The organism is Gemmatimonadales bacterium (genome assembly GCA_035502185.1).
Classification (GTDB): Bacteria; Gemmatimonadota; Gemmatimonadetes; order Gemmatimonadales; family JACORV01; genus Fen-1245.
Genome location: DATJUT010000020.1, coordinates 1 through 57,671, shown reverse-complemented (window position 1 = coordinate 57,671; position 57,671 = coordinate 1). Strand labels below are relative to the sequence as shown.

General features: G+C 72.0%; 46 protein-coding genes (1 of these 46 running past the window's edge). 33 read left to right on the top strand and 13 right to left on the bottom strand.

The window, feature by feature from the left end; genetic code table 11:
* The 3 genes in view from VMF70_02870 to VMF70_02860 are tightly spaced (each overlapping or abutting the next) and all read right to left on the bottom strand, a layout consistent with a single transcriptional unit that may run on beyond the window.
* On the bottom strand, positions 1 to 1,075 hold the 5' portion of the coding sequence (locus VMF70_02870) for a BamA/TamA family outer membrane protein (GenBank protein ID HTT66950.1). It extends 110 nt beyond the left edge of the window; the window shows 1,075 of its 1,185 coding nt (coding positions 1–1,075); its start codon is at positions 1,073 to 1,075; the stop codon falls past the left edge of the window.
* The gene (locus tag VMF70_02865; GenBank protein ID HTT66949.1) at positions 1,072 to 2,133 is read right to left on the bottom strand and encodes a N(4)-(beta-N-acetylglucosaminyl)-L-asparaginase; all 1,062 of its coding nucleotides are present in this window, start codon (positions 2,131 to 2,133) and stop codon (positions 1,072 to 1,074) included. The genes VMF70_02870 and VMF70_02865 overlap by 4 nt, the downstream gene beginning before the upstream one ends.
* Entirely contained in the window at positions 2,130 to 3,140 is a 1,011-nt protein-coding gene (locus tag VMF70_02860) for a metal-dependent hydrolase (GenBank protein HTT66948.1), read from the bottom strand. Before VMF70_02860 ends, VMF70_02865 begins: the two co-directional genes overlap by 4 nt.
* 96 nt (positions 3,141 to 3,236) lie before the next feature.
* On the opposite strand from VMF70_02860, the gene VMF70_02855 reads away from it, so the two are divergent.
* The 4 genes from VMF70_02855 to VMF70_02840 all read left to right on the top strand — a co-directional run bounded on the left by VMF70_02855 (position 3,237) and on the right by VMF70_02840 (position 8,052).
* Positions 3,237 to 4,769: a hypothetical protein gene (locus tag VMF70_02855; GenBank protein HTT66947.1), complete on the top strand. Its 1,533-nt coding sequence runs from the start codon at positions 3,237 to 3,239 to the stop codon at positions 4,767 to 4,769.
* Between the two features lie 121 nt (positions 4,770 to 4,890).
* Positions 4,891 to 5,526 (top strand): hypothetical protein, encoded by a 636-nt coding sequence (locus VMF70_02850; protein HTT66946.1) that lies wholly within the window; start codon positions 4,891 to 4,893, stop codon positions 5,524 to 5,526.
* Entirely contained in the window at positions 5,523 to 6,581 is a 1,059-nt protein-coding gene (locus VMF70_02845; GenBank protein ID HTT66945.1) for a nicotinate phosphoribosyltransferase, read from the top strand. The genes VMF70_02850 and VMF70_02845 overlap by 4 nt, the downstream gene beginning before the upstream one ends.
* 256 nt (positions 6,582 to 6,837) lie before the next feature.
* Positions 6,838 to 8,052, top strand: coding sequence for an MFS transporter (locus VMF70_02840; protein ID HTT66944.1), 1,215 nt, complete (start codon positions 6,838 to 6,840; stop codon positions 8,050 to 8,052).
* A 32-nt stretch (positions 8,053 to 8,084) separates the two neighbouring features.
* On the opposite strand, the gene VMF70_02835 is transcribed toward VMF70_02840, so the two are convergent.
* Together VMF70_02835 and VMF70_02830 are read right to left on the bottom strand one after the other, a co-directional pair.
* A complete protein-coding gene (locus VMF70_02835; protein HTT66943.1) occupies positions 8,085 to 8,708 on the bottom strand; it encodes a hypothetical protein in 624 nt (207 codons plus the stop codon).
* Between the two features lie 8 nt (positions 8,709 to 8,716).
* Positions 8,717 to 9,403, bottom strand: coding sequence for an energy transducer TonB (locus VMF70_02830; GenBank protein HTT66942.1), 687 nt, complete (start codon positions 9,401 to 9,403; stop codon positions 8,717 to 8,719).
* Between the two features lie 213 nt (positions 9,404 to 9,616).
* Between VMF70_02830 and VMF70_02825 the strand changes: the two genes are divergently transcribed.
* From VMF70_02825 to VMF70_02815, 3 genes are read left to right on the top strand one after another with little or no spacing between them, the layout of a single operon-like run.
* Positions 9,617 to 10,276 (top strand): isochorismatase family protein, encoded by a 660-nt coding sequence (locus tag VMF70_02825; GenBank protein ID HTT66941.1) that lies wholly within the window; start codon positions 9,617 to 9,619, stop codon positions 10,274 to 10,276.
* Positions 10,273 to 11,379, top strand: a complete 1,107-nt coding sequence (locus tag VMF70_02820) for an alanine--glyoxylate aminotransferase family protein (GenBank protein ID HTT66940.1) — start codon at positions 10,273 to 10,275, stop codon at positions 11,377 to 11,379. Before VMF70_02825 ends, VMF70_02820 begins: the two co-directional genes overlap by 4 nt.
* Positions 11,372 to 12,337, top strand: coding sequence for a hydroxyacid dehydrogenase (locus VMF70_02815; protein HTT66939.1), 966 nt, complete (start codon positions 11,372 to 11,374; stop codon positions 12,335 to 12,337). Before VMF70_02820 ends, VMF70_02815 begins: the two co-directional genes overlap by 8 nt.
* Before the next feature lie 56 nt (positions 12,338 to 12,393).
* Here VMF70_02815 and VMF70_02810 read toward each other — a convergent pair whose 3' ends face one another.
* On the bottom strand, positions 12,394 to 14,490 hold the full coding sequence (locus tag VMF70_02810) for a methyl-accepting chemotaxis protein (GenBank protein HTT66938.1): 2,097 nt from the start codon (positions 14,488 to 14,490) through the stop codon (positions 12,394 to 12,396).
* Between the two features lie 61 nt (positions 14,491 to 14,551).
* Here VMF70_02810 and leuS point away from each other — a divergent pair, with 61 nt between their 5' ends.
* From leuS to VMF70_02720, 18 genes are all read left to right on the top strand, one after another.
* Positions 14,552 to 16,990: a leucine--tRNA ligase gene (gene leuS, locus VMF70_02805; protein HTT66937.1), complete on the top strand. Its 2,439-nt coding sequence runs from the start codon at positions 14,552 to 14,554 to the stop codon at positions 16,988 to 16,990.
* Positions 16,991 to 17,142: 152 nt separating this feature from the next.
* Positions 17,143 to 17,679, top strand: coding sequence for a sigma-70 family RNA polymerase sigma factor (locus VMF70_02800; GenBank protein HTT66936.1), 537 nt, complete (start codon positions 17,143 to 17,145; stop codon positions 17,677 to 17,679).
* Complete coding sequence (locus tag VMF70_02795; GenBank protein ID HTT66935.1) at positions 17,676 to 18,266, top strand: hypothetical protein; 591 nt, start codon at positions 17,676 to 17,678, stop codon at positions 18,264 to 18,266. The genes VMF70_02800 and VMF70_02795 overlap by 4 nt, the downstream gene beginning before the upstream one ends.
* Positions 18,267 to 18,285: 19 nt before the next feature.
* Positions 18,286 to 19,296 (top strand): hypothetical protein, encoded by a 1,011-nt coding sequence (locus VMF70_02790; protein HTT66934.1) that lies wholly within the window; start codon positions 18,286 to 18,288, stop codon positions 19,294 to 19,296.
* Positions 19,297 to 19,458: 162 nt separating this feature from the next.
* The gene (locus VMF70_02785; protein HTT66933.1) at positions 19,459 to 19,857 is read left to right on the top strand and encodes a DoxX family protein; all 399 of its coding nucleotides are present in this window, start codon (positions 19,459 to 19,461) and stop codon (positions 19,855 to 19,857) included.
* Between the two features lie 142 nt (positions 19,858 to 19,999).
* Positions 20,000 to 20,587, top strand: a complete 588-nt coding sequence (locus VMF70_02780; protein HTT66932.1) for a PadR family transcriptional regulator — start codon at positions 20,000 to 20,002, stop codon at positions 20,585 to 20,587.
* Positions 20,588 to 20,767: 180 nt separating this feature from the next.
* Positions 20,768 to 21,322, top strand: a complete 555-nt coding sequence (locus VMF70_02775) for a TetR/AcrR family transcriptional regulator (protein ID HTT66931.1) — start codon at positions 20,768 to 20,770, stop codon at positions 21,320 to 21,322.
* Positions 21,319 to 21,861: a (2Fe-2S)-binding protein gene (locus VMF70_02770; protein ID HTT66930.1), complete on the top strand. Its 543-nt coding sequence runs from the start codon at positions 21,319 to 21,321 to the stop codon at positions 21,859 to 21,861. The genes VMF70_02775 and VMF70_02770 overlap by 4 nt, the downstream gene beginning before the upstream one ends.
* The gene (locus VMF70_02765; protein HTT66929.1) at positions 21,858 to 24,320 is read left to right on the top strand and encodes a molybdopterin cofactor-binding domain-containing protein; all 2,463 of its coding nucleotides are present in this window, start codon (positions 21,858 to 21,860) and stop codon (positions 24,318 to 24,320) included. Before VMF70_02770 ends, VMF70_02765 begins: the two co-directional genes overlap by 4 nt.
* Positions 24,317 to 25,342 carry an FAD binding domain-containing protein gene (locus VMF70_02760; protein HTT66928.1) on the top strand — a complete coding sequence of 342 codons (1,026 nt, stop codon included), beginning with the start codon at positions 24,317 to 24,319 and terminating at the stop codon, positions 25,340 to 25,342. Before VMF70_02765 ends, VMF70_02760 begins: the two co-directional genes overlap by 4 nt.
* A 141-nt stretch (positions 25,343 to 25,483) precedes the next feature.
* On the top strand, positions 25,484 to 27,643 hold the full coding sequence (gene glgP / locus VMF70_02755; GenBank protein HTT66927.1) for an alpha-glucan family phosphorylase: 2,160 nt from the start codon (positions 25,484 to 25,486) through the stop codon (positions 27,641 to 27,643).
* Entirely contained in the window at positions 27,621 to 29,189 is a 1,569-nt protein-coding gene (locus tag VMF70_02750; GenBank protein ID HTT66926.1) for a glycogen/starch synthase, read from the top strand. Before glgP ends, VMF70_02750 begins: the two co-directional genes overlap by 23 nt.
* Positions 29,190 to 30,899: a 1,4-alpha-glucan branching protein domain-containing protein gene (locus tag VMF70_02745; GenBank protein HTT66925.1), complete on the top strand. Its 1,710-nt coding sequence runs from the start codon at positions 29,190 to 29,192 to the stop codon at positions 30,897 to 30,899.
* Positions 30,899 to 32,947, top strand: a complete 2,049-nt coding sequence (locus tag VMF70_02740) for a DUF3536 domain-containing protein (GenBank protein HTT66924.1) — start codon at positions 30,899 to 30,901, stop codon at positions 32,945 to 32,947. The genes VMF70_02745 and VMF70_02740 overlap by 1 nt, the downstream gene beginning before the upstream one ends.
* Positions 32,944 to 34,884, top strand: coding sequence for an alpha-amylase/4-alpha-glucanotransferase domain-containing protein (locus tag VMF70_02735; GenBank protein HTT66923.1), 1,941 nt, complete (start codon positions 32,944 to 32,946; stop codon positions 34,882 to 34,884). The genes VMF70_02740 and VMF70_02735 overlap by 4 nt, the downstream gene beginning before the upstream one ends.
* 178 nt (positions 34,885 to 35,062) lie before the next feature.
* On the top strand, positions 35,063 to 36,121 hold the full coding sequence (locus tag VMF70_02730) for a hypothetical protein (protein HTT66922.1): 1,059 nt from the start codon (positions 35,063 to 35,065) through the stop codon (positions 36,119 to 36,121).
* A gap of 83 nt (positions 36,122 to 36,204) precedes the next feature.
* A complete protein-coding gene (locus VMF70_02725) occupies positions 36,205 to 37,503 on the top strand; it encodes a dipeptidase (GenBank protein HTT66921.1) in 1,299 nt (432 codons plus the stop codon).
* Positions 37,504 to 37,595: 92 nt separating this feature from the next.
* The gene (locus VMF70_02720) at positions 37,596 to 38,075 is read left to right on the top strand and encodes a hypothetical protein (protein HTT66920.1); all 480 of its coding nucleotides are present in this window, start codon (positions 37,596 to 37,598) and stop codon (positions 38,073 to 38,075) included.
* Positions 38,076 to 38,167: 92 nt separating this feature from the next.
* Here the strand turns inward: VMF70_02720 and VMF70_02715 are convergent, their stop codons facing one another.
* Positions 38,168 to 39,445, bottom strand: coding sequence for a hypothetical protein (locus tag VMF70_02715; GenBank protein HTT66919.1), 1,278 nt, complete (start codon positions 39,443 to 39,445; stop codon positions 38,168 to 38,170).
* 77 nt (positions 39,446 to 39,522) lie between these two features.
* On the opposite strand from VMF70_02715, the gene VMF70_02710 reads away from it, so the two are divergent.
* Genes VMF70_02710 through VMF70_02695 form a run of 4 tightly spaced genes read left to right on the top strand, consistent with a single transcriptional unit; the run spans position 39,523 to position 43,922 of the window.
* Positions 39,523 to 40,203 carry a carboxypeptidase regulatory-like domain-containing protein gene (locus tag VMF70_02710; GenBank protein HTT66918.1) on the top strand — a complete coding sequence of 227 codons (681 nt, stop codon included), beginning with the start codon at positions 39,523 to 39,525 and terminating at the stop codon, positions 40,201 to 40,203.
* Positions 40,190 to 42,223: a protein kinase gene (locus tag VMF70_02705; GenBank protein HTT66917.1), complete on the top strand. Its 2,034-nt coding sequence runs from the start codon at positions 40,190 to 40,192 to the stop codon at positions 42,221 to 42,223. Before VMF70_02710 ends, VMF70_02705 begins: the two co-directional genes overlap by 14 nt.
* 11 nt (positions 42,224 to 42,234) lie before the next feature.
* Positions 42,235 to 43,122: an ABC transporter ATP-binding protein gene (locus VMF70_02700; GenBank protein ID HTT66916.1), complete on the top strand. Its 888-nt coding sequence runs from the start codon at positions 42,235 to 42,237 to the stop codon at positions 43,120 to 43,122.
* Complete coding sequence (locus VMF70_02695; GenBank protein ID HTT66915.1) at positions 43,119 to 43,922, top strand: ABC transporter permease subunit; 804 nt, start codon at positions 43,119 to 43,121, stop codon at positions 43,920 to 43,922. The genes VMF70_02700 and VMF70_02695 overlap by 4 nt, the downstream gene beginning before the upstream one ends.
* Here VMF70_02695 and VMF70_02690 read toward each other — a convergent pair.
* Positions 43,919 to 44,233, bottom strand: coding sequence for a hypothetical protein (locus VMF70_02690; GenBank protein HTT66914.1), 315 nt, complete (start codon positions 44,231 to 44,233; stop codon positions 43,919 to 43,921). The genes VMF70_02695 and VMF70_02690 overlap by 4 nt on opposite strands.
* A gap of 72 nt (positions 44,234 to 44,305) precedes the next feature.
* On the opposite strand from VMF70_02690, the gene VMF70_02685 reads away from it, so the two are divergent.
* From VMF70_02685 to VMF70_02675, 3 genes are all read left to right on the top strand, one after another.
* On the top strand, positions 44,306 to 45,145 hold the full coding sequence (locus VMF70_02685; protein HTT66913.1) for a dienelactone hydrolase family protein: 840 nt from the start codon (positions 44,306 to 44,308) through the stop codon (positions 45,143 to 45,145).
* A gap of 158 nt (positions 45,146 to 45,303) precedes the next feature.
* Entirely contained in the window at positions 45,304 to 45,570 is a 267-nt protein-coding gene (locus VMF70_02680; protein ID HTT66912.1) for a hypothetical protein, read from the top strand.
* Positions 45,571 to 45,619: 49 nt separating this feature from the next.
* Positions 45,620 to 46,192, top strand: a complete 573-nt coding sequence (locus VMF70_02675; protein HTT66911.1) for a LysE family transporter — start codon at positions 45,620 to 45,622, stop codon at positions 46,190 to 46,192.
* A gap of 30 nt (positions 46,193 to 46,222) precedes the next feature.
* Here the strand turns inward: VMF70_02675 and VMF70_02670 are convergent, their stop codons facing one another.
* From VMF70_02670 to VMF70_02660, 3 genes are all read right to left on the bottom strand, one after another.
* On the bottom strand, positions 46,223 to 46,498 hold the full coding sequence (locus VMF70_02670; protein HTT66910.1) for a hypothetical protein: 276 nt from the start codon (positions 46,496 to 46,498) through the stop codon (positions 46,223 to 46,225).
* 75 nt (positions 46,499 to 46,573) lie between these two features.
* Positions 46,574 to 47,302 (bottom strand): hypothetical protein, encoded by a 729-nt coding sequence (locus VMF70_02665; GenBank protein HTT66909.1) that lies wholly within the window; start codon positions 47,300 to 47,302, stop codon positions 46,574 to 46,576.
* The gene (locus VMF70_02660) at positions 47,299 to 54,144 is read right to left on the bottom strand and encodes an Ig-like domain-containing protein (protein ID HTT66908.1); all 6,846 of its coding nucleotides are present in this window, start codon (positions 54,142 to 54,144) and stop codon (positions 47,299 to 47,301) included. Before VMF70_02660 ends, VMF70_02665 begins: the two co-directional genes overlap by 4 nt.
* 244 nt (positions 54,145 to 54,388) lie before the next feature.
* Here VMF70_02660 and VMF70_02655 point away from each other — a divergent pair, with 244 nt between their 5' ends.
* Positions 54,389 to 55,006 carry an MOSC domain-containing protein gene (locus VMF70_02655; protein ID HTT66907.1) on the top strand — a complete coding sequence of 206 codons (618 nt, stop codon included), beginning with the start codon at positions 54,389 to 54,391 and terminating at the stop codon, positions 55,004 to 55,006.
* Between the two features lie 75 nt (positions 55,007 to 55,081).
* On the opposite strand, the gene VMF70_02650 is transcribed toward VMF70_02655, so the two are convergent.
* Both VMF70_02650 and VMF70_02645 read right to left on the bottom strand, forming a co-directional pair.
* The gene (locus VMF70_02650; protein ID HTT66906.1) at positions 55,082 to 56,476 is read right to left on the bottom strand and encodes a CUAEP/CCAEP-tail radical SAM protein; all 1,395 of its coding nucleotides are present in this window, start codon (positions 56,474 to 56,476) and stop codon (positions 55,082 to 55,084) included.
* 28 nt (positions 56,477 to 56,504) lie between these two features.
* Positions 56,505 to 57,671 (bottom strand): hypothetical protein (locus VMF70_02645; GenBank protein ID HTT66905.1); only part of this gene is annotated, 1,167 nt, incomplete at its 5' end.

Here is a 57,671-nt window from a genome sequence, read left to right as displayed (position 1 = left end):
CGTAGCCGGTGTGCAGGCCGGACCACCGGAAGCGCTCGGTCTGGTCCCAGACGCGTCCGGCGTCGGCGTGGGTCACGAGCCACAGCCGGATCGGGCTCAGGCCGAGCGCCGCGTCCCAGTACTTGTATCGCAGATCCACGCTCGCGAGCGCGGCGTTCGGACCGAGCCAGCGACCCTGGATGTTCTGGCGCAGCGTGGTCGTCCCGCCGAAGCCGTCCTCGGGGAGCCAGCTGGTCAGCCGCTCGTAGGCGACGTAGAACGGGAGGGCGCCCCGCGCCAGCTGCAGCGACTGCCTGAAGGCAACCACGGTCTCGGTGTCGAGGCGCACGAACTCGCTCGCGCCGATCGCCCAGCGGCTGTAGTCGAAGTCGCCGGCGCCCTTGAGGGCCCGGGCGCCGACGACTTCGACGAACAGGCCGCGGGAGGGGGATGCCTCCTCGTCGCGGGTGTCGAGCAGCAGGCCGCCACGGACCTCGACGTTGGTGGCGCCGCCGGTGTCCGACGCGGCACCGCTCGCCAGGTCGGCGGCCAGGGCCGTCGGCGCGCCGCTCAGGGGCTCTGCGCGATAGCGGCGATACTGGGCGCCGAGCAACAGGCGCAGCGGTCCGGCCACGCGGCGCTGGACGCTCGCCAGCGCGGTGGTGCGCGTGAGGGAGTAGCGGTAGTAGTGGCTGTCGCCGCCGTTCGCGCTCTGGAGCGAATCGTCGATGCGGCTGTCGTTCCCGAGGCCGAAGTAGGGTGCCCGCCGGAAGCGCTCGTAGCCGCCGATCAGGAGAAACCGCCAGCCGGGCACGCGCCCCATGTTGTTGTAGACGAGGGAGAGCGTCTGGGTGCCGCTGGTGGAGATGCTCGCGACCGGGCTGATCGCGGCGCCGCTGGGGATCGGCCCGGGGGGTGCCGACTTCCACCAGCCTCCGACGAGCGTGGCCCCCAGGCCCTCGAGCGACGAGTAGGTCGGGACCGGGAACAGGACGAAGGACCAGGGCTCGTCCGGCACCTGGGCGCGGGCCGCGAACGGCGCCGCCACCATCAGGGCGGCGACGGCCGCCGCGGCCGTCGCCCTCGCCGGATTCACCGTCCGGCGGGCCTCTCGTAGAGATGGGCGCAATCGACCAGCCGCGCCTCGCGGCCGTCGTGCACGGCGAACTGGGAGCCGGGATAGAAGCCGGCGGCACCGAACTCGCCGCGTTTGTTCACGGCGTAGTAGTTCAGGCCGTAGGTCGGACGGCCCGCGGCGTCGAGCAGCCGCGGCTCGCTCATGGCGGCCGCGCGCCGCAGGGTCTCGAGGCACGCGTCGGTGGGCGAGAGCCCGCGGCGCATGCCCTCCACCGTGGTGAATCCGCCGCACACCATGATGTTGCACTCGCCGAGGCCGGTGGAGCCGGCGGCCCCTACGTCGTTGTCGACGTACAGCCCGGCGCCCACGATCGGCGAGTCGCCGACCCGGCCGGGGACCTTCCAGGCGAGCCCGCTGGTGGTCGTCACGCCCGAGATGTCGCCGTTGGCGTTGATCGCGCTGCAGTTGATGGTCCCGTGCGGCGGGTTGGGGAACAGCTCGCCCTCCGGCACGTCGCGATAGTTGTCGTCCGGGCTCAGGTTGGCGCGCCAGCGGAGCCACGCCTCGCGCGACTTGTCCGTGAGCAGGTCCTCGATCCGGAAGCCGAACTGCACCGCGAAGTCCTGCGCGCCCTTGCCCACCAGGAGGACGTGGTTGGTGTACTTGAGCACGCACCGCGCCACTTCGCTCGGCGTCTTGATCCCTTCGAGCGCGCCGACGCCGCCGGCGCGCCTGGTGGGGCCGTGCATGCACGCGGCGTCGAGCTGCACCACGCCCTCCGCGTTGGGCAGCCCGCCGTAGCCCACCGCCATGTCGTCGGGGTCCAGCTCCTCGATCTTGACGGCCTCGATGACCGCGTCGAGCGTGTCGGCGCCGTGGCTGGCGATGAGGTCCATCGCCCGCGCGACGCCGCGGATCCCGTTGGCGGATGCGACGACGCACGGCCGGGCGGGCGGCCGGCGGATCACCGCGGGCGCGGCGGTACGGCCGGTCCCCGCGCGCACCGTGGAGCGCACCAGCGGCACGACGGCGGCGGAGCGGAGGACGAAGTCGCGGCGGGAGAGCGAGTCGGTCACGGGGACTCCTGGGGCGGGTGGGGCGGGGTCGGCGGAGAAGATAGCCCGCGCGGGACGCGGATGGCCACCGCGCCGAACCGCGCGCGGCCCGAGAGCGTGTAGCGTGCGTCGGCGAGCAGGACCTCGTAGCCCCCGCCCGAGCGCAGCACCTCGTACACCGGGAAGCGGGCCCAGCCGAGGAAGATGCGGCCGGTGTCGGTCGCGGCGGCGGCGGCGCGCACGGCCGGCGCGTCCAGTCCGGCGTAGCGCGCGATCCGTGGGCCCTCGCGCCGGTAGTGCGGCCGGTGGAGCCAATCGAACGAGCCCAGCTCGTAGACGCTGTCGCGCTGTATCACCACGTCGCGGCGGAACGGGTCGAGCGGGCGCGGCGAGACCATCAGCCGGCCGGGGGGCGGGCCGTCCTCGGCGAGCGCAGCGCTCCGCACCAGGCCGCGGGCGGCCAGGTTCGAGGCGGCCATCGCCACGACGTAGGCGGTCCCGGCCGCCAGCGCCCAACGCGCGGGCCACTCCGGGCGCGGGCGGCCGCGGCGTCGCAGCTCGCGCGCCACCAGCCAGCCGAGCCCGAGGGTGAGCCACATCCAGGGGTCCACGATGAACAGGGTGTCGCCGTGGAACCAGTGGCCGCTGAACGGCATCAGCAGCCTCACGCCGTAGGTGTTGCACAGGTCGAGCAGCGGGTGGGTGAGCACGGCGAGCAGCGACAGCCACAGCAGCGCGCCCGGCACCGCCGGCGGCCGCTCCGGATGGCGCCGGCGGCGCACCCAGCGGTCCCACGCGAGCAGCAGCCCGGTGAGGACGAACGGCCACACGGCCATGGCCAGGACGCCGTGCGTCCAGCCGCGCCGGAACCCGAGCGCCTCGACCGGCCGGTTCATCCAGTAGAGGATGCCGTCCACGTCGGGGATGTTCGCGCCCACGAGCAGCGCGGCGGTCGCGAGCGGCGAGCGCTTGCGCAGGCCGGCTTCCGCGAGGGCGGCGCCGACGAGGGTGTGGCAGAGATTGTCCATGCGCGTTTCCGCTTGACGGCGCCGGGGCGCCGTGCCATGTAGTGGGAGCCCGCCGCTGGCAAGGGTTTACCTGCTCCGCACCCCGAGGTGCCGGCCATGCTCGAGACGCTGGATCTCGACAAGAAAATCGACAAGGCTGCCTACGACAAGTCGTTCCCGGTATTGCGCGACAAGCTCCGGGACCTCCAGCGGCGCTGCTTCGACGCCAAGATCCCGGTCGCCGTCGTCTTCGAGGGGTGGGATGCCTCCGGCAAGGGGGAGAGCATCGCCAAGCTGGTCGAGCGGCTCGACCCGCGGGGCGTCAAGGTGCACCCGATCTCGGCGCCGCTGGATGACGAGCGGCTGCGCCCGTTCCTGTGGCGCTTCTGGACCCGGATCCCCGCGCGCGGCGAGGTGGCGGTATTCGACCGGTCGTGGTACGGGCGCGTGCTGGTGGAGCGCGTGGAGAAGCTCATCAAGCCCGAGCAGTGGCGCAGCGCCTACAACGAGATCGCCCAGTTCGAGCGGATGCTGACCGACGACGGGATGGTGATCGTCAAGTTCTGGCTGCACATCAGCGAGAAGGAGCAGAAGCGGCGGTTCAAGGAGATCGAGAAGAGCAAGTACGACTCGTGGCGCGTCACCAAGGAGGACTGGGAGCACCACAAGCAGTACGACGAGTACGCCGAGGCGGCGGAGGAGGCCTTCGAGCGGACCAACACCGCCTACGCGCCGTGGACGATCGTCGAGGCCACCGACAAGCGTTACCGGCTGATCAAGATCTTCAAGACCCTCGCCGACGCGATGCAGACGGCCGTGAACGCCAAGGCACAGCAGCCGGCGGCCGTCAAGCGGACGGCGCGGGCCAGCGTCTCGGTGCAGGCCCTGAAGGAGATGGAGACCGTCCTCGACAAGGTGGACCTGACCCGGGCGCTGAAGCGCAAGGAGTACGAGGAGCAGCTCAAGGAGTACCAGGTCCGCCTGCGCCAGCTGGAGTTCCGGTGCTTCGAGGAGCGGCGGCCGGTGAGCATCGGCTACGAGGGGTGGGACGCGGCGGGGAAGGGCGGCAACATCCGGCGGGTGACCGAGGCGCTCGATCCGCGCGGCTACTCCGTGATTCCCATCGCGGCGCCCAAGGGCGACGACGCGACCCACCATTACCTGTGGCGATTCTGGCGCCAGCTCCCCAAGGCGGGCCACCTGGCGATCTTCGACCGCACCTGGTACGGGCGGGTGCTGGTGGAGCGGGTCGAGGGATTCTGCTCGGAGGCGGAGTGGCGGCGCGCCTACCAGGAGATCAACGAGTTCGAGCTCTCGCTCACCAACGCCGGGATGATCGTGGTGAAGTTCTGGCTGCAGATCTCGAAGGAAGAGCAGCTGCGCCGGTTCAAGGAGCGGGAGAAGATCGCGTACAAGCAGTACAAGATCACCGAGGAGGACTGGCGCAACCGGGGGAAGTGGGACGCCTACCGGCAGGCGGTGGTCGACATGCTCCAGAACACCAGCACGTCCTACGCGCCGTGGACGATCGTCGAGGCGAACGACAAGCTGTGGGCCAGGATCCGCACCCTCCGCACCATCGTGGAAGCGATCGACGACGGGCTGGGCGGCAAGAAGGGCGGCAAGAAGAGAAGGAACAGGGGCGACTAGGCGCCCGAGCGCCGCGGCCGGCAGATCGCGCGTGCCGGCGGGCTGCGGGCGCCACCCGTGCCCGCTCTTGCCGGCACGGCGGGCGCCCGCTTTGTTACACCCTCCCGCAGCCGGGTTCCGGATGCTCGGATTGGAACACCTGTCGGCGACCACCGCCAAGGGACGGTTCGTCTTCCTCGCCATGGTCATGGCTGGGGCGACGGTCGTCACGCTGCTGTGGGCGGTCCTGTTCCTGAGCTGGGCGCCGTTGCTGGCCGCGTTCCTGGGGTGGGGGTTCGTGCTCCTGTACGGGGTGTTGGACGGCGCCTTCCTCCACCACGGCGCGAGCGCGATCGGCGCCCTCACGGTGCCCAGCGGGTCCGCGACGCCGTCGGTGAACCAGCACTCGAACATCGAGGCCCTGGTCGCCCGCGGGCGGCTCGCCGAGGCGGCGCAAGCCTACCGGGCGGCCATCGCCGCCGATCCGCACGACCTGGTGGCGTGCGAGCGACTGGGCCAGCTCGCGCTGCGGGAGCTGCGGGACCCGGAGCTGGCGCTGTTCGCGGCGCGGGAGGGCGAGCGGCGCGCGCCCGAGGCCCGCCGGCAGGCCGGCTTCGCGCTGCTCGCGGCGAACATCTACCGCGACGACCTCAAGGACTACGGGAAGGCGATGGTGGAGCTGCGGCGGATTCTCGCCCGCTATCCCGACGTTCCCAACGCCGCCCGCCTCCGCACGGAGATCGAGGAGCTGAAGGCGATGCACTTCGAGGCGTCATGACCCGGCGTCCGCGGCTGGACCCGGCGATCTTCCACCTGCCCGTCGAGAAGATGCGCGCGGGCTACTACTCCGATAAGTACTTCGTCCGCACCCGCGAGATCCTGCTGGCCAACGGCTACCGGCCGCGGGTCACGATGCAGGTGTTCGGCAAGGTGCCGGCCTACCTCGGCGGGATCGACGAGGCCATCGCCATTCTCCGGCAGTGCGCCGTCGAGTGGGAGGACCTCGACGTCCGCGCCCTCTACGACGGCGACGAGATCCAGCCGTGGGAGACGGTGCTGCTCATCGAGGGACCGTACGACGCGTTCGCCCACCTCGAGACGCTCTACCTCGGCGTGCTGGCGCGCCGGACCAAGGTGGGCACGAACACCCGGCGGGTGGTGGACGCGGCGCGGCCGAAGGAAGTGATGTTCTTCCCGGCCCGGCACGATCACTGGCTGGTCCAGACCGGTGACGGTTACGCGGCCCACATCGCCGGCGCCATCGGCGTGTCGACCGACGCCCAGGCCTCGTGGTGGGGCAGCGAAGGCGTGGGCACGGTGCCGCACGCACTGATCGCCGCGTACGGCGGCGACACCGTGGTCGCCACCCGGAAGTTCGCGGAGCACATCCCCGAGTCGGTGCGGGTCATCACCTTGGTGGACTTCGAGAACGACTGCGTCGGCACCAGCCTGGCGTGCGCCCGGGCCCTCGGCGAGCGGCTGTACGGCGTGCGCCTCGACACCTCGGAGACGATGGTGGACAAGTCCCTCGTCCCCGAGATGGGGCACTTCAAGCCCACCGGCGTGAACCCCCAGCTGGTCTGGAACGTCCGGCGCGCGCTCGACCGCGAGGGATTCCAGCGCGTCCGGATCGTCGTGTCGGGCGGCTTCACAGTGGAGAAGATCCGGCAGTTCGAGGAGCTCGGCGTGCCGGCGGACGCCTACGGCGTGGGCTCCTCGCTGTACCAGGGCCGGTTCGACTTCACCGCGGACGTGGTGAAGGTGGACGGCAAGCCGTGCGCCAAGGTGGGGCGCGAGTTCCGGCCGAACCCGCGACTGGAGCGGGTCGGGTAGCCGGGGCGTCCGGGGGCGCGCCCCGGGGGAGGGGGCGGGACTTGCGGGGGAACGGGCGGGTGCATATTAATACACCCCAGTGCATACCTATTCACTGCCCTTCACCCTGGAGCGCGCGATGAGCCGTGACAAGAAGAAGCCGGTGCCGAAGACCCAGCCTCCCGAGGCGTTCGGCATCTAGCGGCCATCCGGCAGCCAGCGACGGGGCCCGCTCGACTCGAGCGGGCCCCGTGCGTTTGGGGTATGTTGGCAGCCCATGGCCTCCGCCGTTCCCGCCGCCGCGGCGCGCGACGACCATCGCGCGGCCGTCCTGGCCGGCTTCCTGGGCTGGACGCTCGACGCGTTCGACTTCTTCCTGGTCGTGATGACGCTGACGGCCATCGCGCGGGAGTTCCACCGCACCGACGCCGAGGTCGCGTTTTCCATCACGATCACGCTGGCGTTCCGGCCGGTGGGCGCGTTCGTCTTCGGCCTGCTGGCCGATCGCTACGGGCGGCGCCTGCCGCTGATGGCCGACCTGGTGTTCTACTCGGTGGTGGAGGTGCTGTCGGGACTGGCGCCGACGTTCACCTCGTTCCTGGTGCTGCGGGCGTTGTTCGGCATCGGGATGGGGGGCGAATGGGGGGTCGGCGCCTCGCTGGTGATGGAGAAGGTGCCCACGCGGCTGCGCGGGATCTTCTCGGGGCTGCTGCAGCAGGGCTACGCGGTCGGGTATCTGCTGGCGGCGGTGTGCTTCTTCTTCGTGTTCCCGCGCTGGGGTTGGCGCCCGCTGTTCTTCATCGGCGGACTGCCGGCCGTGCTGGCGCTGTTCGTCCGCTACCGGGTGAAGGAGTCCGAGGTGTGGCGCCGTTCGCGCGAGGAGAGCTGGCGCGGGCTCGGGCGCGCGATCGCGCGCCACTGGCGGCTGTTCCTCTACCTGGTCGCGCTGATGGCGATGATGAACTTCGTGTCGCACGGCACGCAGGACCTGTACCCCACCTTCCTCCAGCGCGACTGGGGCTTCACCCCCGCCCGGCGTGCGGCGCTCACCGCCCTCTCGATGGTCGGCGCGCTCGCGGGCGGCGTGCTCGCGGGTTTCGTCTCCGACCGGCTCGGGCGCCGGCGCTCGATCGCGCTGTCGCTCGGCGGGGCCCTGGCGGTGATTCCGCTGTGGGCGTTCGCGCCCTCGATCGCGCTGCTGGTGGCGGGCGCGTTCCTGATGCAGTTCTTCGTGCAGGGAGCGTGGGGCGTCATCCCCGCGCACATCACCGAGCTCGCGCCCGACGCGGCGCGCGGCTTCCTGCCGGGCTTCGCCTACCAGTGCGGCGTGCTCATCGCCGGCACCAGCGCGACGCTGGAGGCGCTCGCCGCCCGGCACACCGGCTACGCCGCGGCCATGGCCGTGACCGGCGCGATCGTCTTCTCGGTGTGCGCGCTGGTGGCGCTGCTGGGTCCGGAGCGGCGCGGCATCGAGTATGGAACGAGTCGCTAGCGCGTCGTCGAGGTGGTGACGGCAGGCACGCGTCAGCGCGGCCGCGCCACCGGCTCGATGGACGTGATCGGATGCACCTCCCACGCCGTCGCCCGCCAGTTGCGGGGCCGGCCCGGCGCCGTGTTCTCGGACGCGTTGGCATGCTCGGCGTCGAACATCAGCCAGCCGGTCACCCGTACCCACCTCCCCAGGTACTGCAGGCGCAGCGCCCGGGTGGACCAGTCCGCGCCGCGCGCCGCCATGATCGCCCGCCTCCGCGGCGTCACTTCGACGATCACGCGGCGGGCGCCCCCGGCGTCCATCGGGTCCAGCACGAGCTCGATGTGGGTGTCCCGGTCGGGCAGGTCCCGGGCGCGGCAGTTGACGGTCTCGATGCCGCCCGGCTTCACGTCGTGGACGTAGCCGACCACGACGGCCCCGCGGCGCTCGTCCCACCGCCCGCGGTCGTCGCCGGGACTCACCAGCGCCGCCAGGGTGGCCCCGGTGTCGATGTCCGCGGCGGCCGGCGCCGTGTACCGGTTCTTGAGCCGGTTCAGGGCCTGGACGCCCGGCTCGACGGCGTCGCCCGCCAGGCCGCAGCCGTGGTAGAGCTCCTGCGCTTGGGAGCGACAGGATCCGGCCAGCACCAGGGCGGTCAGCAGCGGCAGGGATCGCATCGGGCGAGTCACATCCTAGCGTCGCCTCCCTCCAGCCGGAAGACGACGGCGACCCGGACGCGTACCCGGACGGGGCGCCCGCTCGCGCGGCCCGGCCGGTAGACGGACCCCGCCACCACCGCCCGTGCGGGGGCTTCGAACAGTTGGTTGGTCGCCTCGAGCACGGCCAGCGAGCCGGGCTCGGCGCGACCCGTCGTGTCGATCACGGCCTCCACGACCGCGCGGCCGCCGATGCCGGCCTGCCGGAGGACGTCGGGGAACCGCGCGGGAGGGTGGCTGACCAGCACCGGCGGCTCCTCGACCCAGCGATCGGCGTAGATGGCCCCGGGGGCGCCGGTCTCCACCGGCGCCGGCGCCACCGCGGCCGGGCCCACCGGCTCGAGACCGAAGCGCGATGGATCGAACGGCGTGGTCGGGGGCGGTGGAATGACCGTCGGGACGGTCGCGGGCACGGCGAAGGGCTGGGGCGCCGGCGGAGTCACCAACGGGCCCAGGCCAGCCGGAGGCGGCGCCGGCGCGCGGGTCGGCGGAACGAGCCACAGCAACGGCACGCTGGGGTGCGGATTCGCCGGCGCCGCACGCGTCTGAATGGTGGCGATCACGGCTCCCGAGATGAGGGCGGCGTGCACGAGCACCGACGCGGCGGCGCCGCCGCGACCTTCGCGGCGGGGCAGCTCCATGAGGAACGCGACCACGGCTCCTCCTTGTTGGTCCTCGGGGAAACGCTAGCCGCCCGCCATGAACGCCCGATGTGGGCCAGATTACCGGTTGCTGTCGGGTGGCTTACGAGTCGCCTGCGAGCCGCCGGCGGGTCGCGGCCACGGCGCGGCCGGCGCGCCGTGCGGCGGCGCGTGATTGACCGCGCCCGAGCGGGCGGTGAGCTTTAGGCCGGCCGGAGGGGAGGTGCCGTGGCGAACGTGATCTTCTGGGACGTGGACACCCAGTACGACTTCATGCACGCCGATGGGAAGCTGTACGTGCCCGACTCCGAATCGATCATCCCCAATCTCAAGCGCCTCACCGACTACGCCCACGCCAAGGGCATCCGGATCATCGCGAGCGCCGACGATCACGTGCCGGGCCACCGCGAGCTGTCGCACGCCCCGGACTTCAAGGAGACGTTCCCCGAGCACTGCATGCGCGACACCAAGGGACAGGCGAAGATCCCGGAGACCCGCCTTCGGGAGCCCCTGGTGATCGAGCCCGGCCGCGAGGACCCGGTTGCCCTCGCCGATCGCGTACGCGCCCACCCCGGTGACGTGCTCTTTCACAAGCACTGGTTCGATGTCTTCACCAACGAAAACATCGAAACGGTGTTCGGCATTCTGGCACCGCAGGCCGTCGTTCTGTACGGGGTCGCCCAGGACGTGTGCAACCGGTACGCGATCGAAGGTTTACTGAAGCGCTACTCGCAATTGCGGCTGTTCGCGGTCAGCGACGCCATGAAGCCCATCGATCGAGAAATGGCACAACGTTTGCTCGATGCTTGGGCTCAACAGGGGGTACACATCGTGAAGACGAGAGAGATCGTGGAGGGCGGGCTGGTGGACAGCCTGCTGGCCGCATGACCGCCCCGTTCGGGAAGTTCTTCCTGCCGGGACCGACCGAAGTCCTGCCGGAGGTGGCGCAGGCCCAGACGCTGCCGATGATCGGGCACCGGGGCGCCAAGACGGAGGCCCTGCTCGAGCGGCTCGACGCGCCGCTGCGGGCCGCGTTCCGGACGGTGAACCCGGTCTACATCGCGGCGACCTCCGCCACGGGCCTGATGGAGGCGGCGATCCGCAACGGCGTGCGTCGCAAGGTGCTGTGTCTGGTGAACGGGTCGTTCTCCGAGCGCTTCGCCAAGATCGCGGCCGCCTGCGGCAAGGAAGTCGTGAAGGTCGAGGTGCCGCTCGGCCAGGCGTTCGAAGCGGAGCAGGTGAAGAAGCTGCTCGAGGGCTCCGGCGCGGACGCCGTGACCGCCGCGCACTCCGAGACCTCGACCGGGGTGCTGAATCCGATCGGCGAGATCGCGCAGGTGGTGCTCGCCAATGCCGACGTGTTCTTCCTGGTGGACGCGGTCACCTCGCTCGCCGGCTCGCCGGTCGAGACCGACGCCTGGGGTCTCGACTTCGTGCTCACCGGCTCGCAGAAGGCGCTCGCCCTCCCGCCCGGCCTCGCGCTCGGCGTCGCCTCGCCGCGGATGCTGGAGCGGGCGAAGACGCTGCCGGACCGCGGCATCTATCTCGACCTCCTGGCCTACGACGGCGCGATCCGGAAGAAGCAGACGCCGTACACGCCGGCGCTGTCGCTCATGTACGCGCTGGAGGCGCAGCTCAAGCGCATCGCGGCCGAGGGCGGCATCGAGAAGCGCTGGGCCCGGCACAACGCGATGCGCGAGCGGGTGGAGAAGTGGGTCGCCAAGGAAGCCGGCGCCAAGCTGGGCCTGACGTACCTGCCGAAGGAGGGCCGGCGATCCTGGACCGTGTCCTGCCTCAAGCTCCCGGAGGGGGGCAAGGCCCTGGGCGGCGCGGTCGCCAAGGCGATGGACGCGAAGTTCGGCTACACGATCGGGGCCGGATACGGCAACCTCAAGGACGGCACGATTCGCATCGGCCACATGGGTGATCACACCGTCGCCGAGGTGGAGAAGCTCCTCGGCGCCCTGGAGGAGGTGTTGAAGAGTGCCTGACCGCATCGTTGTGGCGGATCGCCTCGGCAAGGCCGGGCTCGACATGCTGCGGGCGATGGAGGGCTGCGAGGTGGTGGAGACCGCCGGGAAGGCGCCGGAGGTGCTCGAGAAGGCCCTCGGTGAAGCGGTGGCGCTGGTGGTGCGCAGCGAGACCAAGGTGACGGCGGCGATGATCGCCAAGGCGCCCAAGCTCAAGGTCATCGCCCGCGCCGGCATGGGCACGGACACCATCGACGTGGACGAGGCGTCGCGGCGGAAGATCCCGGTCCTGACCGCGCCCGGCGCCAACTCGAACAGCGTCGCGGAGTACACCTTCGCGCTGATGCTGGCGCTCGCCCGCAAGGTGGCGCCGGCCGCGGCTTCGCTGGCGGCGGGCAAGTGGGACCGCAAGTCGTTCGAGGGCTCGGAGCTGCGCGGCAAGACGCTGGGCCTCCTGGGACTGGGGCGGATCGGCAGCCGCGTCGCGTCCATCGCCAGGGGATTCGGGATGACGGCGGTGGGCTACGATCCGGGGATCACGGCCGAGCAGGCGGAGCTGCTGGGACTGGACCTGATCCCGCTCGACGTCCTGATCCAGCGCGCGGACGTGTTGAGCCTGCACGTCAAGCTCAACGCGAGCACCCGGCACATGCTGGACGACCGCCGGCTCAGCCTGGTGAAGAAGGGGGTCCTGATCATCAACACGGCGCGTGGCGCCTTGATCGACGACGCGGCCCTGGTGAAGGCCCTGCAGGACGGCCGGGTGGGTGGGGCCGCGCTGGACGTCTACGACCCGGAGCCGCTGCCGGCCGACTCGGTGCTGCGCGCGGCCCCCAACGTGCTGCTGACCCCACACCTCGCGGCCTCCACGGCGGAGGCGCAGGCGCGCGTGGCCACCGAGATCGCGTCGGCGCTGGGAGACGCACTGCTGCGAAGCGATTTCAGTGCCGCGGTGAACCTGGCGGCGTTCCCGAAGTAGGGCGGGCGGGTCGGGGCTGGGAGCGGGGGCGGCGACGGCCGCCCCCGCGGGTTTTTTCAGACCAGGCGGAACGTCTGCACCGCGGAGGTCAGCTTGTCCGCGGCGGTGGCGAGCGCCTGCGCCGAGGCCGCGATCTCCTCCGTGGCGGCGCTCTGCTCCTGGGACGAGGCGGCGATCTGCTCCGCCGAGGCCGCGAAGCTGTCGGTGCTGCGGGCGAGCTCCTCGAGCCGGCGCGCGATCTCGGTCACGAGGGTCTCGGACTCGGCGGCGGCGGCGCTGATGTCCTGGGTGAACCGGTCGGACTCGTGGGCCGAATCGGCGACGCTCTTCAGGCCCTCGCTGACGGTGCGCGCGGCGCCGCGCGCGGCCGTGCTGGCCGCTCCGACGCGGGTCATGGTCTCGTGGGTGGCCCCGACGCGCCTGAGCACGTCTTTCACGGTGCCCTCGGTGGTCACCGCCGCCTGTGCCACCTGGATGGACAGCTTGCGGACCTCGGCGGCCACCACCCCGAAGCCGCGGCCCTGCTCGCCGGCCCGCGCCGCTTCGATGGCGGCGTTGAGGGCCAGCATGTTGGTCTGGGTCGCGATGGCCTTGGTCTGGGAGACGAAGCGCCCGATCTGCGCCGAGGCGTCCGCGAGGGCCGCCGCCTCCGCGACCCCCTGCTCCACCTCCGTGGCCAGCGACGCCAGGGTCGCGGTGGTGTCGTCCAGCCGCTGCTGGTGCTCCTCCGCCAGGGCCTGCAGGGCGCGGTTGCGCTCCGCCGCGTCGCGCGCGCCGGCAGCGAGGCGGCCGGCGATCGCCCGGATCCTGGTGGCGTCGCCCGCGGTGGCCTTCACGATGGCCGCCTGATCCTGGGCGCGCTGCGACAGGTCGTGGGTCGTACCCGCCATCTCCGCGCCGCTGGCCGACATCTGCTGGGTGGAGGCGCTGATCTGCGCCGCCATCGCCGCCGCCTCGTCGGCCGCGGCGCGGATGGCCCCCACCAGGCGGCGCAGCGACTCGAGCATCGTCGCGAGCGCGGTGCCGAGGTGCAGCACCTCGCTGGTGCCGACGGACACGTCCATCTCGCGCGACAGATCGCCCTCGGCGACCGCGGTCGCCGCCGCCGCCATCCGCTCGACCGGCACGGTGACGCGCCGGTTGAGCCAGGTCCCGCCCGACGCCAGCGCCGCCACGCCGACGACCAGCAGCAGCAGCGCCGCGACCAGCAGCAGCCGGCCGAGCTCGTCCACCGACCGGTACGCCACGGACACCGGCTGCCGGACCACGACCCACCACTCCACGGGCCAGGCCCGGGCGGTGGCGACGCGCTCGCTCTCGCGGTCGGGGACTTGGAGCGTGGCGTACTCCACCGTGTCCGACAGCCGCAAGGCGTCGATCTCGGGCAGCAGGCGGAGCAGCTCGGAGGAGTCGCGGCCGATCACGAGCCGGCCGGCGCGGTCGACCACCTGGACCTGGGCATTGAGCCGCGCGTCGGACGACGCGACCAGGCGCGCGAGCGTGCTCAGCCCGAATGCCGCGCCGAGCACGCCGACGCGCCGTGCGCCCTGGGGCGGAACGGCGGTGGCCATCCGGAGCGTCACGGCGCGCGCCCGCTCGTCGAGGGCCGGGACGCCCTGGTACGAGCCGGCGCGGAAGGCCCGCTGCCACCAATCCTGGGTCGCGTTGCCGAACCGTGGCTGGGGCCGGGACGCTGCGACGACGAAGCCGTGCGACTCGGTCAGCAGCAGGTCGGCGAAGTCGGAGCGGACCTCCAGCGAGCGCAGGTAGGCCGCCACGACGGGACTGGCGCCCAGTGAGCGGGTCGCCGCGAAGGCGCGCTCGACCTCCTCCGGCCGGCGGCCCGCGAGCCCGCGCTGGGCGGCTTCGGCGTCGGCGGCCTGCGCCGCCGCGACGATCGCCGGACTGCCCGCGACGAGGTCGAGCTCGGCGCGGCGCTCGCGCAGGTACAGGCCCACCAGCGCGGCCGCCCGTTGCGCGATGTCGGACAGACGCACGTCGGCGTCGCGCGCGAGGTAGCTCCGCGCGGCGCGCCACGCCAGCAGCGAGACGACCGTCAGGACGACGATCGCCGTGAGGACGCCCGCCGAGACGATGGTGCGTTGGAGGCTGCGCGCGCGGAGGCGCGGGGCTGGAGTCGGGCTCTCGGACATGAAGGCCGGCGCTAAGGTAGGGATGGCTCGGGACGGCCGCAAGCCACTATCTTTCAACGCTATGCCGAATTCCGACCCGACCGCATACGATCCGCAGAGCGTCGAACGGAAATGGCAGCGGCGGTGGGAGGAGGGTGGCACCAACCACGCCGACCTCGCCGGCGCCGCACGGCCGTACTTCAACCTGATGATGTTCCCCTACCCCTCGGCCGAGGGGCTACACGTCGGGAACGTCTTCGCGTTCGTCGGCGCCGACATCCACGGCCGCTACCGGCGGCTCGCGGGCAGCGACGTCTTCGAGCCGCTGGGCTTCGACGCCTTCGGGATCCACTCCGAGAACTTCGCGCTCAAGGTCGGCAGCCATCCGGCGGAGCTGATTCCCCGCAACATCGAGCGGTTCCGCGCCCAGCTGAAGCGGATCGGCCTGATGGCGGACTGGCGCTACGAGGTGCAGACCACCGATCCCCGGTACTACCGGTGGACGCAGTGGATCTTCCTGCAGCTCTACCGCGCCGGCCTGGCCGTCAAGCGGCGCGCCGCCGTGAACTGGTGCCCGGCCTGCAAGACCGTCTTGGCCAACGAGCAGGTGATCGGCGGCTTCTGCGAGCGCCATCCGGACGTCCGGGTCGAGCAGCGGATGCTGGACCAGTGGTTCTTCACCATCAGCCGCTACGCCCAGCGGCTGCTCGAGCACCTCGAGACGGCCGACTGGTCGCATTCGACCCGCACCATCCAGGCGAACTGGATCGGGCGCTCCGATGGCGCGGAGCTGGTCTTCGAGACGCCGGCCGGCCGGCGCATCACAGTGTTCACGACCCGGCCGGACACCCTTTTCGGGGCGACCTACCTGGTTCTCGCGCCGGAGCACCCGATGGTCGCCGACCTGACCACCGCGGAGCAGCGCAGCGACGTGCAGGCCTACCGGCGCAAGGTCGCGGCGATGGACCTGGTCTCGCGGAAGGTGGGCGACAAGGCCAAGACCGGCGTGTTCACCGGTTCCTATGCGCGCAACCCGGCGACCGGCACGGCCGTGCCCGTGTGGATCGCGGACTACGTCCTGATGGAGTACGGGACGGGCGCGATCATGGCGGTGCCGGGCCACGACGAGCGCGATTTCGAGTTCGCGGCCGCGATGCGGCTGCCGTGCGTGCGCGTGGTGGCGGGAACGGGGCAGGACGCCTCGACGCCCCTCGCCGCCGCCGAGCCCGACGTTCCCGATGGCCGCCTGGTCAACAGCCCGGGCTTCGACGGGATGCCGTGGCGCGAGGCCGGACGCGCCATCGCGGCGATGCTGGAGTCCAAGGGCCTCGGGAAGCCGGTCGTGAACTACCGGCTCCACGACTGGTGCATCTCCCGGCAACGCTACTGGGGCCCGCCGATTCCGATCATCTACTGCGACGCCTGCGGCACCGTCCCGGTGCCCGAGCAGGACCTGCCCGTCGTGCTCCCGGCGCTGGAGGATTTCCGCCCGGACGACTCGGGCGTTTCGCCGCTGGCGCGGCTGGAATCGTGGTACCGCGTGCCCTGCCCCAAGTGCGGGGGGATGGCGCGGCGCGAGACCGACGTGTCCGACACGTTTCTCGACTCCGCCTGGTACTTCCTGCGCTATCCCTCCGCGGACCGCGAGGACGTGGCGTTCGACGCCGGGCTGACGCGCAAGTGGCTGCCCGTCGCCTCCTACATCGGCGGCAACGAGCACGCGGTGCTGCACCTGATGTACGCGCGCTTCATCACGATGGCGCTGCACGACCTCGGGCTCGTGCCGTTCGACGAGCCGTTCCGCCGCTTCCGGGCGCACGGCACGATCATCAAGGACGGCGCGAAGATGTCCAAGTCGCGCGGCAACGTGGTGAATCCGGACGCGTACGTCGACCGGTGGGGCGCCGACACCTTCCGCATGTACCTCATGTTCCTCGGCCCGTACCAGGAGGGCGGCGACTTCCGCGACGCCGGGATCAACGGCATCCGCCGCTTCCTGGACAAGGTGTGGGCACTGACGGATGGAGTTGCGCAGACGGCGAAGGCGGAAGCGGAGGCTTCGCCGGAGGTGGTCCGCATGATGCATCGGACCATCCAGCGCGTCACCGAGGACACCGAGTCGCTTTCCTACAACACCGCCATCGCGGCGATGATGGAGTACGTCAACGCGCTGCGGGACGGCCGCGCCACCCGGGCCCTGATGGCCCCGCTCGCGATCCTGCTCGCTCCCTACGCCCCGCATTTCGCCGAGGAGTGCTGGGAGCGGCTCGGCGGCACGACCTCCGTCATGGAGGCCCGGTGGCCGAGCTTCGACGCGGCGCTCGCCGTGGCGGAACAGGTCGAGCTCGTCGTGCAGGTCAACGGCAAGGTGCGAAGCCGCCTGCGGCTGCCGCGGGGCGCGGGCGAGGAGGCGGTCGTCAAGACGGCGCTGGCCGACCCGGCGGTGCTGAAATTCACCTCCGGGACCCAGCCCAAGAAGGTGGTCTTCGTCCCGGACCGTCTCGTCAACCTGGTGGTGTGACACGACTTGCGTGAGGGCGAGTTGAGCGCCTGCTCTCCTCTCACGCTAGCGGCTTCTCACGTCTCAGGTGAACGTCTCACGTCTCACCCCTCACGTCTCTCAGCCGTCTGCGACCTTCCGTCGCTCTCACACATCCCCCCACTGTGGCCGTGATGGCGGACACGCTCCCGCTCGCCGAGGCCAAGAGCCTCGTGGCACGGGCCCGGGCCGGCGACTTCGCGGCCCTGGAGCAGTTGTGCCGCGCCTACGAGCGGCCGGTGTACACGCTCGCGCGGCGGCTCACGCGCGGCGCCGACGACGCCGAGGACGTGCTGCAGGAGACCTTCCTCGAGGTCTGCCGGTCGCTGAAGCAGTGGCGGGGTGAGGGCAGCCTGTGGGGCTGGATCCGCACCATCGCGGCGAGCAAAGCGCTGATGCGGTACCGGCGCGAGAAGCTGCGGGCGTGGGAGCCACTGGACGACGACGTCGCGCGCCAGGCCGAGGACGTGCCGCTGCAGATGGATCTGGAAGCGGCGCTGGCGCGGCTCCCGGAGCGGTCGCGGGCGGTGGTGTGGCTGCACGACGTCGAGGGGTACACGCACGAGGAGATTGCCGAGCTGATGGGGATGACGACGAGCTTTTCGAAGTCCCAGCTGGCCCGCGCGCACGAGCGGCTGCGTCGGTGGCTCGGCGCAGGAGCGGAGCAATGAGCGAAACGCGGCACGCGACGGTCGAAGAGCTGCTCGCGGTGCGGGACGGAGAGGGCAGCGGCTGGGCGCGGGAGCACGCCGCGTCGTGTCCGGGCTGCGCAGCGGAGCTGCAGCGGCTCGAGCAGGTGCGCGCGGGGCTCCGGGCGCTCCCGTCGTTCGCGCCGCCGCGCGACGTATGGCCGGTGGTGCGGGAGGCGGCCCTGAGGGAGCGCCGGCGGCGGCGGTTCTCGGCGTGGTCGGGCGTGGCGGCGGCGGCCGCGGTCGTGGTGATCGGGTTCGCCGTCCTGCATCGCACGGCCAGCCCCGCGCCGGAGGACGTCGCGCTGCAGCAGGCGATGGCCGAGTCGGCGGCGATGGAGCAGATGTTCGAGTCGCTGCATCCGGACCGGCGGGCGTTGAGCGGGCAGGCCGCGAGCGTGGTGGCTGATCTGGAGGACCAGCTGGCGCAGGTGGACGCCGCGTTGAACGACACGTCGACCTGGCGCGGCAGTCCGGAGCGCGTGGCGGGACTGTGGAAGCAGCGGGCGGGGCTTCTCTCGGCGCTGGTGGACGTGCACGAGACCCGCGCCAGCGTGGCAGGACTCTAAATCGAAGGGAGCGGAAGGTATGCGGCGGTTTCTCTCACTCGTGCTCCTGGCGGCCGTGGCCGTCCCTGCGGCGGCGCAGGACGTGCCCTCTGAGCGCGACACGGCCCGGGTCCGCGAGCACGGCTTCTCGTACTTCTACGGTCCGCGGGGCGCGGGCGTGGAGTCGTTCCAGCGGGGCCGCCTCGGGATCCTGGTGGATCTCACGGCCGACCCGGCGCGCGATTCCATCGGTGCGCGAGTGGCAGGCCTGACGACGGGCAGCGCGGCGGGCAAGGCCGGCGTCCAGGTCGGCGACCTGGTGGTGCGCTTCAACGGCACCGCACTGGTGCGCCGCGCCACGGGCGGGGATGGCGACGAGGAGGAGAACCAGTCCCGGCCCGGGATGCGGCTCATCGAGATGGCCTCGCGTCTCGATCCGGGTGACTCGGTCCGGCTCGAGCTGCGACGTGGCCGCCAGACGGTGAACGTCACGGTCGTGGCGGGCGAGTCCGGCATGGACGAGGCGATGCGGTCGTTCCGGGTCGAGCCTCGCGTCGGGATCATGAGGGATCGCGTTCCCACTGGCCCGATGACGACCTTCATGTTCAGCGGCGGCCCGTTCGCCGACATGGAGCTGGTGAAGGTCAACCCCGGTCTCGGGGAGTACTTCGGCACCTCCGAGGGGTTGCTGGTGACCAACGTCGGTGACGACTCCACCCTCGGCCTGAGGAGTGGCGACGTGATCCTGGCCATCGGCGGCCGGAAGCCACTCAATCCCGCGCACGCGCTGCGAATCCTCGGCACGTACGAGCCGAACGAGACCGTGACGTTCGACGTGATGCGGATGAAGCGGCACGTCACGGTGAACGGGAAGATGCCCGAGCGGCGGAAGCGGGCGTGGACGGTCACCCCGGACGCGTTCGACTTCGACTTCCCGATGCTGCCGGCGATGCCCGGATTCGACGGGCAGCAGAGCTTCCCGGACATCAGGTTCAAGCTCCCGTTCCCCGCGGCCGCGCCGGGGGCGGGCACTCACAAGGTCGAGACCTGACCTGACACTCGCGCAGGCCAGCGGCGTTTCGTGCCACGGCGCTCGCGGCGATGCGGGCGCCGTGTTTTGTTCCTGGAGGGAAGCGGGGCCGCCCGGACGGCCCCGGGGTACCAGGTCGGGAGGAATCCGGCACCAGGAGGCACGGACCCCAGGGAGGTCGCCATGACGTATGCGGATGGCCTGCAGCTGGCCGCGCGCGTTCTGCTCAGCTGGATGTTCCTGCAGTCGGCCTACGCGCACTTCACCCAGGTGAAGGCGATGGGCGCGTATGCGAAAGGCGCCGGCGTGCCCCTGCCGGAAGCGGCCGTCGTGGGCACGGGCTTCATGCTGCTCGGCGGGGGGCTCAGCCTGCTGCTGGGGTTCCATCCCCGCATCGGCGCCGCCTTGCTGTTCGTGTTCCTCGTCGTCGTGGCGTTCTGGATGCACGGCTTCTGGCGCGAGACCGATCCGATGCAGCGCGGCTCCCAGCGGGCCCAGTTCTGGAAGAACATCACCCTGGCGGGCGCGATGCTCTACATCATCGCGAACACGGGCTGGCCGTGGCCGTGGGCCATCGGCTGACGCCGGGTCGCTGAGCTCGCCGGTACCGGGCCGCCGCAGCTTGGGCGGCCCGGTTGCCGTGCGGCAGGCGGGTGGACTTGACATATCGTGCGCTATGACGTACGATATAGCGTACGATGTATCTAATGCTATGGAGGCGAAGATGAGCAGGGACAACGAAGACTGGCCGTTCGGGAGGTTCTTCGCGGGTGGCTTCGGACCGCGGTTCTGGGCGTTCTGCGGGCCCGAGGGCATGCGGGGGCCGCGGCGCCGGATGCGGCAGCAGGTGTTCGAGTCGGGTGAGGTCAAGTACGTGATCCTGCGGCTCCTCAAGGAGAAGCCGCGGCACGGCTACGAGGTCATCAAGGCGCTCGAGGAGAAGATGGGCGGCTGGTACTCGCCGTCGGCGGGTACGATCTATCCGACGCTCCAGCTGCTCGAGGACCAGGGGTACGTGCGCGCCGTGGAGACGGAGGGGAAGAAGGTCTATCACATCACGCCCGAGGGCGAGGCGTTCCTCGAGGAGCACAAGGACGTGCTGGACGACATTCTCGGCCGGGTGCGGGACGCGGTGCGCGGGTTCGCCGGCGGATCGATGGGGGAGCTGAGCGAGGTGTTCGCCCGGCTGGCGAGGCTGGCGTACGGAGAGGCGTGGCACGCCGGCCCCGGCGATCCCAAGGTGCAGAAGATCCTGGACGCGCTGAAGAAGGCGGTGGCCGAGATCGAGGCGCTGAAGGCGACGGCGGCGTAGGTCGTCCCTTCCCGTGGCAGACGGCCCGGCCCCCCGGCCGGGCCGTCTTGCGCATCCGGGGTTGACGCCGCGGTCGAGCCGGACCATCGTTGAACGATGGTTCGAAAGTCAAACAGGCGTTCGAGCCCTGCCGGGCGGGCGGGAGCGCCGCTCGACCGCCGCGGGCGGCGTGCCCTGGTGATGCGCCAGACCATCCTGCGGGCGGCCGCGCGGGTGTTCCGGCGGCGCGGCTTCGCCGATACCGGGATGCGCGAGATCGCCGCCGCCGCGGACCTCTCGCCGGGCAACCTGTACTACTACTTCAAGAGCAAGCACGAGCTGCTGTACTTCTGCCAGGACCACTCGCTCGACCGGATGCTGGCGACCTGCCGCGCGGTCCGGGCGGGCAGGCTGAGCCCGGCAGAGCGGCTGGCGGCCGTGGTGCGCGCCCAGGTGGCGTGCATGCTGGACGAGCTGGACGGGGCGGCGGCGCATACCGAGGTGGAGGCGCTGCCGACCCGTCTCCGGGCCCGGATCGTGGCGAAGCGCGACCGCTACGAGGGCGCGGTGCGGCGGATCGTGGCGAACGGGGTGCGCTCGCGCGCGTTCGTGCCGTGCGACCCGACGCTGGTGACGCGCGCCCTGCTGGGCGCGGTGAACTGGACGGCGCGGTGGTACCGGCCGGAGGGCGACCAGCCGCCGGCCGCGGTGGCCGACGCGTTCGCCGCCTACCTGGTGCGAGGACTGCGCTCGTGAGCCCACGCGAAGACTCCCGGCGCTCGCGGATCGCGCTCACCGTCAACGGCGAGGAGCGCGACGTCATGTTCGACGGCTACAAGACGCTGCTCGAGGTGCTGCGCGAGGATCTCGCCCTGACCGGCACCAAGCACGGGTGCGAGCTGGGGGAGTGCGGCGCCTGCGCCGTCCTGGTGGACGGGCAGCCGGTCCTCTCGTGCCTGCTGCTGGCGGTCGAGTGCGAGGGCGTCGCCGTCACCACGGTCGAGGGACTGGCCCGCGGGCCGGAGCTGTCGGCGCTGCAGGCGGCGTTCGCGGACGAGGGGGCGGCCCAGTGCGGCTATTGCACGCCGGGCATCCTGGTCACCGCCCAGGCGCTGCTCGAGCGGAATCCGCATCCGACCCGCGCCGAGATCGCGGACGCGTTGTCCGGCAACCTGTGCCGCTGCACCGGCTACCTCCAGATCTTCGAGGCGGTCGAGGCGGCCGCGGCCGCCCAGGGCACACCCGAGGGCCGCCGCCCGCCGCGGCAGCAGGCGGACACGGAGGCGGCGCCATGAAGGTCGTGGGCCGGGCCCGCCGCCGCGTCGACGCCCGCGCCAAGGTCACGGGCCAGACGCGCTTCGCGGACGACGTCGCGCTGCCGCGCATGCTCTACGGCAAGCTGCTCCGCTCGCCACATCCGCACGCGCTCGTCCGGGCCATCGACGCGTCGGCCGCGCGGGCGGCGCCCGGAGTGCACCTGGTGCTCACGGGCGCGGACTTCCCCGTCCCCTACGGCATCATGCCGGTGAGCCAGGACGAGTACGCCCTGTGCCGGGACAAGGTGCGCTACGTCGGCGATCCGGTTGCGGCCGTCGTCGCCCGGAGCGAGCGGTCCGCCGCGGACGCGCTCGACCTGATCCGGGTGAGCTACGAGCCGCTCGCCACGATCGCCTCGCCGGCCGAGGCCCTGCGGACGGCCGAGCCCCGCATCCACGACTACGGCGAGGGGCCGAACGTCCACCGCCTGGCGCACTTCGCGTTCGGCGACGTCGAGGCGGCCCTGGCCGGCGCCGAGCGCGTCTTCGAGGACGTGTTCTTCTACGAGGGCAACACCCATCTGCCGCTCGAGCAGCACGCGACGGTGGCGGCCCTCGACGCCGACGGCCGGCTGACGCTGTGGTCGTCCACCCAGACGCCGCATTACCTGCACCGGGAGGCGGCGCGGGCGCTGAGCCTGCCCGCGCACCGGATCCGGGTGATCGCGACGCCGAACGGCGGCGGCTTCGGCGGGAAGAGCGATCCGTTCAACCACGAGATCGTCGCGGCGAAGGCCGCACTCCTCACCGGCCGCCCGGTCAAGATCACCCTGACCCGCGAAGAGGTGTTCTACGCCCATCGCGGGCGGCATCCGGTCCTGATGCGGCTGAGGACCGGCGTCGGTCCGGACGGCGCGATCGCGGCGATGGACCTCGAGACGCTGCTGGACGGCGGGGCCTACGGGAGCTACGGGCCGGCCTCGACGCTGTATACCGGCCAGCTGCAGACCGTGACCTACCACGTGCCGCGCTACCGGTTCCGGGCGTGCCGCACCTTCACCAACAAGCCGCCGTGCGGTCCCAAGCGGGGACACGGCACGCCGCAGCCGCGGTTCGCGCAGGAAGTGCAGCTCGACAAGATCGCCGTCGCCCTGGGCCGGGACCCGGCCGAGCTGCGGCTGCAGCAGCTCGCGCCCGCCAACTCGGTCACCGCGAACTGGCTCAGGATCGGCTCGATGGGACTGCGGGCGTGCATCGAGCGGGTCGTCGAGGGCTCCGGGTGGCGCGAGCGCCGCGGCCGCCTGCCCCGGGGACGCGGCCTGGGCCTCGCGTGCTCGTCGTACCTGTGCGGCGCCGGCCTGCCGATCTACTGGAACGAGATGCCGCACTCGGGGGTGCAGCTCCAGCTCGACCGCTCGGGCCGGGTGACCGCGTTCTGCGGCGCCACCGAGATCGGCCAGGGATCGGACGACGTCCTGGCCGCGATCGTCGCCGAGGTGCTGGGGCTGGGGACGGACGACGTGCGGCTCGTGACCGGCGACACCGATCTCACCCCGGTGGACCTGGGCTCCTACTCGAGCCGGGTGACCCTGATGATGGGCAACGCGGCCATCCAGGCGGCGGAGCGGGCCCGGGTGATCCTGGCGGAGGCCGCCGCCCGGAAGCTCGGGCTGCCGGCCGTGCGGCTCGCGTTCGCGGAGCGGCGGGTCTTCGACGTCGAGAATCCGTCGGCGGGCATGACGTTCCAGGAGGCGGTGGTGGCGGCGGAGGCCGAGCACGGCACTCTCGGCACCACCGGTTCCTACCGCCCGCCCCGAAGCGCGGCACGCTACCGGGGCGGCGGGGTCGGCCCCTCGGTGGCGTACTCGTACAGCGCGGCCGTGGTCGAGGTGGAGGTGGATCCCGCGACCGGCTGGGTGCGCGTGCCCAAGGTCTGGATCGGACACGACATCGGCCGGGTCTTGAATCCGGTGCTGGCCCGCGGGCAGGTGGAGGGCGGCGTCTACATGGGCTTGGGTGAGGCGCTGATGGAGGAGCAGGCGTTCCGCCGGCTGCCGCCGCGCCTCTCCGCCGCGCTGGTGCACAAGATCCCTTCGATCCTGGAGTACAAGAGCCCAACCTCGCTCGAGATGCCCGAGGTGGTCACCTACTTCGTCGAGGACCCCGATCCCAGCGGCCCGTTCGGGGCGAAAGAGGTCGGCCAGGGGCCGCTGCTGCCCATCGCGCCAGCGGTGGCGAACGCGGTCTTCGACGCGGTCGGCGTGCGCGTGGACCAGGTGCCCATCACGCCGGAGCTGGTGCTCCACGGGCTGGACGCGAAGGCCAAGGGCAAGCCGGCGCGCGTGGGTCCGTCGTCCTTCCCGGCGGTGCCGTGGCCCGAAGCCCTGGTGGTTCCGCCGCCCTGGGAAGGCGGCGACGGCAAGGCGACGAACGAGCGGGACACGTCCCGCGACGCGCTGCCGACGCACCACTCCGGCACCGCCGGGGTCAAGGTATGATGCGGGCGCCGGACTTCCGCTACCACGCAGCGCGATCGGTGAAGGACGCGGCGCGCGCGCTGCGCGACGGCGGGGAGAACGCGATGCTGATCGCCGGCGGCACGGACCTGGTGCCGAACATGAAGCGCCGCCAGCAGACGCCGGCGCTGCTGATCGGCATCCGGCACCTCCGGGACCTGAGGCGGATCGGCAGAGGAGACGCTCCGGCGATCGGGAGCGCGGTGCGTCTCGCGGAGGTTGCGGCCGACAGGGTGCTGCAGCGGCGCTACCCCGCGCTGGCCCGCGCGGCCGGCGCGGTCGCGACCCCGCAGATCCGCAACATGGGCACGCTGGGCGGCAACCTCTGCCTCGACACCCGCTGCACGTACTACAACCAGAGCCACGAGTGGCGGCAGGCCATCAACTTCTGCATGAAGGCGCCGGGCGCGACCGGCGGCCACGCCTGCAGCTCGCCCACCGGCGACGCGATCTGCTGGGTGGCCACGTCGAGCCCCCGTTGCTGGGCGGTTTCCTCGACCGACACCGCGCCGGCTTTGATCGCCCTCGGCGCGCGGGTCACCCTCGTCTCGGCGGAGGGCGAGCGGGAGATCGCGCTGAGCGAGCTGTACGCCAACGACGGGATGGCCTACCTGACCAGGCGTCCGGACGAGATCCTCACCGCGGTCCGCCTCGCTCCGGCGGAGCCGGGGTGGCGCAGCACCTACTGGAAGCTGCGGCGGCGCGGCTCGTTCGACTTCCCGGTGCTCTCGGTGGCGGCCGCCGTGCGGTTCGGGAGCGCGGGGGAGGTGGCCGAGGCGCGGGTGGTCCTGGGCGCCGTCGCGTCGCGGCCGGTGCTGGTGCCGGAGTCGGCGGCCCTCGTGGGCGGTCGGCTGTCCGACGACGCGATCGAGGGCGTGGCCGCGGCCGCCGCGGGTCACGCGACTCCGCTCGACAACACGGACCTGGCGTACGCCTGGCGGAAGAAGATGGTGCGGCGCTACGTGGGCGGTGCGCTGCGGGAGCTCGGAGCCGAAGCAAGCTAGCCGGGGGCGGCGCCCGACGCGCTCTCCGCTCCGTCTAGTCGGGATTCCGTTGTCCGTCAAGGAGATGCGCGACGGCTGCGAGCCGGCCGCGCGAGCGCGGCGCTGGCGAGATCGGGCCGCCCCGGTTATTTGCTAAGGTCTATGAGACGGTCTGCGATCACACCACCCTATCTGCCAGAGCGCATCGACGCCCTCCACGACATCGCCAGCAACGTGTCCTGGAGCTGGAGTCGCGACGCCCGCGCGCTGTTCCGCCTGCTCGACCGGCCGCTGTGGCACCTGACGCGGCACAACCCGCTCGAGCAGCTCCGCCGGGTGGACCCCAAGCGGCTCGCCGCCTGCGCACGCGACATCAAGTTCCTCCAGGTCTACGACCGGGTCATCAGCGAATACCGGTCGAACGAGGACAACCGCGGCACCTGGTTCGCGCAGTCGTATCCCGATCTTCAGGGGCGCACGGTGGCGTACTTCTGCGCCGAGTTCGGCCTCCACAACTCGGTGCCGATCTACTCCGGCGGCCTCGGTGTCCTGGCCGGCGATCACTGCAAGGCCGCGTCGGACCTCGGCGTGCCGCTGGTGGCGGTGGGCCTGCTGTACACCCAGGGCTACTTCAACCAGCGCATCCGGCTCGACGGCTGGCAGGAGGATACGGACGAGCGGTTCGACCCCCGGATGGGGCCCCTCGAGCCACTCACCGGTCCCAAGGGCGAGCCGTGGCTCGCCGTGGTGCGCGCGTTCGGCCGTCCGGTACACGTCGGCGCCTGGAGGATGAAGGTCGGGCGCGTGTCCGTGTATCTGATGGACACGGACCTGGAGGAGAACGACCCCGCCGACCGCTCGCTCGCCGGCCGGCTGTACGCCGGCGGTCCGGAGCAGCGGCTGAAGCAGGAGTGGGTCCTCGGCATCGCCGGCGTCCGGGTGCTGCGCGCGGTGGGCATCGATCCGGGGGTCTGGCACGCCAACGAGGGCCACGCCTCGTTCATGCTGGTCGAGCGGCTTCGCGAGCTCATGGTCAAGGGCACGCCGTTCGACGAGGCCATGCGGCAGGTGCGCGCCACGTCGCTGTTCACCACCCACACCCCGGTCCCTGCGGGACACGACATCTTCTCGCACGACCTGGTCGAGCGGTGCACGGGCCCCGTGTGGGAGGAGTTCGGCGTGACCCGCGACGCCTTCCTCCACCTGGGCTACCACCCCACGCGGGACCACGGCCAGTTCCACATGGCGGTGCTGGCCGAGCGGCTGTGCAGCCGGATCAACGGCGTCGCGAAGCGGCACGGCGAGGAGTCGCGCCGCATCTGGCACGACCTGTGGCCGGGCCGCAAGGCGGCGCAGGTCCCGATCGGGCACGTCACCAACGGCGTGCACCTCGCGACCTGGATGTCGCACCGGATGATGGCCCTGATGGACAATCACCTCGGGGCCGACTGGGGCAACCGTCTCGACGACCCGGCGCTGTGGGCGCAGGTCCTGACCATCGACGATCAGGTGCTGTGGTTCGTGCACTGCGAGCTGAAGGGCATCCTGATGGCCTTCATCCGCGAGCAGGCGCGCCGGCGCTGGTCGGACGAGTGGAAGGAGGCGGCCCACGTGGTCGGCGCCGGCACGCTGCTGGATCCCGACGCCCTCACGATCGGGTTCGGCCGGCGGTTCGCCGCCTACAAGCGGTCCACGCTCATCTTCCGGGACATCGAGCGGCTGCGGAAGCTGCTGATCAACCCCTGGCGGCCGGTGCAGATCGTGTTCTCGGGCAAGGCGCACCCGGCGGACGAGGACGGCAAGAAGATGCTCCAGGAGGTGTACCAGTTCTCCCGCGACCCGCGCCTGGAGGGGCGGGTGGCGTTCCTGGAGGACTACGAGCTGCACCTGGCGCACCGGATGGTCCAGGGTGTCGATCTGTGGCTCAACCTTCCGCGGCCGCCGCTCGAGGCCTGCGGCACCAGCGGGATGAAGGCGGCGGTGAACGGGGTGCCGCAGCTCAGCACGCTCGACGGGTGGTGGTTCGAGGCGTACGACGGCCTGAACGGCTGGGCCATCAAGCCCGCTCCGGAAGGCGGCGACGGCGACGACTGGGACGCGGAGCAGCTGTACAGCCTGCTCGAGGACGAGGTGGTGCCGCTGTTCTACGATCGCGACGCCCACGGCGTGCCGAGCGGCTGGGTGGACAAGATGAAGCACGCCCTGCGCACGGTGGGCGAGCACTACACCGCCCGGCGGATGGTGCAGCAGTACGTGCAGGCCTACTACGCGCCGGCATTGCGGTCCGAGGTGGCGGCGGGTGACGATCCCCCGAGCGCCTGACGGCTCCGCGATGGGAGCGTCGTTCGACCCCGCTCCTCCCGCGCGCTGGCGGGCCCCGGCTCCGCCTCCCCTGCTCCTCGGCTCGAACGCCGAGGAACCCGTGGGCGTGGTCCACGTGGTGGCGGAGTACACCCCCTACGCCCATACCGGTGGCCTCGCGGACGCGGTCGCCGGCCTGGCGCGGCTCCAGGCGGCGGCCGGCGTGCCGACCGCGGTCGTCCTGCCCCTGCACCGCTCGGTGCGCCGCGCCGGCCAGGAGCTGATCGCGGTCGGGCGGCCGTTCCCCGTCGAGGTGGGGCCGCGCGTCGAGTGGGCGCGGCTGTGGCGGGTGGCCGCGGCGCCGCGGGCGCCGCGCGTCTTCTTCATCGAGCACGACGGCTACTTCAACCGCCCGGGCCCCTACGGCGCGGGTGGACGGGATTACAGCGACAACGGGTTCCGGTTCGCGTTCTTCGCCCAGGCGGCGCTCGCCGTGCTGCCGCGCATCGCCAACGCGCCGGTGGTCGTGCACGCGCACGACTGGCACGCGGCGCTAGTGCCGGTGTACCTGCGCACCCGGTTCGCCGGGCACCCGTTCTACGACCGGGCGCGGACGGTGCTGACCGTGCACAACGCGGCGTTCCAGGGCTGGTTCCCGGAGGAGCTGCTGCACGTCGTGGGACTGCCGGCCTGGCTGTACGACTGGCGTCTGATGGAGTGGTACGGGCGGGCCAACTTCCTCAAGGGCGGGATGGCGTTCGCGGACTTCGTGACCACCGTCAGCCCGACGCACGCGCGGGAGCTGGTGACCCCGGAAGGCGGGTTCGGGCTGCACCAGGCGTTCGAGGCGCTGGGCGACCGGCTGGTGGGAATCGTGAACGGGATCGACGTGGACTCGTGGGACCCTGCGACCGATCCGCACCTGACGGCCAACTACTCGGCCAACGACCTCTCCGGCAAGCGGCGCTGCAAGGCGGCGTTGCAGCGCAGCTTCGGCCTCCCGCAGCGTTTCAACGTGCCGCTCATCGGCATGGCCGCGCGGCTGGTGGCCCAGAAGGGCCTCGACCTGCTGATCGACAACGCGGCCCTGTTCGCCGACGGCGCGCAATTCGTGTTCACCGGCCGCGGCGACCCGCGCTACGAGTCCGCGCTCACCGCCATCGCCGCGCGGTCGCACCAGCGGGTCGCGGTGCGGCTCGGCTTCAGCGACCGGAATGCTCGCCGGATCATGGCGGGGGCGGACATCTTCCTGGTGCCGTCGTTGTACGAGCCGTGCGGCTTGACGCAGATGACCGCACAACGCTACGGCGCGCTGCCGGTGGCGCGGCGGGTGGGCGGACTCGCGGACACGATCGACGACGGGGAGACCGGGTTCCTGTTCGACGCCTACGCCCCCACCGCCCTCGCCGAGACGGTGCAGGAGGCGGTCGACACGTACCGGACGCCGGCGCGCTGGGCGTGGCTGGTCGAGCACGCGATCGAGCGCGACTTCAGCTGGGCGCCGTCGGCGAGCGAGTACGCGGCGGTCTACCGGCGCGTGCTCGCCGCTTCCCCGGCGGGTCGGTAGATGTCCGTGGACTTCGTGCTGGCCCTTCACAGCCACGTGCCGCTGGTGCTGCGCCACGGACGCTGGCCGCACGGCAGCGACTGGCTGTGCGAGGCGGTGCTCGACAGTTACCTGCCGCTGATCGAGAAGGTAGGCGAGCTGGCGGCGCGCGGCGTGCACTGTCCGCTCACGGTCGGCGTGTCGCCGGTTCTGGCCAACCAGCTGGTCGATCCAGCGTTCGCCGCCGAGTTCGACGCCTTCGTGCTCCAGCGGCTGGAGTCGTGCCGCGACGCGCGGCGGACGCTCCCCGAGACCGGCGACTCCGGGCTGCTGCCCCTGGTGGACTTCTGGGAGTCGCGGATCCGGCGGCTGCGATCGCTGTTCGAGGCGGAGGGCCGGAACGTCGTGGGGGCGCTCGCCCGGCTGCAGGCGGGCAGCGGGCTGGAGCTGATGACCTGTGCGGCCACGCACGGCTACCTGTCGCTGCTGGGGCGCGAGGAGTCGGTCCGGCTGCAGCTCGGCGTGGCGGCGGCCGAGCATCGCCGCCTGTTCGGCCGGGCGAGCGCCGGGTGCTGGCTGCCCGAATGCGCCTACCGGCCCGGCGGGTGGTGGGCGCCCCCGGGCGCTCCGCGGCCGGGACCGCGGGCGGGCACCGAAGAGCATCTGGCCGCGGCGGGGTTCCGGTACTTCTTCACGGACGCGCACCTGGCGCAGGCGGGAAGCGCGGTGAGCGGTTACGCGGAGGGGGCGGCCGGGGCGGAGCGACCGGACACCGCGCGGCAGGATCCGGCGCGGCAGCGAGGCGCTGGCGCGCAGCGCACGCCCTACCGCGCCTACCTGGTCGGGCCGGCCGCGGCCGGGCGCGTCGCGGTGCTGGTGCGCGACCCGCGCGCGTCGATGCAGGTGTGGAACCGCGACCTCGGGTACCCCGGGGACGGCTGGTACCTGGAGTTCCACAAGATCCGCTGGCCGGGCGGCCTGAAGCTGTGGCGCGTGAGCGCGCCGAAGTCGGATCTCGGCGCCAAGCGTCCCTACGATCCTGCGGCCGCGCTCGCCCAGACCGCGCTCCACGCGTCGCACTTCGCGTCGCTGCTCGGGAGCATCGGGGCCTCGGCGGGCCGGGGGGGCGACGGGGTGATCGCCGTGCCGTTCGACACCGAGCTGTTCGGGCACTGGTGGTTCGAGGGCGCGGACTTCCTCGCGGCGGTGTACCGCAACCTGACGAACGGACGGGGCGTGCGGGCCGCGACCGCGTCCGAGCACCTCGAGCGGCACCCGCCGCGAAGCGGGATCGAGCTGGGCGCCGGCTCGTGGGGCACCGGCGGCGACGACGGGATGTGGCTCAACCCGAAGACCGCCTGGACCTGGCAGCGGCTGTGGCCGCTCGAGGACCGGTTCTGGAGCGTGGCCCCGCAGGCGCTGGCCGTGCCGGATTCGCACGCGCTGCTCGCGCAGGCCGCCCGGGAGCTGCTGCTCGCGCAGGCCTCCGACTGGCAGTTCATCATCACCACCGGCGCGGTGGCCGACTACGGCGCGCGGCGTTTCAGCCTGCACGCCGGCGATGCCGAGCTGCTGGTCGGTCTGCTCGAGGAAACGGTGCGCGGTGCGGTGATCCCGGCGCAGGCGCGGCGCATCGTGGAGGAGCTGCAGGGCCGCGACGCGGTGTTCCCCGACGTGCTGGCGCAGGTGGCGGGCGTGGTGGAGCACGGCCGGGTGGGCGCGGCGGCCTGATGCCGGCGCGATCCATCGTCCTGCACGGACACTTCTACCAGCCGCCGCGCGAGAACCCGTGGCTCGGCTACGTCGAGGCCGAGGCCAGCGCCGCGCCGCACCACGACTGGAACCGGCGCATCGAGCAGGAGTGCTATCGCGCGGTCGCCGCCGCCCGCATCCCCGACGCCGCGGGGCGCATCGCCCGCGTCGTCAACACCCTCGAGTTCGTCAGCTGGGACTTCGGCGCCACGCTGCTCGAGTGGCTCGAGGCCGAGGCGCCCGACACCTACCGCGCCGTGCTGGAGGCGGACCGCCGCAGCGCGGCGCGGACGGGATTCGGCAACGCGATCGCGGCGCCGTACCATCACGTGATCCTTCCGCTGAGCACCCGCCGCGACAAGGTCACCGAGGTGCGGTGGGGCATCGCGGACTTCCGGCGCCGGTTCGGCCGCGAGCCCGACGGGATGTGGCTGCCGGAGACGGCCGTGGACGGGGAGACGCTCGACGTCGTGGCCGCGCACGGCATCCGCTTCACCATCCTGGCGCCGCACCAGGTGCAGCGCGTGCCGGCCGGCGGACTGCCCGGCCGGTACCGCACCGCCGGCGGGCACGAGATCGCGCTGTTCGTCTACGACGGGCCGCTGTCGCACGACCTGGCCTTCGGCCCGCTCCTGGACGACGCCTTCGCGTGGGCGGCGCGCGTGATGGCGACCGGCGACGCCGCGGGCGGTGCGCCCGCCCTGGTGTCGATGGCGGCCGACGGCGAGACCTTCGGCCATCACCATCGGTTCGGCGAGATGGCGCTGGCGCGGTTCCTGGACGAGCTCGGGCGGAGGCCCGACGCCCGGGTCACGAACTACGCCGCCTTCCTCGCCGCGCATCCGGCCACGGAGTCCGTCGAGCTGGTGGCCCCGAGCGCGTGGAGCTGCCCGCACGGCGTGGAGCGGTGGCGCTCCGACTGCGGCTGCCGGGTGGCTCCGGAGCGCGGCTGGCACCAGAAGTGGCGGGCGCCGCTGCGCGCGGCGGTGGAGTGGCTGGCGTCCGAGCTGGATGCGGTGTTCGAGCGGGAAGGGGCGGCGTTGTTCCGGGATGCCTGGGCGGCGCGGGACGCGTACGGCGGGGCGCGCGGCGTGGGCGGCGGGGCGGTCGGCGAGCTGGTGGCGGCGCAGGCGGCGCGCGACCTCGGGGCCGCGAAGTCCCTGCGCGCTCGCGCGCTGCTGGAGATGGAGCACCACGCGCAGGCGATGTTCACGTCGTGCGCCTGGTTTTTCGACGACATCGGCGGACTCGAGCCGCTGCAGTTGCTGCGATACGCGGCGTGCGCCCTGGAGCTGGCGGGGCCGGCTGGCGGCCAGCTCGGCGATGGATTCGCGGAGCGTCTCGCCGCGGCCGTGAGCAACGATCCCTCGGTGGGTGACGGGCGGCGCATCTTCCTCGAGCGGGCGCGGCCGCGTGTGGCACCGGCCGCCCGGGTCGGCGCGAGCTTCGCCGCCCGGACCCGGTTCGTGCCCGGCGGGAGCGCCGGCACGAACGCGCGGATGTACGACTACGACGTGAGCGCGAACGGCGACGCCGTGCGCGTGGTCCACCGGCTCACGGGCCGCGCCGGCGCGCTCCGGGTGGCCGTGGACTCGCCGACCGGCCGCGACATCGGCTTCGCGGTGCGCGTGGCACCTGCCGACGGCGAGCGCGGCGACGCCGCGACCCTGGGCCTGGCGGACCTCACCGAGCGGGAACGGGACGCCGTCAGGAGCGCGCTGATGGCGGCCCTGGCGCGGCGCGCGCTCGGCGCCGAGCAGCAGGCGGCGCTATGCGAAGGCCGTGCGTCGCTGGCGGAGGTGGCGGAGCTCGGCCTGCGCGCGCGCGTGGAGGCGCTCGCGGCCGACCGCTCGGCGGCGGCCGTCGGCGCCGTGCTCGACCTGGTGGATCTGCTCGGGCTCCTCGGCCGCGACCCGGCGTTCGAGGTCCAGACGGCGTTCGCCAGGGTGCGCGAGGGCCTGGCGGCCGCCGAGGCCCGGGGCCTCGACCCGCTGGCCGCGCGGCTCGGCTTCGGCACCGCCGCGTGACGGAACCGCTCCGCTTCGTCTTCGGCGTCCACATCCACCAGCCGGTGGGCAACTTCGACCACGTCTTCGAGCAGCACGTGCGCGAGGCCTATCGCCCGCTGCTGGAGCGGCTCACGGGCCGCGGGTTCACGCCGGTCACCCTCCACGTCTCCGGGCCGCTGCTCGAGTGGCTGGAGGCCCACGACCGTTCGTTTTTGGACCTCGTGGGCCGGCTCGTGTCCGACCACAAGCTCGAGCTGCTGCTTTCGGGGTACGACGAGCCGATCCTGGCGGCCCTGTCGCGGGAGGACAGGGTCGAGCAGATCGGCTGGATGCGCGAGGCCGTGCGGCGGCTGTTCGGGCCGGACGCCGAGCAGGGCGGGCTGTGGCTCACCGAGCGCGTCTGGGAGCCGGACCTCGCGGCCGACCTGGTGGCGGGAGGCGTACGCTACGCCCTGGTGGACGATCGGCACTTCCTGGTGACCGGCTTCCCGCGCGCGAGGCTGCACGCGCCGTTCTGGACGGACGGCGGCGGCGGTCCGCTGGCGCTGTTCCCGATCGACGAGCGGCTCCGCTACCTGGTGCCGTTCAAGCCGCCGGCGCAGATCCTGGGATACCTCGAACATCTGCGCGGGGCGGGGCACCGGCTCGCCGTGCTCGCCGACGACGGGGAGAAGTTCGGCGGCTGGCCGGGGACCGCGAACTGGGTGTACGAGCGCGGCTGGCTCGACGAGTTCCTGGAAGTGATGCTGTCCGCCGTCGGGCGGGGCGACCTGAAGCTCGTGACCAGCGCGGCGGCGCTGGCCGAAGTGCCCAGCGGCGGCCTGGCGTATCTGCCGTCGGCGTCGTACCGCGAGATGGAACGCTGGGCGCTTCCGGCGGAGGCCGCGGTGAGGCTGGAGCACCTCGAGCGGGAGCTGGGAGAGCACCGGATGGCGGGCCCGGACGGCGGGCTGGTGCGCGGCACGCTGTGGCGGAACTTCCTGGTGCGCTACGCCGAAGCCAACCGCATGCACAAGAAGATGCTCGCGTTGTCGGCGCTGCACCGCTCGCTCGCTCCCGGCCGCGGTGGACGGAAGGAGGACCTCGCGCTGGCGCGCCGGGCGATCGGCCGGGCGCAGTGCAACGACGCATACTGGCACGGCGTCTTCGGCGGCCTGTACCTGCCGCACCTCCGGGCCGCGCTGTGGCGGAACCTCGCCGAGGCGGAGCAGGCGCTGCGTCGCGACCAACGGCTCACCGTGCAGCTGCTGGACTTCGATCACGACGGCCACGAGGAAATCTGGGTGCACTCGGGCCGCTGCTCGGTCGTGATCGCGCCGGCGCGCGGCGGCGCCGTGGAGGACTACACGCTGTTCGCCACACTGACCAATTACGCGAACGCGCTGACCCGCCGCCCGGAGGCCTACCACGAGGTGCAGGACCCGTCCCAGCACGGCGGGCAGGGGTCCGAGCCCGGCGGACCAGAGTCCGGGCGGCCGGCGTTCGACGCGGACGATCGCGCGCTGTTCGTGGATCGCGTCCTGCCGGCCGACCTGTCAGTCGAGGCGTACGCGGCGGGGCGCTACGCGCCGCCGGCGTCCTGGGCGCGCGCGGCGATGCGCCTGCGGATCGAGACGGCGACGGCGGCGGAGGTCGTGGTGGTCCTCGAGGCGCCGGCAGGAGCGCCGCCGCTGGAGAAGCGAATCCGGATCGGGGCCGACGGCGCGCTCGCGGTCACCTACCGGTGGGATGCGGCCGCCCTGCCCGAGGGCGGCTGGTTCGCCCCGGAGCTGTCGCTGGCCGCGCCCCTCGACCTCGTCGCCGATCCGCCGGCGGAAACGTGGCGCTTCCCCATCGAGACGGTGGCGAAGTCCGAGCGCGGTCTCGAGCGGACGCTGCAGGGCGAATCCGTGACGCCGCGCTGGCCGGTCCGGGACGGCGCGGCCCGCATCGAGCTGAGGCGTCCGGTCCTCTAGCGCCGGTGGCGCTCGCTGTGCAGCGATCGGCGGTCCGGGTAGGCGAACCGGGCGCCGCGGATGGCGCGCCCGCGCCTCCCGTTGTACTGTGCGGGACGGTCGTCGCTTGGCCGTGCGCGACGGGCAGCCGCGGCCGGGGAGTGATTTCCGCGAGGAGGAGGCCTCACCGATGGGGTGGTTGAAGCGCATCGTTCCGGTCGGCGCCGTCGCGGCGGCTGTCGTCGCGACCGCCTGCAGCGAGAGTACGGCTCCCGCGTCGGTGGACGCGACGGCGACGGCGACGGTCGTCAACAGCCTCAACTCCACGCTGTCGCAGAACGCGGTGCTGCAGGGCCTGGCCGCTCTTGGCAACAGCTCGGCGCTCGGCTCCGCGGTTGCGCGCGCGGCGATGGCGCCGCTCCCGGTGCGGGGCAAGGTGTGGACGGCCTCCGCCGCCGAGGCGCGTGACCGGTTGCGCGCCCTGGCCGCGCGCGCGCCCGCGGCTCCGCTGGCGCTGTTTCCCGCCAACGTGCTCGGCAAGACGTTCCAGTGGGACACGACCAGTCCGGCCCAGTACCGGATCACCGATTCCACGCTGGTGGGCGCGCCGACCAACGGCGTGAAGTTCATCCTCTACCAGGTGGACACGGCGACGGGGAATCCGAGCCTTCCGCTCGCCCAGAGCGGCTATCTGACCATGACCGACGCCAGCACGCCGCAGGCCAACGTGCTGCAGCTGCTGCTGATGGTCGGCAGCCAGACGGCGGCCAGCTATGCGATCACCGAGGTCAGGACGACCTCGAGCCTGTCACTGACGGCGGTGGGCTCGGTGAGCAACGTCGTGACCGGCGGCACGCCGGTCGTCTTCAACCTGCAGCACGTGCTGTCGCTCTCCGACAGCAGCCTCTCGACCGATTACGAGGCGAGCAGCAACGGCGCCACGGTCTCGATCGTCAGCACGGTGTCCGGCGCCGGCGGCACGCCCGCGTTCACGATGAACTGGAGCGTGACGAAGGGCGGCACCGTCGGGATCGTCGGCAGCGGCACCGACTCCTCGATCGACGTGCAGTTCCAGTTCAATCACACGACGGTCGCGACGGCGAGCGGCCCGGCCGACAGTCCCACGATCACGCTGGCGTCGGGCCGGACCCTCACGACCGCCGACCTGCTGGCGCTGGCGTCGATCTTCGTGGGGTTCGAGGAGATCGAGTACAACCTGAGCCTGCTCTTCACGCCCGGACTCCTCGTCTTCGGCTGACGGGCCGCGGCCGCCGGGACGCACGACGGGCGGCCGCGGGCCGCCCGTTGTGCATGGTGGGGCGCGTCGCTATCGTCCCGCCCATGCGATCCACACTTCTGCTTGCGCTGCTCACGGTGGCGGCGGCGCCCGTCGCCGCCCAGACGGATTCGGCGCTGCTCCGCCACGCGCTCCGCCTGCACCGGGCCGTGCCGATGATCGACGGGCACAACGATCTGCCGTGGAAGCTGCGGACCCGCGGCAGCGACAGCTTCGACAGCACCGACATCGGCCGCGTCGTGTTCTCCTGGGACAGCATGGACATCTCCCGGCCGCAGCCGCAGCTGGCGACGGACATCCCGCGGCTCAGGGCCGGCGGGGTCGGCGGCGTGTTCTGGTCCACGTGGGTGCCCACCGAGATGATCCGCGCCGACGCGGCGCGGATCGAGCTGGAGCAGATCGACATCGTGCGCCGGATGCCGGAGCGGTACCCCGGGGTCTTCGCGCTGGCGCGCACCGCGGACGACATCCTCCGCATCCACCGGCAGGGGAAGATCGCGATCCTGATCGGCATGGAGGGCGGGCACGTCATCGAGAACTCGCTGCCGCTGCTCAGGATGTACTACGACCTCGGCGCGCGCTACATGACGCTCACCCATTTCGCGACGCTGGCCTGGGCCGACGCGGCGGGCGACGACTCGACTCATCGCGGCCTCACGCCGTTCGGGCGGGCCGTGGTGCGGGAGATGAACCGGCTGGGCATGCTCGTGGACCTCGCCCACGTGTCCGACTCGGTGATGGCCCAGGTGCTCCGCATTAGCGCGGCGCCGGTCATCTTCTCCCATTCCTCGGCCCGCGCGCTGGCCGACGTGCCGCGCGACGTGCCGGACGACATCCTGCGCCTGCTGCCGAGGAACGGCGGCGTCGTGATGGTCAACTTCTACTGTCCGTTCGTGGACTCGGCCGCCGTGCGGTACGCGCGCGAGCAGCGGGCCGTCTTCGTCCAGGCGCGACAGCAGTACGCGAACGACAGCGCGGCCATCCGCACGGCCGTGGCGCAGTGGTCGGCCGCGCACCCCGCGCCGCCGCGGCCCACGATCGCGATGGTGGCGGATCACATCGACCACATCCGGCGGGTGGCGGGGATCGACCACGTCGGCTACGGCAGCGACTTCGACGGGATGGACTGCGCGCCGAAGGGACTCGAGGACGTGAGCGGCTTCCCGGCGCTGACGGCGGAGCTGATCCGTCGCGGCTACAGCGACCGGGACGTCGAGAAGGTGATCGGGCTCAACGTGATCCGGGTGCTCCGGCAGGCCGAGCGGGCGGCACGGCGGCTGCAGCGCGAGGAGCGGCCGGGCACCGCGACGATCTTCACCCTCGACAGCCTGCCCGGGCGATGAGGGCCCGCCGAGCGGGAACCCGGGCCCACCTCGGGCGGTGGCTCGCCGCGGCGCTGCTGGCGGGTTGCGCACACCCGCAGCCTGAGCCGGCGGTGCCGGCATCGCCGCCGGCGGTGAACCCGTCGGCCCCCGTGATCGCGCCGCGCCGGGCGGCTGGCAACTACCTGCTCACCACCGATCTCAAGACGTCGCCGCAGCCGTCACCGGTGCCGCCCCGCCGCCCGCCGCGGGCGCGGCCTGCCCCGCTCGCGCTGCTGCGCCTCGACTCCCAGCCGCTGGCGGCTCCGGATGCCACGGCCGTCTCGAGCACCCAGCTCGCCGCCACGGTCAACATCCCGGGCTACACCCGGGCGCCCGCCGGTCGCGCCGGGCAGGCCGCCGTGTGGTGGCCGCTGCCGGGCGACAGCCTCGTGGTGCACTTCCAGACGCCGCGGGGCGACGGTCTCATGGACCTGCGGGGCGAGATGAAGGGGGACACGCTCGCCGGAGAGATCTGGTACACCAGCACGAGAGACAGCGCGGTCTTCCAGATGGGCTCGTTCCGGGCGGTGAAGCAGAGGGGTGGCAGGTAGTGGGTTGTAGGTTGTAGCGCAGCGAGCCCGGCCGCCACACCGCTACAGCCTACAACCTACCACCCACCATCGGCCCGCCTTCGTCGCGGCGCCTAGAAGAACACCCCCGCAAACATGTTCACGTGGTCCGCCTTGAGCACGCCCGCGGGGAACGTCGTCTCGAACCGGCGGTACTCGGCGCCGATCAGCAGGCCACCGCCCGGCCGCCAGTGCAGGTGGCCCTCGTAGACGGCGTTCAGCAGCCGCGCCCCCGGCGCGAAAGCGCTGGCGCTCTGCAGCAGATCGCTGTTGGTCGGGTCGTCACGGCCGTAGCCTCCGCCGAACTCCCAGGCGAACGACGGGCGCAGGTCGAGCTGGGCCCAACCCCCGCGGCTGCGCACCGGCTGGCCGAGCGGGCCGAGGTCCTGGGCGATGCCGCCGTCGCCGAGCATGTTGAGCACCTGACCGGTGAAGGCCTGACCCGCGAGCGTCACGATGCCGACGACGACGCGGAAGTCCGCCGTGAGCGCCTGGCTCGCGATGGTGCCGGTGCCCGCCGTCGCGATCCAGCCGCGGTGCGCGCCGAAGCCGATGGTGCTCTCCTTCTCGTCGGCGCCCCAGTCCAGGTAGAGCCGCCCCTCGACGGCCGGACGCCCGCTGCGCTCCCCGAGATCGGGCTGGGTGGAGAATGCGGCGTCCGGCTCCCACACCGGATCCAGCGCGGCCGCCTGGATGCCGACGCGGAGTGCGCGGCCCGCCTCCGCCGTCAGCCGCGCCTGCGGGATCCAGTTCCACAGGTTGCCGGCGCCGGCGAACTCGGGGTAGCCGATGGCGGCGAAGGAGATCGGGCTCTGCTGGGCGACGATGGCCTTCTCCTGTCCGAACAGCAGCCCCAGGTGCGGCCAGTCGATCCGCACGTTGGCGGTGCGGATTCGCGGAGCAGAAAACAGCCGCGCGTAGGAGTCGACGCCGCCGCCGGCGCCGAAGAAGTCCAGCTGCAGGTCGGCGCTGAGGTCCCCGCCGAAAACCTTGCCCGGCCGGACCGTGATCCCGAGCCGCGTCTGGCGCAGTACGCCGCCGATCTGGCTGTTGGGCCGCCCGGTCGTGTCCTGGGCGCCCGCGACCCATTCCGGCACGTCCGCGTTGTTGAACTTGGCGCCGTCGTAGAAGCCGTTGAACAGGACGAGGCCGGAGATCACCACCCGGTTCTGGAGCCGCGACTGGACCGACGACTGGGCCTGGCTCTCGATCTCGTGCTGCAGGCGCTGGATCGCCTCCTCGGCCTTCTCCAGCCGCTCTTCGAGGGAATCCTGCTGGGACTGGGCGTACAGCGGCACGGCGGCCGCGGCGCACAGCATCAAGACCAGCCCCAGGCGCGTGTGCATGCTCACCGGCGCCTCCTTCGGGATAGGATCGCGTGCTTGACTAGCTTGGGTCTCGGGGTCAAACTCGTGCCATGCAAAGCATAGTGAGAAGGCGGCAATTCCGCATCGCCGCGGTCGCCGCGGGGCTCGGCTGGGGTGTGGCCCCCGCGGTTGCCCGGGCGCAGGTCAGCGGCCAGGTGACGGTGGCGGACGCCGGCGGGCGATCGGCGAATGACGTCGGCAACGCCGTAGTCTACCTCGAGGGCCACGGGCCCCGGGGGGCGCCGGTGCGGGTGGACATCAGCCTCGACGGGCGCAGCTTCAGCCCGCGGGTCGTCGTCGTGCCCGTCGGCTCCACGGTCGTGTTTCCCAACCGCGACCCCTTCAACCACAACGTGTTCTCGCTGAGCGACCCGAACAGCTTCGACCTCGGCCTGTACGGCCGCGGCGAGGCGGGGGACCACCGGTTCCGGCATCCGGGCCTGGTGCGCGTGTACTGCAACATCCATCCCCAGATGAGCGGCTTCATCGTGGTGCGCGACAACGCCTACTTCGCGCAACCCGGGGCGGACGGCTCGTACACCATCCCGAGCGTGGCGCCCGGCGCCTACACGCTGCACGTCTGGCACGAGCGCGCCCCGGAAGTGACGCGCCAGATCACCGTCCCGGCGGGCGGTCTCGCCGGAGTGGACGTGTCGCTGGACGCGAGCGCCTACCACGCGGTGGCGCACAAGAACAAGTACGGCGAGGAGTACGGATCCGGGGCGACGCGTGAGCGGTACTAGGCCCGGCCGCCGCTTCCCGCTCACGCTGAAGATCTTCGCGGCCACCGCCCTGGTGGTGGTCGTGGTCCTGGGCGGCACGCTCGCGCTCGTGTCGGCTCAGGCGACGCGCAGCGCGGACGATGCGCTGTCGCAGCGCCTGCAGAACACCAGCGAGATCGCCGGGCGCTTCATCGAGGCGGAGAACGCCAAGCTCGCCGCCGGCGCCCGCGCCGCCACGCAGAACCCCAACTTCATCGCCGCCTTCAACAAGGGCGGGCCCGGCGCCATCCTGGACCTGGCGAACTCGTTCAAGGACATCCTGGGCGCCGACTACGTCCTGATCACGGACAACCAGGCCGTGGTGCGCGCCCGGACCGACGATCCGACGGCGCCGAGCGTGACGTACGATCCACCGGTCGTGGTGCAGGCCATCGAGGGCCGCCAGGGCACGTACTACGTGAACCAGGCCGACCAGCGCTTCTACCTGGCGGTGGCCACGCCCCTCAAGGACCTCGCCAGCGGGGTGGTTCTCGCGGTCGTGGTGGCGACCCACCGGGTGACCGATACCCTCGCGGCGGACGTGAAGCAGGCCTCGGGCTCCGACGTCGCGTTCTACCTCCTCGACTCGCTCGACCACCCGGTCGTCGTCGCGGGAACGGTGCCGAAGACGCCGGAGCTCCAGCAGGTGGTTGCGACGTCCGTCGCGGACCTGGCGCAGAGCGGCGCCGGGGCCGGGCGTGCCGAGGCGACGCTGGGCGGCGAGCGCATGGTGGGGCGCGCCCAGCCGCTGCAGAACCAGGGCAGCGGCCATCCGATGGGCGGCTATCTCGCGCTTCGCTCGCGCAGCCAGGAGCTGGCGGGCTTCCACCGCACCCAGCGCACCATCGTCTACGCCGGTCTGGTGGGCCTGGCCCTGGCGCTGGCGGGCTCGTGGCTGGTGGGCCGCGTGATCGGCCGTCCGGTGCGCGCGCTGGTCGGGGTGACCCGGCGGGTCACGGAGGGCGACTACGAGGCGAAGCCGGAGATCACCAGCCGGGACGAGATCGGGGAGCTGGCGGCGGCGTTCCAGCACATGGTCGAGGAGCTGAAGGCGAAGCAGCAGCTGGTCGAGGTGATGAGCTCCTCGAGCAACCAGGTGACGCGGCCGATGTACAACGCGCAGGGCGCGCTCGCGTCGGCCACCGAGGTGATGCGGGTCCAGGCCGAGCCGGGGATTCTCGCGGAGGGGATGAAGTTCGCGGGGCGCTACGAGATCAAGGGCGTGCTCGGGATGGGCGGCATGGGCGTGGTGTACCGCGCGTTGGACACCGAGCTGGGCGACGTGGTCGCGATCAAGACGCTCCGTTTGGACGCGGCGTCGTCGGAGCCCGCCGCCCTGGACCGGTTCAAGCAGGAGATCCGGCTGGCGCGGAAGATCACGCATCGGAACGTGGTGCGCACCCACGATCTCGGCGAGGTGGACGGGCTGTACTTCATCACGATGGAGTACGTGGAAGGGCACTCGCTGAAGCACCTGATCCAGAGCCGCGGCGCGCTCCCGGTCAACGTGGCGCTCACGGTCGGCAAGCAGCTGTGCCGCGCGCTGGAGGTGGCGCACGAGCAGGGGGTGATCCACCGCGACATCAAGCCGCAGAACCTGATCGTCGAGCCCTCCGGCACGCTGAAGGTGATGGACTTCGGCATCGCGCGCCTGGCGAAGCGATCGGAGGGGATGACCCAGGCGGGCATGGCGCTCGGCACGCCGGAGTACATGGCGCCGGAACAGCTGCTCGGCGCCGAGGTGGATTTCCGCGCCGATCTCTACGCCACCGGGGCCGTGCTGTTCGAGTCGCTGACCGGGCGGACGCCGTTCGTCGCCGATTCGGCGATCACGCTGGTGGCCAAGCAGATCGAGGAGGCTCCGCCCTCGCCCCGGAGCCTCAACGCCGAGGTGCCCGAGGCGCTCGAGCGGCTGATCCTGCGCGCGCTGAGGAAGGACCCCTCCGAGCGGCCGCAGAGCGCGCTGCTGTTCTACGAGGAGCTGGATGCCATCGCGGTCTGAGCCGAGTTAGGATGGACGCCCCGCCGATTCAGGTCCGTGGACTCGGCAAGCGGTACGGCGCGGTCGTTGCCTTGAAGGACCTCTCCCTCGACGTGGCGGCGGGCGAGGTCTTCGGCTTTCTCGGCCCCAACGGGGCGGGGAAGACGACGACGATCCGGCTGCTGCTGGGCCTGATCCGGCCCGACGGAGGCGAGGTGAGGGTGCTCGGCCGCGTTCCGTTCGGCCGCGGCACGGCGTCGCGCGCGGACATCGGGTACCTCCCCGGCGACATGGCCTTCTGGCCCAGGCTCTCGGGCGCCGAGACGCTCGACTTCTTCGCCGAGCTGACCGGCCGGCCTCCCGCCGCGCGCGAGCGGCTGCTGGCGCGGCTCGGTCTCGGCGCGGCCGAGCTGGGCCGCCACGTCCGCACCTACTCAGACGGGATGAAGCAGAAGCTCGGCCTGGTGCAGGCGCTCCAGTGCGAGCCCCGGCTGGTGCTCCTCGACGAGCCGACGAAGGGGCTCGATCCGCTGGTACAGCAGGGATTCTACGAGATCGTGGCCGATCTCCGGAGCGCGGGGGCCACCGTCTTCCTCTCGTCGCACGTCCTGCCCGAGGTCGAGCGGGTCTGCGACCGCGTAGCCATGCTGCGCTCCGGCGCCGTGGTCAGCCTGGGCGACGTGGAAGCCCTGCGCCGCGCCGAGCGGCGGCGGGTGATCGCCGACTTCGGCGCCGACGTGGATACGGCCGCGCTCGGGCATTTCGGCGACGTCACCGTGGCCAGACCCCGCCACGCCGAGCTGCTGGTCGCGCAGGCCGACCTGCCGGCGCTGGTCGCTCGTCTGGGGATGCTGCCGCTCGTGGACGTCGTGGTCGAGCGGCCGACGCTCGAGGAGGCCTTCCTGGAGCACTACCGGTGACGTCTCAGGTGGCGCTGCTCGGGCACCACGCGCGCCTCCACCGGGCGGCGCTCGTGCCGCTCGCGCTGGGGCTGGCGCTGTTCGAGTGGATGATGACCTTCGTGGCCGGCCAGCCGGCGGTGTCCCGGTTCCTGAGCGAGGCCCTGCGCGCCGCGCCGCCGCAGTTTCTGGCGGTTCTCAACCAGGACCTGCTGGTGGGCGTGAGCGCCCGGGGGATCGTGGGCGTCGGCTACGCCCACCCGTTCGCCTTGATCATGATGGCGGTGTGGGCGGTGCGCGTGCCGTGCGCGGCGCTCGCCGGTGAGATCGGCCGCGGCACGATGGACCTGGTGGCCGCCCGCCCCGTGACGCGCTCCAGCCAGGTCGGCGCCGCTGCCGTCGCGCTGCTCACCGGCCTGGGCGCGCTGGCCGCAGCCGCCTGGCTCGGGACCGCGGTCGGCCTGACGATGCGTCCGGTCGAGGGCGTCTCCGCGCTGCGCTACCTGCCGGTGGCCGCGGCGCTGTGGCTGGTGTTTGCGTGCTTCGGCGCGGTCGCGATCCTGGTGTCGGCGCTGTCGCGCGAGGCCGGCACGGCCATCGCCTGGATCTCGGGGTTGCTCGCCGGATCGTACGTGCTCGACTACGTGGCCCGCGTGTGGCCCCGGATGGCGTCACTCCGGCCGGCGTCGCTGTTCAGGTACTACGAGCCGCAGCAGGTGGTGGAGGCGGGGCTGGCCCGGCACGACGTGGCGGTGCTGGCGGCGGTCGGGGCGGCCGCCCTGCTGGTGGCCTTCGCCGTCTTCGCGCGCCGCGATCTCTAGTTGCTGCGGGCGGCCTCCGCATACTCGCCGGCCCGCATGCACCACTTGTGGCACTCGATCCGGCCGTCGCCGAACCGCTCGCAGCGGCGGACTTCGTCGAAGCCGGTCACGGTTCCCACGAAGGCGGCGGGCACGCCCAGCACCTTCATCGTGTGTTGCAGCACCGGGCACCACACCGTGCCCGCGACGCCGCGCCGGTCCAGCAGCATGTGCGCGGTGACGATGCCGATCGTGGATACGATGGCCACGAGGATGACGAGCGCAATCCCCACCCAGACGGCGAGAACGGCCCACAGCGCGAGATGCAGCATGGGGAGCTCCTCTCCACTTCCATCGAGAAAGTAGTGCATACCGTGGGCCGCGGGTACGCGGTGGGGCGCGCAATGCCGAGCGATTCACTTCTATTTGTGCGGGGGCGGGTGATCGCGGCCCTGCTTGCCGCCAGCACTCTCGGGAGCGCCGCCTGTTACCGCAGCGCCCCGGGCGTCGCGCCGGCCGGCGGGGTCGCGCCCGGCCTCGTCCTCCTGCCCCCCAACTACGACCGGGCGCGGGCCTACCCGGTGCTCGAGATCCTGCCACCGACCGGCAACACTGCGGGGACGCTGTTCCAGATCTACCTGAGCCGGGTGGGGCTCGGCCGCCTGTTCCGGGAGCCTCCCGAGCGCCAGCTCGCCGCCCTGCTGCCCTACCTCTTCCCGGACGCCGGACCGGACGGGGGGCCGGCGCGCGACTTCCTCGTCGTGCTCGCGAACGGCCGTGGAAGCCCGGACGACTATCGAACGCCGGCAGCCTGGTCGCGCACGATCGATCGCTACGAGCGCGAGGTCCGCGCCGACCTGCGCGCGCTGACCGCGCAGCGGCGCGTGGACACCACCCGGCTCGTGGTGGCCGGGTTCTCACTCGGCGGCGACCTGGCGTGGGCGCTCACGCTGCGCAACCCGGGCCTGCTGCGCGGCGCCATCGTGATGGCAAGCCGCGCGACCTACCGGCCCTCGTCCGCGGACGCTGCGGCGCTGCGGGATGCCCGCTTCTATCTCACCATGGGCACCGCCGACGATCCGCGCCGCCGCCAGCTCGCGCGCGCGGCGGCGGACCTGCTGGATCGTCTCGGGATCGATCACCAGTTCGTCATGATCCCGGGAGCCGGCCATGAGCCCGCTCCGCTGGCGACGTTCGCCAGGGCGCTCGACTTCGTCTTCCGTCGGGGCCACAATAGCGACTGATTGCGTCGCGATGGTGGCGGTTTCGCGTTCGCGGCCGGTCCGAACAAGTACGAGGTGGCGCGCCGGCGCCGCGGGAGCGAGTCTTGGAGGTGGCGGGGCCGGAACCGTCCGGCCCGCGCCGAGCGGCCGGGTGTCCGGACCGCTCATGCGGGGGTACCATGACCGTCTGCACGCAGTTTCCGGCCCAGAACGTCCGCGACTGGCGGCGGATCGAGCGGTGCATCCACGACATCCTGGCGTTCACGGGCGCGGAGCCCGCGGCCATCACCGCCATCACGGCGCGGATGAAGCCGTTCTTCCGGCTGTGCGACCGCGAATGCACCAGCGACGACGAGCTGCGCGGCTTCATCGCCGATCTGCTGTTCGACCGCCTGAAGGTCGAGTCGGAGCTGTACTACGCCCGGAGCCTCGAGTCCGTCTCCTGACTTCACGGGCTACCTGATCCTCGGCTGCACGTACGCCTTCGCGGCGGCCGTGCAGCCGGGCCCGTATCAGACCTACCTCGTCTCCCAGGCACTGAGCCACGGCTGGCGGCGCACGCTGCCCGCCGCGCTGGCTCCACTGCTGAGCGATGCACCCATCATCCTCCTGGCGCTCCTGGCGTTGAGCCGCGTGCCGCGCGGCCTGGAGCAGGGCCTGCGCTGCGCCGGCGGAGCGTTCCTCCTGTTCCTCGCGTGGCGTGCCTTCGGTGCGTGGCGGAGCTACCGGCTGGCACCGCCCGAGCGGGCGGGTTCCGGGAGCCGCAGTCTGCTGACGGCGGCCGGGGTGAACCTGTTGAACCCGAATCCCTGGCTGGGCTGGTGCCTGGTGATGGGACCGCTGCTGCTCAGGTCGTGGCGGGCGAGCGCGCTTGACGGCATCGCGCTGCTGGCCGCGTTCTACGGCACGATGGCACTGGCATCGGCGGGGATCATCGTGCTATTCGCGGGGGCGAGAGAGCTTGGGGCGCGCGTCGCGCGCGCCCTGGTCGGCGTGTCGGCCGCGGCCCTGGCGTGCTTCGGTTGCTGGCAGCTGTGGTGGGGGGCGGCCGGGCTGCTGAGAGGCTGAGGCCGTGCGGCGCGTCAGGCCGTCACGTGGTCAGATCTGCAGATACCGCTCGCACAGCTCCACGAGCCGCTCGTCGCCCTCGGACCGGGCCCGCTCGAGGATGTCGCGCACGGCGGGAAACAGCCGAGGCTCGCCCCAGTAGTATCCGGTCGCCATCTCCGCGCTGCCGGTCTGCCCCGCCCGGGCGGCCTCCAGGATCGCCGCGGCCGCCGCGGCGTCGAACCCGGGGTCGTCCCGGGGCGGCAGGGAGACCCGGTAGCCAGGGTCTCCCCAGGAATCGTGCTCGCCGACGAAGGCGCGGGACATGGGAGGAATCTAGCTCGCGACGCAAGAGGGCCGCTCGACCTGCGAGCGGCCCTCTGCTGCGCGACGCGCGGCCGGCTATGGTCGGTTCGGCGGGCTCTGCGCCGGGCGGGTCACGGCGGGCCTTACCTGCGCCGGCCGGCCGGTGCCCGGTCGAGCGGGGGGCGGCGCGGGCGGCGTCGGAAGGACCATCGCCAGGCCTCCACGCGCGGCGCAGGCGCCCTCGCTCGGCGTGCCCCCGAGGTAGCTGCCGTCCTTGCAGCGCATCGTGGCGCCGGCGGGCGGCGGCGCATTGAGCGCCGCGGCGGCCGTCAGAGCGGCGGGCGTTGCCGACACGCGGGCGGCCGCCGCCGGCGGCGCCGCGCGCTGCGGCATCACGGCCAGCAGCCCGCGGTGGCTCGCGCAGGCGCTGGCAGCGGCCGGCGGGAGGACGAACGAGCCGTCGTTGCACTGGGCGACGGCGTTGGCGGGCGGCGCCGCGACGGCGGCGCGGGCGGCGGGGCGCGTCGAGTCCAGGGGCAGTCCAATCGGGGCCGGAGCGGGGCGCACTGCCGCGGCGACGGGCGTGGGACTGACTGCTGCGGCGGCCGGCCCGGCCGCCCGGGGCGGCGGGGCCGATGGAGGAGGCGGCAGCAGCGCGGGCGCGCGCGTGCCGACCGGCGCCGGTGGCGGCGGCGGGTTCGTGGGAGCCTGGGCGGACGCGTTCGGTGCGCCGGCGAGGAGCGCGATCGCCAGGGCGAGCGCTCCGGTCGCGGCGGCCTTCGAGCGCGCGCAGCGCATGGCGGCGAACGGGAGCGAGGTCGTCATGGCGACACCGTGATCGTTGGCGTGTTGTACGCGACGTAATTCGTCGCGGTGATCGTCGCCTGGCCCGTGCCCTGGGACACGCCCTTCACGTAGAACTGGACGTAGTACGCGTCCTTCGGGATCACCACGCTGGTGATGACCGCGCTGTTGGCCCCGCCCGAGACGAACTCGATGCTCCCGCTCGGCGCCAGCGTGAAGGTCGTGGCGTTCTGCACGTAGTGCGAGACCTGCGCCGAGTCATAGGCGAACATCGTGATCAGGGCCGAGTCCCCGTTGGCCAGGGACAGCGTCGAAGGCCAGCCGCCGATCGGGCTCACCTGGCCGAGGGTGACCGCCGTGTACCCCGTGGCCGGGTTCTCGACCGGCGAGGTCGTGGTCGCCACCAGGGTGTCCATGCCGACCGTCGCGCCCACCACGTGGAAGTACACGTAGTACGTGCCGGTCGGAATCGTGACGACCGACCGCGCGGTGTCGTTCAGCAGAATGCTGGTGCGCGGCGTGCCCGAGTGCGCCAGCGTGACGTCGATGGGCGACGTCGCGTCGTCCGGCGTATAGACGTACAGGTTGTTGTACTGCCCGATGCCGAGCGACTGGGTCGCCCAGTCGAAGTTGAGCGACGGCGTCTGCACGGTGACGTTGAAGGTCGCCTGGTTGTAGGCGTACTGGGCCGCGCGCGTGTCGGTCGCCGACAGCTGGGCCGTGCCGGTGGTCCCGCCGGGGCCCCAGGTGGGCGTGCTCGCGTAGTAGGAGCCCGCCGGGATCGTGACCGTCGTCGAGTCGATGGTCGCCACGGCCGTGGCCGACGACGCCAGCGTCACGACCACGTTCTCCGTCGTGTAGTGCGAGGTGCCGTTCGCGTCCTCGGCGTAGAGGTAAATGCCCGTCCTCGGCGAGGTCGTGTTGAGCAGGCCGGTCGTGCTGATCTGGAACTTCGGCCGCGTGACCTGCACGGTGATGGGCGTGGGGGAGCTGTAGCCCGTGGCTGTGGCCTGGACCTGGACCGTGCCGATCGTGTCCATGCCGGTCACGGCGAAGTAGGCATAGTACGACCCGGCCGGAATGGTCACCGAGGCCGGAACCGTGGCGACCGTGGTGCCCGTGCTCAGCAGATTCACCACCAGCGGCGCGGCCACGTTGTTGGCCGTCTGGACGTAGACGCCCGTGGGTCCGGTCGTCTGGCGGTTGCCGAGCACCAGGGACCCGGTGCTGAAGGTGAGCGACGGCCCGGTCACGGTGATCGTGTTCGTCGTGACCGGCTGGTAGCCGCTGTTGGCCGAGTCGGAGAAGGTGACGCTGGCGGTGCCAGGCCCGACCACGATCACCGAGTCCTGCGCGTAGTACGTGTTCTTCGGGATGCGGAAGTAGGCGCTCGTCACCTGGAGGACCGTGGGGTCGCTCGAGACCGCGTGCACCACCACCGTGTCCATGGTGTAGTGGCCGTTGCCGACGCTGTCGGTCGCGTAGACGTACAGGCCGATCGGCGGATTGGTGGTCGTCGTCGAGCTCGGCAGGCCCCCGGTCGTGAACTTCGGCGTGGACACGGTGACGTACGCCGTGTCCGTGCCGTACCCGGTCGCCGACACCGACAGCGTATCGGTCCCGTTCGCCAGGCCGAAGATCTCCCCGTAGATGTAGTAGGTGCCCGACGGGATCGTGTCCGCCAGGGTGTTCAACGAATCCACGTTCGCGTGCTTCTGCGTCAGCGTCGCGGGCACCGCCACGGCCCGGCTGTCGGGCGTGTGGACGTAGTAGCCCTGGAAGCTCGGGCTCAGGTGCTGGCGCCGTCCGAGCAGCGTCGAGCCGAAGTTGAACGCGATCGGCGGCGTGTTCACGGTGACCGTGGGTGAGTCGAGCGAGAGCTGGCCCGCGGCCGTGAGCAGAATGCGGGTCGAGCCGACGCCCGCCGGCGTGACGTGCGGCGCGTTGGTGTAGTACGCCCCGGCGCCGATCGTGACCGCCGAGGAGTCCACCTTGGCCTTGCTGGTGTCCACCACGCTGATCCCGACCGCCTCGGAGGCGATGCGCCAGTGCGCATTGCGCGTCGTGTCCGCCGCGTAGATGTAGAAATTCGTGCCGGGGTTGAAGTTGTTGAACGTGTAGTTGCTCGGCGAAATGATCGTCGGCGTCGTCACGGTGTACGTCGCGCTGGTGGAGCCGTAGCCCGGCGCCGTGGCGCCGATGGTCACCGGGCCGCCGGCGGCCAAGCCCTGGACCGTGAAGTAGACGTAGTACGTGCCCGTCGGAATCGTCACCGTGGCCGGCACGCCGATCTTCGTCGCGTCCGAGTTGGACAGCGTCACCACCAGCGGCGCCGTCACGTTGTTCGGCACCTGCACATAGACGTTGCTGGGGTCCTCCTGGCCTACGCCGAGGAGCCTCGAGCCCCAGCTCAGGCTGAGCGGCGGCCCGTTCACGGTGTAGAGCACGGAGTCGGGCGTGTGGCCGCTGGCCGTGGCGATGACCCAGGCCGTGCCGCCCAGGGCCGCCGGCGTGACGCGCGCGCCGTAGGTGTAGTAGGTGGCTGGCTGGATCGTCACCAGGGTGTCGAGCACCTTCAGCACGGTGGTATCCGAGGACCGCAGGTTGACGGCCAGCGAGTTCACCCGGTAGTGCGCGTTCTTGGTCGAGTCCTCCGAGTACACGTACAGGTACTGGGTCCCCGACGTGGTGTAGATCGTGTTGGTGCAGCAGATCCCCACGTGCGGCGTGGTGGTGATGGCCGCGATGGTGTCCGAGGTCGTCCAGCCGGTCGCCGACGCCCTGAGGGCCGCCAGACCGAGCCCGGTCCCCGTGATGGTGAAGTACGCGTAGTAGCTGCCGGACGGGATCGTGACCGCCGGCGTCACCAACGCCTTGGTGGTATCGCTGCTGCTGAGCGTGACCGGGATCGCGACGTTCGTGCTGACGTAGGAAGAGACGTAGACATAGTGGTTCTGGTCGTACTGGCCCAGCCCGAGGATAGCCGACGGCGAGGTCAGCGTCAGCACCGGCGCGTAGACGGTGAAGGTGGACGCGGCGCCGTTCACGCCGGTGGCGTTGGGCGTGATGGTCGTCGTGCCCGCCGCCAGCCCGCGGATCTGGATGTCCGCCGCCAGCTGGCCCTGGGGGATGTAGGCCGGGTCGGGCGAGACGGACGCGACGCCCGGCGTCCCGTACACGAACGTGATGTAGGTGCCGCCGGCCGGCGACGGATCGGAGAGGTGGACCTGGGTCGTGACGACGTCCGTCGCGTTGATCCCGTAGCTGCCCGAGGCCAGGTTCATGTTCGCCGTGACCTTGGCGACCGCGCTCCCCGCCGTGTAGCCGCCGCCGCTGCCGTCACTCGCCGTCACCGTCGTCGTGCCCGCGCTGTCGCCCACCAGCGTCGCGTTCACCGCCGTCGCGCCGGCCGCGACCGTGACGGTCGTGGTCTGCCAGTGCGCGTAGGCGGCGGGGCTCACGGCGAGGTTCACCGTGAACTGCCCGCCCGTCGCGAGCGGCGTGCTGAGCAGGACCGGGATCGAGGCGGTCGACCCGCGCCCGACCGACACGGTGTCGCGCCCGAACGAGATCACCTTCGGCACGCTCCCGCCGCCGACCGTGACGGCCAGCTTGTTCGACGTGATCGCGCCGCTCGAGGCCGTGACCGTGTCGACGCCGTTCGTCGTTCCGCCCGTCACCACTCCCGTCGCCGAGTCCACGGTGGCGATGGCCGGGAACTGGGACACGTACTTGAACGCGCCACCCGAGATGTACCGGCTGTTGGCGTCGAGGCCGCGCGCCGTGAGGCTGATCGTGCCGCCCTGGCCGATCGTGGCCGTAGGATTGGAGGCGGGCGGTGAGAGCTGGATGGACGCCAGCACCTGCGAGACCGTCAGGTACGCGCCCGGGGCCGAGGTGAAGCCCTGGGCCGTGGCCTTGATGGTCGTGACGCCGTTGGCCGCCGAGGTCGCCGTCGCGGTGTCCGAGGTCTGGTTCGGCACCGACGCCACGGACGGGTTGGTCGAAACCCAGGTGAACTGGGTCACGGCCGGCATCAGCACGTTCAGCGTGTCGTACGCGAAGGCGTGGTAGCGGCGCGTGATGGCCAGCGAGGGCAGGCTCGCCGTGTCGTTCTTGGTGGCGCCGCCCGAGTCCACGGCCACCGCGATGCGCGTGATGGCCGTCAGGACGGTGAGGTTCCCGACGCCCGTGACCGTGCCCGAGGTAGCCTTGATCTGCGCCGACCCGAGGCCGACGGCGGCCACGTGGCCGCTCGTGTCCACGGTCGCCACGGCGGCCGCCGTGGTGGACCAGGTGAACGGCGGGTTGCTCGGCAGCGGCGTCCCCAGTCCGTCCACGGCCTGCGCGACGTAGTTGAAGCTGGTGCCGAGGTACAGGTTCCGGTTGGCCGGTGTGACGGTGATCGAGCCGAGCTTCTGTTGCACCACGATCTGAGCCGTGTCGCTCGTTCCGCCCGCCTCGGTCGCCACGACCTTGGTCGAGCCGTTGGCGTGTGCGGTCACGACGCCCGAGGCGTTGACCGACGCGGTCGCGGCGTTGAGGCTGGTCCAGGTGTAGCTGCCCGGCACGTTGCCGCCGGCGGCGGTCTTCGCCTGCGCGACGAGCGTCACGGTGCCGTTGATCGCGGTGATCGTGTCGAGCTTCGGCGACACGGTCGTCGAGGCGATGGCCGCGCCCGTGGCGGTGGCCGTGACCGTCAGCGGTGAGCCGGACGCGCCGGGCGCCGTGACGCTCAAACTCTGCGAGCCGACCGTCGGGCCGAGCGTCCAGCTCGTGCTGGTCTGCCCCGAGGCGTTGGTCAATGCGGCGAGCGGCGAGACGGAGCCGCCGCCCGATGCCACCGCGAAGCCGACCAGGAAGCCGTTCACCGGGTTGCTGAGGGAGTCGGTCACCTTCACGGTGACGGGCTGTGACAGCAGCGTATCCACTCCACCCGTCTGCCCGCCGCCCGAGACCAGCGCCAGGGAGCCGTTGAAGCCCGTCACGACGACCACTTCCAACCCGATGGCGTAGTTCGGTGCGACGGCGTACACCGGCACGGTACCGGTGCCCAAACCCGTGATGGTCACGGAGCCCGACGTGCTCCCGGCCGGGATGGTGTCCACCAGGCTGCCTGTCGTCACCGAACCCTTGAGGAACTTGAACTTGGTGGTGTCGCCGCTCACCAGAGCAACCAGCAGACCCCCGGCCGGCGCCGCCGTGGAAAGGCCGATCCCGAGGACGGCCGTGCGGCCCATCCCCACCGAGTCATAGGTCAGCGTAACGAAGCTCGGCGTCGCCACGGCTGTGGTCGTGCCCGCCGCGTACCCCGGCGCGGTGGCGTGGAGCGTCGTCTGGCCCGGAGCGACGCCGGAGAGCAGGATCGTCCCCACCACGCCGCCCGCCGGGATGCTGATCGTCCCGGGGCTCTTCACCGTGACGTGATTGGTGCTGTCGCTCGTCACCGTCACGGTGAGACCGCCCGCCGGCGCCGGCGGCGCGATGGTCACCACCGCCTGGGCCTGCTGGTTGGCGCCGATGCCCACCAGGCCGCCCGGCACGCTGAGCGCGATCACGTTCGACGCGGTCGTCCCCGTCGCCGTGAAGGTCACCGGGTTGAGCGAGGTGCCCGTCGCGGTGGCCGTCAGCGTGTTCGCCCCCGGCGTGCTGCCGAGGGTCCAGCTGCCGACGGTGGCGATGCCCGCCGCGTTGGTCGTCGTGGAGCCGCCAGTCACGCTGCCGCCGCCGCTCGCGACGGCGAACGTCACCGCCTGGCCCGGGACCGGGACGAGGTTCGCGTCCGTCACCTTGACCGACGGCGGCACCACCACCGGCGTGCCGGCCGCGGCGCTCTGACCGTCGCCGGCGACCTTCGTGATGCTCGCGGGCGCCCCCACCTGTCCGATGCCGGTGGCGGTGAACTGCACCGACGCCGCGGTGCCCACCTTGGCCGTGAACGAGTTGGTGCCCGCCGTGGTGCTCAGCGTTGCGATGGCCTGCGCGATGCCGAGCGAGTCGGTCATCACCACGGCCGGATTCACGGAGCCGCCGCCGGAGGCCGTGAACTGGACGCTCGCGCCCGCGACCGGCAGGTTGTCGGCGGCGAGCACCTTCACCACCAGCGGGAGCTCGAGCGGCGTGCCCACGGATCCGCTCTGCCCGTTGCCGCTGATGATCTGGATCTGGCTGGGCACGGGCGCGACCGTGACCTGCGTGGAGTCCCACACTCCGGTCGGCGTGTGCGCGTAGACCCACACCGTGCCGCGGGTCGTTCCCGCCTTGAACACCCCGTTGGCGTTGATCTTGTTGGACGCGGTACCCGTGGACCAGGCCACGTAGAACTGCGTCACCGCACCCTCGCTCGAATCGAACGCCGTGATCCGGAACGGCAGCGACGCGCCGAACGTCACGCCCGAGTCACGCGGCGCGATCTGGAGGAACGCGATCTGCGCGCCGGGTCCCACGAACGCCAGCTCGACCACCTGGGTGGGCGGCCCGGACGACAGCCCGGCGCTGACCAGGACGGCCTGCTGGCCCGTGAACATGACGGTGCCGCCGGACAACAGCTGGATCGTGACGTTATAGGTCGCCGTGTCCGTCACGGGCACGGACATGCTGGCGGTGATCTGCGCGGAGTCGGGGGAGAAGTTGAAGGTCTGGGAGACGGAGTCTGAACCGTGCACGGCGATCAGGCGCACCTGGTCCACCGACATGCCGCCGAACGTGCCCATCCCGTAGCGCACGACCGGCTGGAAGGCCAGCCCCACCATCCGGCGGTTGAGTGCGGTCGGACTGTCGCAGGTCAACACGGCGCCCGCCGCGAGGACGACGGGCAACAGCCCGCGGAGCAACCTGCGGGCACGGGTCGGGAGGCGCTCCACGGGTATCACGTTCCGGCCGCCAAAGTAACTCGGGGGAGAAGGATACTGTCAAGCAATGGTAGCGATCGGTTAGCTTGGGCGCTATGCGACGCCGCCACACGATAATTGTGACCGGGGTCACGCTGGCCGGTGGCCGTCCGGACACCGGACCCGCGGGCTCGTGACGGACCGTTCTTCGGCGGCGTTCGGGGAGGCCGCGGGCCCACTGGAGCCTCTCCTTTCGCCGCAACTGATCTCGGTCAACGTGGGGTTGCCGCGCGAGGTCGAGTGGCGGGGCAGGACGGTCCGGACGGCCATCTTCAAGAACCCGGTGCGCGGCGCCGTCCGGGTGCGGCACCTCAACCTCGAGGGCGACGGGCAGGCCGATCCCACGGTGCACGGCGGGACGTACAAGGCCGTCTACCTCTACCCTTCGGAGCACTACGCCTACTGGCGGACGCGGATCGGCGAGCAGGCCTGGGGCGCCTTCGGCGAAAACCTGACCACGGCCGGGATCAGCGAGCATTTCATTCGGATCGGCGACCGGCTCAGGATCGGGACGACCGAGCTGCTGGTCACCCAGCCGCGGCTGCCGTGCTACAAGCTCGCGCTGAGGCTCGGCCGGCCCGACATGGAGAAGCGCTTCCTGGCGAGCGGGCTTACCGGGTTCTACCTGCGCGTCGCCGTCGAAGGAGAGGTTGCTGCAGGAGACGCGGTCACGGTTGCGGAGTCCGCGGGCGACTCGGTCACCGTCGCGGAGGTGGTCCGGCTCTACCGGACCGAGCGTCCCGACGTCGAGGCGCTGCGCCAGCTCGCCGACCTCCCGGCGCTGCCGGAAGGCTTGCGCGGGCACTTCCGACGGCTGATCGAGCGCGCCGGCTGACGCTCCCGTCGGCGCGCGCCGGAGGCCGGCGCTTCATGCGATCACCGAGCCCAACTGGCTCGCGGTGGGCTCCGCTCAGCAGAACCACGGCTCGGTGAGCCGCGGTGCCACGGGACGCCGCTCGGCGTGCGTGGCGAGCGCCTCGGGCCGCCGACCGGCCGCGGCGTAGGCCGCCTCGCGCACCTTCCGGAACGTCGTCTCCGCCGGCTCGCGCGCGTGGTTCGCCTCGTGCACGAGGTCGGTGACGGCCCTGCACAGCCCCTCCATCCGCTCGTCCGGATGCTCCCAGCGGTACGTGAACGCCTCGGCGTCGAGCCCCCGCAGGTACGGCTGGATGTCCGGCTGTGCCAGGAGCGCGGATCCGGGGGGAACCAGGAGCCGGACCGCGAGCTGGACCGGCTCGACGCAGTCGACCAGGTCGCGGCCGATGAGCCACTCCACCAGCTCGACGTAGTCGTCGAGCGAGGTCCACGGCGTGAATGGAAGCCACGACGGCCGCACCGTGATGCCGGCCGACCGCGCCGCTTCGAGCGCCCGCTCGAGATCCGCGCGGGTGTGCCCCTTGTCCAGCTTCTCGAGGACGGCATCGCTGAGCGACTCGGCGGCGGTGACGACGAACGCGGCTCCCGCCGCGGCGAGCCGTGGCAGCAGCGCGCGATGCGCGAGGAGGTGCTCGACCTTGGCCGTGAAGTCGAAGCTCAGCGCCGGGAACTCGGCGTGCAGCGTCTCGGCGATGCGCAGCGCGTGGCCGGGCCCGTTGAGGAAGTCGGGGTCCGCGAACGTGACGTGCCGGGCGCCCGCGGCGACCTGGCGGCGGATGTCTTCCAGGACCACGTCCGGGGGCACGACGAAGAACCGGCCGCCGTACACCGGCGGTATGGGGCAGTGCCGGCACCCGTGGAGGCAGCCGCGGCTCGCCTCGACGACGCCGGCGACGCGGCGCTCGCCCTCCCGCTCGAAGGCGGCGTAGCGGTGGAGCGGCGCCAGCCGCTCGCGGCTCGGCACGGGATAGCGGAGCCGGGCCACGTATGGCCCCGGGGCGGGCGGCGGCGCCTGGCCCCGCTCGAGGGCTTCGGCCAGCGCGACCAGGGGCTCCTCCGCCTCGCCGCCGAGGATCACGTCGGCGCAGGCGCCGAGCAGGACATGCCGGTTCAGGATCGCGTACAGCCCGTGGAAACAGATGGTGGCCGCGGGGTTGAGGGCGCGCACCTGCGCGGCCGCCTGGACGCCGATCCGGAGCGCGGTGTGCATCGGGACCGAGATGGCGACGAGCCTCGAGCGCCGGATGCGGCCGGCATCCAGCGGCTCGAGGGCGAGGTCCAGCGCGTCGGGCCGGAAGCCGGCGCGCTCGAGGAAGGCCATCGGGAAGGCCAGGCCCATCGGCTGGTGACCCAGCTCGTAGCACGAGACGAGGAGGATCGCGCCGGGATCGCGGAGCGAGAGGGGCGGGGCTGAGGCGTCGAGCGGCACGGCGATGCGGGTCAGGCGGGACGCCGGCTCACAACCCGAACAGGTACGACAGCTTCGCGAAGAAGCCGTCCTCGGTGCGGGACCGCTGCCGGCCGACGGCGCACGCGGCGTCGAACGCCGAGCAGGAGGCGCCGTAGCCGAGGTAGATGAGGGTGCCGGGGCTGGGACGGTACGAGAACAGCCAGTCCACCCGCAGCTCGTTCGAGGTGCTGGGGCCGACGACGGCCCCCGCCACGATCAGCGTGTCGCCGCTGGCGGGGTCGAGCAGCGCGTCGCTCCGCAGCGTGGTGTACTGGCCCACGACGCGGAAGAAGATTGAGCGCGTGGCCTGGTACTCGACCTTGAGGCGCGGGATGTCCTCGGACGAGAACCAGCTGCCGTCGCGGCGGTGGATGGTGAGCCGGCTGTACTGCGCCGCGATCCGCACCGCGGGCGTGGGCCGCAGGTCCACCTCGCCGCTCAGCGACATGGCGGTGCCGCGCGCCGCCTCGTCGAAGTTGGCGACCGCCCCGTACGACCAGCTCGCCGTGCCGGTGAACTGCCGCCACGTGGGCGTGGTGAGGCCGGCGCCGAGCGTGAAGAGATTGTCGAGCATCGCGGGCACCGCGAAGGGCACCGTGGTGGTGTCGGTCGGCACGGAGGTGGCGCGGACGCGATAACTGCCGTAGGGCGTGCCCAGGTAGCCGGGCGAGGTCGGGTCGAACCGGTAGAAGTTGCGCTGCAGGCTGACGTTGGGCTGCCACCAGCCGCGCAGGGTGCCCTGGAGATTGACGCTCTCGCTGCCTTCGACCGCCGCCTGCCGGCCGAAGCCGTCATAGCTCCACACCCGTGAGATGGTCTGGAAGCTCGACACGGTCTCGAGCAGCGCGCCGCGCTCGCCGTAGCCGGTGAAGCGGTTGAAGTAGCTCAGGTTCACGATGCCCGTACGGTTGACGAACCCGGCGGCGGCCTGGAAGTCGGGAGCGATGCCGGTCGCGTTCAGGTGGAAGCCCCAGTCGCGGCCGGTGCGGTCCCACGTGGCTTGCATGAGCGTGCCGCGGTGGAAGCCCGTCGTGTCGTGCGTCCAGGTCGCGACGCCCTGCAGCTCGATGAAGTAGATGCGGTTGTGCACGATGTGGGCGTCGAGGTCCAGGAGGCGCGAGAACTGGCCGCCGTCCTCCTTGGTGGTGCCCACGAAGCCGAGGTTCGACGTCGG

Coding starts and splice junctions, on each gene's coding strand:
- VMF70_02860 (HTT66948.1), bottom strand. CDS start 3,140: ATGGACAATCTCTGCCACACCCTCGTCGGCGCCGCCCTCGCGGAAGCC.
- VMF70_02855 (HTT66947.1), top strand. CDS start 3,237: ATGCTCGAGACGCTGGATCTCGACAAGAAAATCGACAAGGCTGCCTAC.
- VMF70_02850 (HTT66946.1), top strand. CDS start 4,891: ATGCTCGGATTGGAACACCTGTCGGCGACCACCGCCAAGGGACGGTTC.
- VMF70_02845 (HTT66945.1), top strand. CDS start 5,523: ATGACCCGGCGTCCGCGGCTGGACCCGGCGATCTTCCACCTGCCCGTC.
- VMF70_02840 (HTT66944.1), top strand. CDS start 6,838: ATGGCCTCCGCCGTTCCCGCCGCCGCGGCGCGCGACGACCATCGCGCG.
- VMF70_02835 (HTT66943.1), bottom strand. CDS start 8,708: ATGCGATCCCTGCCGCTGCTGACCGCCCTGGTGCTGGCCGGATCCTGT.
- VMF70_02820 (HTT66940.1), top strand. CDS start 10,273: ATGACCGCCCCGTTCGGGAAGTTCTTCCTGCCGGGACCGACCGAAGTC.
- VMF70_02810 (HTT66938.1), bottom strand. CDS start 14,490: ATGTCCGAGAGCCCGACTCCAGCCCCGCGCCTCCGCGCGCGCAGCCTC.
- leuS (HTT66937.1), top strand. CDS start 14,552: ATGCCGAATTCCGACCCGACCGCATACGATCCGCAGAGCGTCGAACGG.
- VMF70_02800 (HTT66936.1), top strand. CDS start 17,143: ATGGCGGACACGCTCCCGCTCGCCGAGGCCAAGAGCCTCGTGGCACGG.
- VMF70_02795 (HTT66935.1), top strand. CDS start 17,676: ATGAGCGAAACGCGGCACGCGACGGTCGAAGAGCTGCTCGCGGTGCGG.
- VMF70_02790 (HTT66934.1), top strand. CDS start 18,286: ATGCGGCGGTTTCTCTCACTCGTGCTCCTGGCGGCCGTGGCCGTCCCT.
- VMF70_02785 (HTT66933.1), top strand. CDS start 19,459: ATGACGTATGCGGATGGCCTGCAGCTGGCCGCGCGCGTTCTGCTCAGC.
- VMF70_02780 (HTT66932.1), top strand. CDS start 20,000: ATGAGCAGGGACAACGAAGACTGGCCGTTCGGGAGGTTCTTCGCGGGT.
- VMF70_02775 (HTT66931.1), top strand. CDS start 20,768: ATGCGCCAGACCATCCTGCGGGCGGCCGCGCGGGTGTTCCGGCGGCGC.
- VMF70_02765 (HTT66929.1), top strand. CDS start 21,858: ATGAAGGTCGTGGGCCGGGCCCGCCGCCGCGTCGACGCCCGCGCCAAG.
- VMF70_02760 (HTT66928.1), top strand. CDS start 24,317: ATGATGCGGGCGCCGGACTTCCGCTACCACGCAGCGCGATCGGTGAAG.
- glgP (HTT66927.1), top strand. CDS start 25,484: ATGAGACGGTCTGCGATCACACCACCCTATCTGCCAGAGCGCATCGAC.
- VMF70_02745 (HTT66925.1), top strand. CDS start 29,190: ATGTCCGTGGACTTCGTGCTGGCCCTTCACAGCCACGTGCCGCTGGTG.
- VMF70_02740 (HTT66924.1), top strand. CDS start 30,899: ATGCCGGCGCGATCCATCGTCCTGCACGGACACTTCTACCAGCCGCCG.
- VMF70_02725 (HTT66921.1), top strand. CDS start 36,205: ATGCGATCCACACTTCTGCTTGCGCTGCTCACGGTGGCGGCGGCGCCC.
- VMF70_02700 (HTT66916.1), top strand. CDS start 42,235: ATGGACGCCCCGCCGATTCAGGTCCGTGGACTCGGCAAGCGGTACGGC.
- VMF70_02690 (HTT66914.1), bottom strand. CDS start 44,233: ATGCTGCATCTCGCGCTGTGGGCCGTTCTCGCCGTCTGGGTGGGGATT.
- VMF70_02685 (HTT66913.1), top strand. CDS start 44,306: ATGCCGAGCGATTCACTTCTATTTGTGCGGGGGCGGGTGATCGCGGCC.
- VMF70_02680 (HTT66912.1), top strand. CDS start 45,304: ATGACCGTCTGCACGCAGTTTCCGGCCCAGAACGTCCGCGACTGGCGG.
- VMF70_02670 (HTT66910.1), bottom strand. CDS start 46,498: ATGTCCCGCGCCTTCGTCGGCGAGCACGATTCCTGGGGAGACCCTGGC.
- VMF70_02665 (HTT66909.1), bottom strand. CDS start 47,302: ATGACGACCTCGCTCCCGTTCGCCGCCATGCGCTGCGCGCGCTCGAAG.